The organism is Anaerobacillus sp. ABD4_527 (genome assembly GCF_056160805.1).
In genome coordinates this window covers 749,729-807,399 of sequence record NZ_JBSWXZ010000001.1, presented here as the reverse complement: position 1 = coordinate 807,399, position 57,671 = coordinate 749,729, and the positions used below count along the sequence as shown (strand labels likewise).

The following is a 57,671-nucleotide window of genomic DNA, read 5'->3' as shown; positions in this document are numbered from 1 at the left end:
TAAACCGATTGAAACCGTTTATAACTTTGTAGATGAAAGAGTTTACTATCCTAAGCGACGCGAAGATTTACGAAAAGGGTATGGTATCAAAGAGGAAGAGAAAGTTATCGTTCACATTTCGAACTTTAGAGGTGTGAAGCGAGTACCAGACGTCATAAAAGTTTTCGATCGTGTTCAAAAGCAATTACCAGCTAAACTTCTTCTGATAGGAGATGGTCCTGAAATACAAGTCGCCTGTCGCCTAGTAAGTGATCTTGGATTGAATGATAAAGTGAAATTTCTTGGAAAGCAGGAAAACGTGGCTGAAATTTTGTCGATCAGTGATTTAAAGTTACTTCTGTCTGAGAAAGAAAGCTTCGGCTTAGTTGCCTTAGAAGCGATGGCTTGTGGAGTTCCTGCAATCGGAACAAACATAGGGGGAATTCCTGAAGTCATTGATCATGAAGTAAATGGATACATTGCTGAGGTAGGGAATATAGACGAAATCGCATCTTATGCTCTCCGACTACTATCAGATCGTGAACTACATCAAAAGTTTAGCGAAGCGTCTCTTAAAGCGGTTCAAAGAAAATTTGCATCGGAGTTAATCTTAGAGCAATACGAGTCGCTTTACTATAAAACCATTCAGGAGGAGCTAGTTTGATCCAACTCGAAGGTGATACTGCTAAGAAGTCTCTTAATGTGATGCGGACATTGAAGAACGCAGGATATGACGCTTATATCGTAGGAGGAGCAGTCCGAGATCTTTTATTAGGTTTGCCTGTTTCAGATTTCGATATCGCTTCTTCTGCTCATCCAAACGAGGTGATGAAGCTTTTTGAAAAAGTCATTCCAACTGGCGTTCAACATGGAACGGTAACGGTCGTCCTTGAAGGTGAACCTTTTGAAGTAACAACGTTCCGATCAGAGGATAACTACAATGATTTCCGTCATCCTTCAGAAGTCACTTTTTTGAATCGTATTGATGAAGACCTTGCAAGAAGAGACTTCACGATGAACAGTATGGCGATCGGAGAAAATGGTGAAGTTGTTGATCCGTTCGGTGGAAGAGAAGACTTAAAACGCGGAGTGATCCGTACAGTAGGTGATCCAGATGAGCGGTTTTCAGAAGATCCTTTGAGAATGTTACGAGCATTACGATTCTTGAGCGTGTTCTCATTTCGCTTTGAAGAAGAAACCTTAAAGGCTATTAAGAAAAGTGCTCCATTGTTATCTCATATCGCAGTTGAAAGAATGACAGTAGAATTCAACAAGCTTCTCGCGGGGCCTGCAGTCGTCAAAGCACTAAAATTAATCGTAGATACCGGAGTATACGCTTATTTGCCGGGATTGGCAGATCGGAAAGCGTACTTAGAAAAAGGAATGGATGTAAGTATTTTAGAGTCGAAAGAAGAAAGACTCGCATGGCTTGCAAATGATCATGATGATCCAACTACGTTTTTAAAAGGGTGGCGACACTCTAACGACGTTCTAAAGAAGGTTACTAAAATCCTTAGTACGATAGAGAAAGTGAAGATCGAAGGATGGAATCGAGAGACGGTTTATTTTGCCATTCCATACGAGAAAGAAAGTGAACGTGTCTTAGCTTGCGTGCAAAATCGTGTTCCTACATATGAAAACATCGATCAGATCGCATTAGATCTTCCCATCACTTCTTCTAATGAGCTAGCGGTAACAGGCGAAGATCTTTTATCATGGACCGGACAAAAACCAGGTCCATGGGTAGGAGAATACTTGAAACGAATTGAGCAAGGGGTACTTAAAGAAGAAATTAAGAATGAGAAAACTAGCATTAAAAGGTGGCTTGAATATTGGCAGACTCAATAAGACAGCGATTGTTGCAAATGCTTGAAGACCATACCGACACATATGTATCAGGACAGATGATCAGTGATTCGTTAAACGTATCACGAACGGCGATATGGAAACATGTTGCTGAACTAAGGAAGAATGGGTATGAAGTTGAAGCTGTTCAAAAGAAAGGATATCGTATCGTAACGCGTCCGAATTCGCTTTCTAAGGAAGAAATCAGCCTGAAACTCTCTACCGACTTTATCGGTAGAGAAATCCATGCCTATTCTTCTGTTGAAACGACGCAGTTTATTGCCCATAACTTAGCACATAGCGGGATACAAGATGGGGCGATCGTCGTTGCTGACGAGCAAACAAAAGGCAAAGGAAGATTAGGAAGATCATGGCATTCCCCCAAAGGCAGTGGCATTTGGACAAGCATCATCTTGCGACCGAAGTTACCGCCTCAGCGCGCACCTCAATTTACCTTGATCGCCGCAGTAAGTGTTGTTCAAGCAATCAAGAAACAAACCGGCCTGGAAGCTGAAATAAAGTGGCCGAACGATATCTTGATAAATGGCAAGAAAATCGTTGGCATTCTAACAGAACTCCAGGCAGAAGCGGATCAAATCAAGTCGGTGATCATTGGTATGGGAATCAATGTAAATGCAGATGAATCAGATTTCCCTACAGATTTAACAACAGCAACTTCGTTGAAAATCGAAAGCGGTGAAGATGTTAATCGTGCAGCGCTACTCGCAGCGATACTGAATGAACTTGAAGTACTTTATACCGAGTACATGGAAAATGGCTTCCGTATGATCAAGCTTTTATGGGAAAGCTATGCCATCAGTCTTGGAAGAAAAATCAAAGCAAGAACATTAAACGGCGTTATCGAAGGATTAGCGAAAGGGATTACAGAAGAAGGCGTTTTGTTGTTAGAATCGAGTGACGGCAAGACGCACCACATCTATTCAGCTGATATTGAAATCTGCTGATTCCTTTCCACAAACGTAAGATAATCTGCTATACTACAGGTGTAAGGGCGGTATCTTCTTTAAGAACCGCACCGTTTTATGAGTGAACAAAAATATTCTGCCTTGATCCGTAGCGGACTGGGACAGAGGGATGAAACCGATATGTAACCTCCTGGATGTTGGAGTGTTGCGGTATGCCTGTGTGCAATTACAGGCCGATTAGGGTACCCCTGTCAACCGTTAACCTCTACCAGGAGTTTTTTTGTACGGTTTTAGTTTCCTCTAGAAAAGGAGGAGAAACAATTGAAAACAACGAGTGATTTTAAAAAGATGAAGGAAAACAATGATCCGATCGCCATGTTGACTGCGTACGATTACCCTTCTGCAAAACTTGCAGAGGAAGCTGGAATCGACCTTTTATTAGTAGGAGACTCCGTTGGTATGGTAGTCCTTGGCTATGATTCTACTGTTCCTGTAACGATGGATGATATGGTTCTTCATACAAAGGCCGTAAATAGAGGCGCACGTCATACGTTTATTGTAAGCGATTTACCGTTTCTCACGTACCATAGTTCGCCTAGTGAAACGTTAGCTCAAGCAGGACGATTGATGCAAGAAGCAGGAGCGCATGCCGTAAAGCTCGAAGGCGCAGGAGATGTTATCACGCATATCGAGAAACTTACCACGGCAGGTGTACCGGTAATGGGTCATCTTGGACTAACGCCGCAATCTGTAGGCGTATTAGGTGGATATAAAGTGCAGGCGCGAGGAAGCGAGGAAGCAGCCAAGCTGCTCGATGATGCAAAGGCGATCGAACGTGCTGGTGCTTTTGCCCTCGTCCTTGAATGCGTACCACAGCAATTAACGGAAATCGTAAAGTCAGAGCTTACGATTCCTGTGATAGGAATAGGAGCAGGTGTCCAAGCAGACGGTCAAGTGCTCGTCTACCATGATTTAGTCGGTTACGGAAGTGGCCACGTGCCTAAGTTTGTGAAACAGTACGCCGAGATAGGTGAGACCGTATCGCAGTCGATCACGTCCTATATTGATGATGTTAAAAAGCAATCATTTCCAGAACCAAAACACTCTTTTAACATGAAAGAAGAACAGCTCGCTGCGATGTATGGAGGTGAGAAGTCGTGAAGATCATCTCCTCAATAAAAGACATGCAAGTAGAAGCGAAAAAACAAATGAAGCTCGGCAATACGATCGGGTTTGTCCCTACGATGGGGTTTCTTCATGAAGGTCACACGAGCTTAGTTGAAAGAGCTAGAGAAGAGGACGACATCGTTGTGATGAGCATCTTTGTTAATCCACTTCAATTTGGACCAAACGAAGACTTCGACAGGTATCCAAGGGACATTAAACGAGATGAAGAGCTAGCAAGAGAAGCTGGCGTGGATATTTTATTTTATCCGCATGTTGATGAGATGTACCCTGAGGACCGTACGACAACGTTAACTGTGAATAAACGAGTTGATACTCTATGCGGTGAATCAAGACCAGGTCATTTTGATGGTGTAGCAACAGTCGTACTAAAGTTATTCCAAATCGTTTTACCAGATCGTGCTTATTTTGGATTAAAAGATGCACAGCAAGTCGCTGTTATCAAAGGATTAGTAGAAGACTTCAATGTACCTGTTGAAATCGTCCCTTGTCCCATCGTAAGAGAAGTGGATGGTCTTGCAAAAAGTTCACGAAACGTCTATTTAACACCATCCGAGCGAACGGATGCATCACAGCTCTCAAATATTTTAGTAAGTGCAAAAGAAGCGATCAGAAGTGGTGAAACTAGCGCAGGTAAAATCAAAGAATTAGTTGAGGAAAGCCTTCAACAGACCGTTGGAGAGATCGATTATGTAGAAGTGCTTTCTTATCCAGGTTTAAAACCGATCGAAGCGATCGATGAAGATATCATCGTAGCTGTAGCTGTTCAGTTTTCAGCAGCAAGACTGATCGATAATGTGATCGTAACTAGAAGTGAAATCCCGATAGGAGTGTAATCAGCATGTTTTTGACGATGATGAAGGGGAAGATCCACAGAGCCCGCGTAACGGAAGCCAACCTAAATTATGTTGGGAGTATAACGATCGATGAGGATATCATCGATGCTGTGGGGATGTATCCGAATGAAAAGGTTCAAATCGTAAATAATAACAATGGTGCAAGGCTCGAAACGTACATTATCCCAGGGGAAAGAGGTTCTGGCGTCGTATGTCTTAATGGAGCGGCAGCACGACTCGTGCAACCAGATGATGTTATCATAATCGTTGGCTATGCGATGATGAGTGAAGAAGAAGCTAAACAGTTCACACCTCGAGTAGCGATCATGAACGATCGAAATGAAATCGTAGATATGATCGGTGCGGAACCTGCTTCAACCATTCTATAGGTATAAAAGCTCTGGTAAACGTTCCAGAGCTTTTCTTTTTCAAAATTATTTTCCGTTCGACTTAAAAAGTGATAAAGTTATACAGGTGAGAGTAAGGTTTGAAGCAACTGGAGTGAAAAGAATGAACCGCTATACAGTTATTGATTTTGAAACAACGGGAAATTCTCCGAAAAATGGAGATCGAATCATACAAATCGGCTTGGTCGTTATAGAAGATGGAACCATCGTGGACCGATATTCGTCCTATGTGAACCCAGAACAGCCTCTTCCATCATTTATACAGCAGTTGACTGGGATTTCTGACGAAGATGTTAAAGACGCTCCACTTTTTGATGAAGTAGCTCCTGAGCTGCTAAAACGACTTGATGGGGCTTATTTTGTTGCGCACAATGTTAGATTTGATTTGAACTTTATGAACGCTGAGCTTGATGAAAGTGGATACGAGCCTTTTGATGGTCCGATTTTGGATACTGTAGAGCTCGCAAGAATCTTCCTTCCGCAAGCAGAAGCTTATAAATTGTCGTGGTTAGCCGACCACCTTGAAATCGTTCACGACAACCCGCATCAGGCGGACAGTGATGCAGAGGTGACGGGAGAACTTTTGAAATACTTATTTCATAAACTCGAATCTCTTCCAGTCGTCACGTTAAAACAGCTAGCTGAACTTAGTCCAAGACTCTTAAGTGACATGGAAACCATTGTAGAGGAACTAATCGAAACGAAAGAGAAAGCGATTGAGCCTGAAGGGGAGTTTGAAATCTTTCGCGATATTGCGTTAAAGAGGCAAGTGGAGGTTGAAGTAGCCGAACCATTAAAAGAACCGATCCCCTTTGATGAGATTCAACAAAATCTAGCTACGACCATGGCAACGATCATACCTGGTTATGAGACACGTGATGGCCAGAACGACATGATGAGAAGTGTAGCAGATGCTTTTGATACAAATCACCATGTTCTGATCGAAGCAGGAACGGGTATCGGCAAATCGCTTGGCTACCTTTTGCCGGGTGTGTCTCATGCGAAAAACACGAATAAACCAGTCGTCGTAAGTACGCATACAATTCAACTTCAGGAACAATTGCTTCAAAGAGATATCCCGTTCTTAAGAGAAATCTTACCGTTCGATTTTAAAGCAACGGTTTTAAAGGGTAGAAGCAACTATCTTGATATGACGAGGTTTGAACAACAGCTATTTCAATTCGAAGAGAATAACTATGACACCATCTTAACGAAAGCTCAAATACTTGTCTGGCTGCTTGAGACGGACTATGGAGACGTAGAGGAACTAAACCTTTCGAGCGGTGGAAAGTTATTCTGGCAACAAATAAAGAGCGATGCGACTGTATCAGCAAATCACCGGTCACCATGGTTTTCAAGAGACTTTTATCACCGCAGAAAACGGTTAGCCATGAACGCTGATCTTATCATCACGAATCACGCTCTTCTCTTTAGTGATTTGATCAACGATCATCAGCTTTTACCAGCGTATCAACAAGCTATCATCGATGAAGCTCATCATCTTGAGGATATCGCTACAGAGTTTTTTGGAGTGAAAACCGATTACTTTTCGATTCTACAAGGCTTCGTAAGAATGGGTTTGAAAGACGGAGATGGTCTTTATGGAAAAACGGTGGGTATCCTTAAAAACATCGGTGTTGAACTTGATGAGATCACATCAGATATCGATGCATACGTTAAAACGATACTGTCAGATTTAGATGAGCTCTTTAGAATGCTGCATCGGTATGTGCAGAAGAACATCAACCGTTCGAATGAAATCGGTCGCTTAAGTTATAGACTTACTGATGAAAAGGGCTCATCCTGGGATGCGATCCAGGAGGCAGCACATCGGCTCGTCTTTTACTTAAAAGACCTCGATAAATTGTTAGTAAAGATCGAGAAAGAATTAGATCTTAATGAAGACGACTTAACGCGAGAGCAAATCAATGCTGCTGCAGATTTCAAAGGCCTACACGCTTCCGTACTAGAGGAGCTTGCGAAGATCGATTATTTATTGCTACAAGATCAGTCGAATGACGTTAAATGGGTAGAGATCGATCCGAAAGGTGCGATCAACTCAGCTTTTCTATTCAGTCGACCTGTCGAGGTAGGCGAACTGTTATCACAAGAATACTTTGGTAAAAAGAAGAGTATTCTTCTTACATCTGCCACGCTAACCGTTCGAAATTCGTTCGACTTTATCATTAAGAGACTTGGACTGGATGAGTATGGACCTAAGACGTACCGTTACGAATCACCGTTCGATTATTCAGAGCAAGCAAGGTTGATGATCCCAACAAACCTTCCAATGATAAAAGATGTCTCTGACTATGAATTTGTGGATCACATTACAGACGCGATTTTAAAAATAGCAAGAGTAACAAGAGGTAGGATGCTTGTGCTATTCACCTCGTACGATATGCTCAGAAAAGCTCACCTAAGGATGAAAGAGCTTATGCAGCATGACGACTTAACGTTGATCAGTCAAGGCGTCGATAGCGGTAGTCGCGTTCGATTAACGAAGAACTTTAAAGAAAGTGACGATGCGATTCTTTTTGGAACGAGCAGCTTCTGGGAAGGTGTCGATATTCCTGGTGAAGATCTAAGCTGCCTGATCATCGTTCGATTGCCGTTTTCGCCTCCAGACAATCCTGTATTTCAAGCAAGGTCTGAGAAACTAAAGCATTCAGGTGGAAATCCTTTCATGGAACTTTCCTTACCTGAAGCCATCATACGATTTAAGCAGGGGTTCGGTCGTCTTGTGCGGTCTCAAAAGGACAGAGGAGCGGTTTTTGTTTTCGATAAAAGGATTATATCAACAAGATATGGCCGCTTGTTCGTAAAGTCATTACCTGACGTACCGATGATGAAGGGCAGTGTAGAAGAGCTTGTGAACGAACTCGACCTCTGGTTATAAATCATGATTTTTTCACACACTACTTTTAGGGGGTAGTGTGATGAAAAGATTAATGATGTTTCTCCTTTTATGCTTGGTTCTATCAGTAAATACAGCTGGTTCAAATGCACCGATCCAATCAGTAGATTTGAATCTGGAAAACAAGGAGATCGCAGTGACGTTCTTTGATTTGTCTGTGGGTGAAGCAATACTCGTTCAAGATCCGATCGGAGGGACCGTCCTGATTAATACAGGAAGTTCTGCTTCAGAAGAAGAACTCATCGACCGTCTTCAAATGTATCAAGTGAAGGAAATTGAAGAAATCTGGTTAACGAATGCTGACGAAGCCTATTCTGGCAATATCAATTCCTTACTTAGGTATTTTAATGTGAAGAAGATCATTGCTCCTGAACGCCTCGTCGATTCATTGATTCAAGAAATTCCTTCTCAAACGAAGGTAGGTAACTTGAATGTGGAGGAAAAGGTAGAAATCGTAGAAGGTGCGTCGATCGATATCATCGATATATCTAAGGCAGGAGTTACTACTTTTATGCTATCCTTAGGTAGTCAAGACTTATTGTTTATGGGTGAAACGAATCGCGAGCTTGAGGAAGAGATCGTAGCTTCTGGAAGAACTGCAGAAGTATTAAAAGTAGCGAACTTTGGAAGTGATATCGGAACGACCTCTCAGTTTCTAGATGCGATCAACCCACAGATGGCGGTTATCTTTCGTCATAAAAAAATCGACATAAGTGAAGCCATACTCGAACGACTTAGTGAAAATTGGACTGAAGTGTATTATCCATATCGCATTGGGAGTGTGACCATTCGAATGCAGCTCGACGGGTATGATGTGATCACTATTCCAACGAAGACCACTCCACAGGGCCATTGAAGAATAAGTATTGCAAAAATCATCAACTTATTTAAAAATAAGGTTAGGTTGTGTGTAAAAACGTAAAAGCCTGCGTTAAAACGCAGGCAATCGTTGGATAGTGGGGCGAGTATTACGGTTTGCACCGTTCCCGCTTTTGCGGTACTTTTAGTTTGTCACGAAGAATGGTAACTATAAGTAGCAAATATTTGCGCTGTTGGAATATCCAAACTATATAGGGAGATGACACGAGTGGAGAGTAATATCGAAGTATTATCGACAGTAAAAGTTACAAAATCTCTTGATATTTATAAAATCGTCGATGCGTTGAACCGCACATTAAAGGAAAGAGATTTAATGTTCGGACTGGCCCTTGACGAAGAGGATCAGGAAAAGATGGTATTTACAATATATCGTACATAATAGGGTGTTCGTATGCGAATTTTGGGGATTATATTAGTTTTAGTTCTAGGTTTAGTGGTCTGGCAAGGGGTGTCTTTTTATCAATCGATATTGGATAGTCCTAATAAGCTTGAAGAAAAAGCCAAAGGTGCTGCAGGGTTAAGCGAAGTGGACGAAACGATCCATTATCATGGAACGAACGGCGCGTACGTCGTTTTTAAAGGTAAGAATGAAGATGGTGAGTCCGTCTATACGTGGGTGCCTGAAAAAAAGGGATCCCCTGTCACGAAGAAAGAAGATGAAGGGGTAGCTTCAAACGTTGTAAAATCGAATTTAAACGATCGATTCTCACCAACAGAAATAATCAGTATTAAACCAGGGATCGAAGTAAACCAGGATGGTCAAGAAGTGCTTGTTTGGGAAGCAACGTTTGTTGATGATCAGGATCGCTATACGTTTGCATACTACTATTTCAGTAACGGTGAATACTGGCGCTCGAGAAGCATCAGACAAAGTTAATGAACCTGAAGGAGGAAGAGTAAGATGAAACTATCTAACAGAGTGGCGGCTTTGACGCCTTCTGCCACACTAGAGATTACTGCAAAAGCGAAAGCATTGAAAGAAGAAGGTCATGATGTGATTGGCCTTGGAGCTGGTGAGCCTGATTTTAATACACCAGAACATATTCTATCTGCTGCCGAAAAAGCAATGAATGATGGTCTAACAAAGTATACGCCCTCAGGTGGAATTCTTCCCCTTAAGAAAAGCATTATAAGTAAATTTAAAAAAGATCAAGACATTTCATATACACCAGAAGAAGTTATCGTTTGTACTGGAGCAAAGCACGCTTTGTATACATTGTTTCAAGTCATTCTAGATGAAGGGGATGAAGTGATCATTCCGACTCCATATTGGGTAAGCTACCCTGAGCAAGTGAAGCTCGCTGGTGGAAAGCCCGTTTATGTAGAAGGAAAAGAAGAGAACGAATTCAAGGTTTCGGTTGAACAGCTACAAGAAGTCGTAACTTCAAATACCCAGGCAATCGTAATCAATTCTCCATCGAACCCAACTGGATCTATCTACTCAAGAGAAGAGCTAGAGGCGATCGGTGCATTCTGCCTTGAACATAATATTCTTATCATCTCTGATGAAATTTATGAAAAGCTTGTATATGAAGGTGCGAAACATACATCCATCGCTCAGCTTTCAGACGAGTTAAAAGAGCAAACGGTCGTGATCAACGGTGTTTCGAAATCTCATTCGATGACAGGTTGGAGAATTGGATATGCAACAGGAAACAAACAGATCATCAAAGCGATGACAAACCTTGCTAGTCACTCTACATCGAATCCAACGTCTATTTCTCAGTATGCAGCTCTTGCCGCTTATGAAGGAACGCAAGAACCTGTTGAGACCATGAACAAAGCATTCGAAGAGCGACTCAATATCGTTCATGAACGTTTAAGTGACATCCCAGGGTTCACTTGTGTCAAGCCAAAAGGGGCATTTTATCTTTTCCCGAATGCAAAGGAAGCTGCTAGGATGACTGGATTCGATTCCGTCGATGCATTTGTTAAAGGGTTATTGGAAGAAGAAAAAGTAGCGCTTGTTCCTGGGTCTGGATTTGGATCGCCAGATAATGTGCGTCTTTCGTACGCAACGTCATTGGATATTATCCTTGAAGCGATCACGCGTATTGAACGCTTCGTGAAGTCAAAACAAACGTCCTCTGTCTAATGTTGTTCCACACGCTTAGGACAGGTATAATACAAAGTGATGATGAAAAAGAGGCTATGTAATAACAAAGTGTTTAGCCCGCACGTTTTTATATAAGTTGGAGGGAAATAAGTAGTGAAAACGACGATTTCAAACGTAAGTAAAAAAGTCGAACAAACAGTTACGATCGGAGCTTGGCTACATAACAAGCGTTCTAGTGGAAAGATTCAGTTCTTACAGCTTCGAGATGGAACTGGATTTATTCAAGGCGTTATGGTAAAGAAAGAAGTCTCAGAAGAAGCGTGGGAAGCTGCTAAAGGACTTACGCAAGAATCTTCTGTATGGGTTACTGGAATCGTTAGAGAAGACGATCGTTCACAGTCCGGGTATGAATTAACAGTAACGGATATCGAACTGATTCATGAAGCTGTCGATTATCCGATCACACCGAAAGAGCATGGAACAGAATTCCTAATGGACAACCGTCATCTTTGGATTCGTTCACAGCGTCAGAATGCGATCCTTCGTATTCGTAACGAAATCATTCGAGCAACTTACCAATTTTACAATGAGAATGGGTTTGTGAAAATCGACCCTCCAATTCTTACAGGTAGCTCAGCTGAAGGGACAACAGATCTCTTCCACACAAAATACTTTGAAGAAGATGCGTATCTTTCTCAAAGCGGTCAGCTCTACATGGAAGCAGCTGCGATGGCGTTCGGACGAGTTTTCTCATTCGGACCTACGTTCCGTGCAGAAAAATCAAAAACACGTCGCCATCTGATCGAGTTCTGGATGATCGAACCTGAGATGGCATTTATGGACCACGAAGAAAGTCTTGAAGTACAGGAACAGTATGTGAGCTTCCTCGTGAAGTCTGTTCTAGAAAATTGTCAGATCGAGCTAAAGACACTTGGTCGTGATGTATCCAAGCTAGAAGCGATTCAAGCGCCATTCCCTCGTATTTCTTATGACGATGCGATTTCTTTACTTAAGGAAAAAGGATTTACGGATATCGAGTGGGGAGAAGACTTCGGTGCACCACACGAGACAGCGATCGCAGAAAGCTTTGAAAAACCCGTGTTCATAACGAACTATCCAAAGGATATCAAAGCATTCTATATGAAACCTGATCCAGAGCGCGAAGATGTTGTGCTTTGTGCTGACTTGATCGCTCCTGAAGGGTATGGAGAAATTATTGGCGGAAGTCAGCGAATCGATGACCTTGCTCTTATGGAGAAGCGTTATGAAGAGCATGGCTTAACTGACGAAGCTTACAAATGGTATTTAGAACTACGTAAATATGGATCTGTGCCACATTCAGGCTTTGGACTTGGTCTTGAGCGAACAGTAGCTTGGCTCTCAGGCGTCGAGCACGTTCGTGAGACGATTCCATTCCCTAGACTTTTAAACAGATTGTATCCATGATAAACTAGCTAAGGGACGCTTCTTTCATATTTGAAAGGAGCGTCTTTATATGAAGTGGTTGCCGAATTTTTTCAACGTTTTAAGGGAACGAAACCAAGGGTTTTCACCCCATCACAAAATGCCGGCATGCTATAATGAAAGGTAGAGGTGGATGGGATGAAGAAAGAACATATTATTGAATTGTTAAACGGGGGACATGTATCCATACCGAGGCTCTTATTAACTCATTATTCAACTGTAGGACTTCATGAAGAAGACTGCTTCTTTTTGATCAAGTTACATGCCTTTATCGAACATGGTAATTCATTTCCTACCCCTGAAGAACTTTCAGCAGAAATGACGTATACGCCACAAACGTGTATGGATAAGATTCAACAACTCATGCAAAAAGGTGTTTTAACAATCGATGAACATCGAGATAAAGAAAAAGGCTACTATTCTGAAGCCTATTCGCTGCTTCCACTATGGGAACGAATTTTTACCGAATTAGAGCAACAAGAAGCGGAATTGAACGCTGAAAAAAATGCTCAAAAAGAAGAAAGCTTGTATACTCTTTTTGAACGTGAGTTTGCGAGACCTCTATCACCTATCGAATGTGAAACGCTTTCGATGTGGATCGATGGAGATAAGCATGATCCTGAGCTTATAAAAGCTGCTCTAAAAGAATCCGTTCTAGCTGGAAAATTAAACTTCAGATACATCGATCGCATTTTGTTCGAATGGAAACGCAATAACATTCAAACGATCGATCAGGCAAGGGCGTACGGAGAAAAGTTCAGAAAGCATCAATACGATAAGAAGACACCGTCACCGAAATCAGATAATAGATCGAATACAAGTGCTCCGATATATAATTGGCTCGGAAAATAAAGATAAGGTGAGGAAACGGGAGCGAACCTCCCGTTTTTTTATATGAATGGAAGGATGAATATCGTTGTTAACAAAGCCACAGATTCGTACTGTATTAGATTCCATGGGAGAAATGTTTCCAGATGCACACTGTGAGCTTCATCATACGACACCGTTTGAGCTTGCGATTGCGGTCGTACTATCAGCACAGTGTACGGATGCTTTAGTGAATAAAGTAACGCCGGGCCTTTTTGAGAAATACAAAGAGCCTGAGGATTACGTTAATGTCGAGTTAGAGGAATTAGAAAGTGATATTCGGAGGATCGGGCTTTTTAGAAACAAAGCAAAAAATATCAAAAAGCTTGCTCGAATGGTGATCGAGGAATATGGTGGACAGCTTCCACAAGATCGAGATGAGCTAATGTTGCTACCAGGAGTAGGAAGGAAAACGGCAAATGTCATCGCTTCAGTTGCCTTTGACCTGCCAGCGATAGCGGTTGATACTCACGTTGAGAGAGTTAGTAAGCGGCTTGGGATTTGTCGCTGGAAAGATTCCGTTCTTGAAGTGGAAAAGACGTTGATGAGAAAAATACCAAAAGATGAATGGTCCGTCTCTCATCACCGTTTCATTTTCTTTGGAAGATATCACTGTAGAGCTCAATCACCTAAATGTGAAAGTTGTCCCTTACTAGACTTATGTAGAGAAGGGCAAAAACGAATGAAAAAGGTCGCGCGGAATGGAAAGTAGAGGTATTCCTAAAGCCATTTATCACCCTCTATTCTTTGCTGACTCTGACTGGCATGAAGAGATACAACAAACCACCAAACGAAACCCTTTCTTTTATGAAGTGCAGGAGTTTCTCGGAAAGAAAGACGAGCGACCATGGGATTCCCCTACATCGCATCTCAAGGAGTATTTCGAGCAATGGAAAGACGTTGAAGAAACGATAAGAGCTTTTTTCTCAAGCAGAATGAAAAAAGAAGCGAGCATCGAGATGGTTTTTCAAATCGGCTACTTGATGGAAGTTTTATTTTGGCTGAATGGAAGAAGAGCGCTGGCAGGGGAGTGGCAAGCAACGGTTCGTTCCCTTGAAATCGCCCCGATCAATGCCGCAGAACGCTTAAACTATGTGATCGATCACTATGATCATTACACGTCTTTTATACAATTACGAGAGCTTATTCATGACCTTCACAAAAAGTGGATGAAAAATGAAGCGATAAAAAAAAGCCAATCGGATTAAAAACCGATTGGCTTCTTTTTTAGTTATTTCCAGGTATGAGGTCAGATAGGGAAGATGAATCTTCTTCAGGCTTTCGGCTCTCACTATCATCTGATTGACCATTTCCTTGGCCACCATTGTTTCCGCTACCGTTGCCTCCGCCATTTCCGCCTTGGTTCCCATTACCTTGTTCGTTACCGGAACCTTCGTTTGAACCTTCATTACCTTCGCTGCCAGAGTCATTTCCAGAGCCATTGCCTTCGCCTTCGTTGCCTTGGCCTTCACCGTCTCCATCGCCTTCGCCTTCGCCTTCGTTTTCAACTTCACCTTCGCCGTTTTCTTCATTTTCTTCTTCTTCAGGTTCAGGCTCTTCCTGAGCAGGAACAGTGACTGATGTTTGTGCAGGCTTAGATGTGACACCTGTATCAGAAACGATTGCCGTTACTTTAAACGTAAATTCGCTTCCAGCTGATACGTTGTCGATCGAAACGGCCGTATTGCTCGACTCTGAAATCGTTGCATACTGTCCGCCGTCGACGCTCATTTCTACTTTGTACGTGTAGTCTTTATCTCCACCAGGTTTCCAAGAAACTGAAATGCTGTTCGATGCTTCATCGTATTGAGCAGATAAGTCTTTTACACCTTCAGGCTGTTGATATTTATCAGACGTTTTCTCTGGTGTATTACCTTTTACGAATAGTTCATAAACGATCTGGTCTTTTGGTGTGTAATCACTAGGGAGTAAGCCCGTTTCTTTTTCTACACCAACTTCGACAACAGAATCAGGTTTTTTAAAGTCAGCCGTCTCGATACCTTGAGAAACTCGTTGCATGATTTCTCTAAAGAGAATTTTGGACGTATCGTCTTCTCCTTTGCCAGAATCGAGGTAATGGCTATTAGGAGAGTTAAACCCAGTCCAAACGGCCATCGAGTACTCTGTTGTATATCCTGCAAACCATGCGTCTCTTGTGATTCCTGAAGTCGGGAACCCTTTCGATTCGACAACGTCTTGAGGATGGTTCGTCGTACCGGTTTTTCCTGCTAAAGGTAAACCGGAAATGTTTGCATCCGTACCTGTTCCGCTTTTCACAACTGTCTTCAGCATATCGGTGATCATATATGCCGTGTAATCATTCATCGCTTTAACGGATTCAGGTTCGAGATTGATTTCTCGACCGTCTGGGAACACAACTTTTCTCACCGTGTGGGGTTTGTTGTAGTTACCGTTGTTTCCAAATGCAGCATAAGCTCCTGCCATTTCAAGTGGGGAGGAACCGAATGTACCGATCGCTGCAGTTGGAACCATGTCAGATTCCTTTAAGCCTAGGCCAAGTTTATTAGCAAACTCTAGAGAAGGACCTTCGCCAACTTCGGTAAACGTGTTGACTGCAGGGACGTTATAAGACCACTGCAACGCTTTTCTCATCGATACTTGACCGCGATATTTACGGTCCCAGTTTCGAATGTTTGCGCCATTTATTTCTAGCTTCTCATCCTTAATCGATCGACCAGTCGACCATTGCATGTTGTCGATTGCAGGACCGTAAGAGATGATCGGTTTCGCTGTAGATCCTGTTTGCAGATTGTCTGTCGTCGCATATGGAATGACGCTCTCGTCTTTACGTGTTTCTCCGATCGCACGAACAGAGCCTGACTTCGTATCGAGCAGAACAAGGCCTGATCTCATGTTTTCGTTCGTATAGTTGTAGTTTTCGATCACATCATTCGTAATTTCTTGTGCATTCGTGTCTAGCGTTGTATGAATCGTTAAACCGCCAGAATAAATATCTTTCTCAGATATATCTTTTCTTTCTTGCAATTCTTTCACGACACGATCGATGAACACTTTATACTGCTCACTGGATTTGTCGTTGTTACTTTGAACGACCATGTCACTTACTTTCATCGCACTATATTTCTTAGCCTCTTCTGCTGTGATCACACCTTGCTTTTTCATCAAGCTAAGCACAGTGTTACGGCGTTCTTCTGCGACTTCAGGGTGATCGAACGGGTCGTAAGCTGTCGGACGCTGAGGTAGTCCAGCAAGTAGTGCTGCTTCTCCTGGAGTCAGCTCATCTTGAGTGATGTTCTTATCAAAATAAGTTTCAGCTGCGTCCACGACACCCCATGCGCCGTTCCCAAAATAGATTTTGTTTAAATACATTTCAAGAATTTGATCTTTCGTATACTGTTGTTCCAACTTGATGGATAAGTAAGCTTCTTGAACTTTTCGTTCCAATGATTTCTCTGAAGTTAAAAGAGAGTTTTTGATCACTTGCTGTGTGATCGTACTCGCACCCTCTGCACCAAAACCGTCTGTTACGTTTGCGAGAACTGCTCCTCCGATACGACGAGGATCGATACCAAAGTGGTCATAAAAACGCGTATCTTCAACAGAAACAAATGCGTTTTTTAGAATATCAGGAATTTCATCTATCTTTGCCACTTCACGCGATTTGCTTCCTGCGAGTGTTTGCACTTCTTCATCATTACGGTCTAGAATCACAGAAGATTGTGGGTTGGCTAAAGCTTCTGGATCCAATTCCGGTGCGTTGTTGATGTATGCGATCGCTGTGATTCCTCCAACGGTTATACCCATGAGAAGTAACACAACGAGTGATAGAAGTACTTTTTTGAACGTTCCTTTTTTACCTTTTTTCTTTTTGCTTTCTTTTGGGTTTTTCATTTTACGTCGTTCTTGACGAGAGTTATATTCACTCATGCATATTCCTGCCTTTCAAACCAATACTCTTTATAGGATTCGATACAATCCCGTATTTTATGAATGCGCTATGTTCTAGCTTTGATTGAAATACATTTTATCAATTATCTTCATATAGTCAATGCGTGGTTGGAACGTATAGGGGATCTTGATCCCGTCCTTTTCAATGTCTTCTTTTTTAATTGATTTTCTACCGCCATTTTTCATTTCGGTCCAGTGTTGAAATAGATGTTTGGCATCATAGAAGAATACCTCATCAGACGTTGAGAAGCGCAAAATAATGAAACAGATTCCTGATTGTTCGATCACCTGTTTCATGTGTGAAATTTGGTGCTCGTGAAAGTTATTCAATGGGAAAGAGGTTTTATTCTTCGTTTCTTTCGCTTCAAAATCGATATACCTTCCTTTATAGACACCATTATAATCCGTCGTGGAAGCCTGCTTAAAATAGGCTTCTTTAATAACTGCAGCACTCCGTTTTGGATAATCAACGTTTACAATTTGCACAGGAGTCGGCTTTTTATGAATAACTGCCTTACCGACCGAGAGATAATAAGTATTGCTCTTGTTAATGTCTTCTTCAAGGGTCATTCCTCGATTGCTGTAAGACTTTTGTTTCTGATTCGCAAGCTGATTCTGAGCCGAAGGGACATACGGCTTTCCGTTCGGATATCGAATCGGCAACATAACCATCCTTTCTGTAGAAGCTACTTCAACTATTCTACTCTAATTATAACGTCTTGCACGACTAAAATGTTTCAAGCAGGTGAAAAAAAGATTGAAAGCAAAGAGGGAGTTAAACGGAAAAGAAATCTTAGAAATTAAGAAGCTTGTAGCGGAAGGAAATACGGATAATATTTCACGTACCGTATTTTATGAGAGATTTTTTAGAAGTCATCCCGAGATAAAGTGGGCTTTCTTAGCATCGATGGTGTCTAGAAATGCAGGGTGGAGCATGGCTGATCTTAAAGGCGAATGGTTCCCAAAAATCATCTCACAGGAAAAGATAGCAGCTCTTTTGCTTACATATGAACGAGCGAACTGGACGATCTTCGAGGACGCTTTTCCACAGTTAGTTTTATATGCATTAAGCAAGCAGTATCGATCCTCGATGATGTCATATTTAAATGAATTTCATGTTTCACGTTTTATGCAGCAAGAGTGGGAGACTTTCTTTACAACTAGAGACGAAGAACGCTTGATGAGAGCTTTGATCATCAACGAGCAGCATGTTATAGAGAAACCGGTTCTTTTGCATCACGCTCTTCAGAAAAAAGTATTTCATTCGTTTCTATTCAACATCCAGGAATGGTTCCATTACAGTACAGTTCTTTTTCCCACTCGAGCGGGTCAATTATACGGGCTAACCGTTAAGGGCTTTCGACACACGAAGAATAGAGTGGAACTAGGCAAGAAATTAGCGAAACTGTTGTTCCACCCTGACTATTTTCAACTGTTCTATGACTTTTCGACACACACACCTCCAACAGGTAACCGCTTTGATTATGAGAAATATATGGGAAAAGAGAAAGAAGGGCGCATGCTGAGAGAAGTTTTACCGATCATCACACATCATCAGCGGGAAAAAGTCGAATGGTTTACAAGTAGAAGAACCGTCGCGAAGATGTTGAGAAAAGAAGTAGAGCTTAACCCATTCGATGTTACGGATTGGTACGAGAAGAAAAGAAGTCAGATCAAGATCGTGGTAGAGCTTGAAAATGTCATAAAACCTAGGGGATGATCCCCTAGGTTTTACGTTGAAGGACGGTTGGGTCCTTCTAATTTTTTGTTGCCATATCCAGGTCTTGTTTCCTCTTGTGAAGGCTGTGCGTTTCTTGCAGGTTTTTGCAACTTGCGTTTTTTTGTCATGTCACTACACCTCCTGTTATTTAGTTTGAGCAGAAGTTACAAAATCATTCTGCCGAGTGTCGAAAAAGTTCCGCTTTATCAGTAAAACACTACCTTTGCCGAAACGCTTCTAGTTTTGTCATTGAAGAAGGCGTTCTCAAGTATAGGACGAATTATACAATTACAAAACAGGCGGAAGCCTTCAATAACAGAAGGGATGGGATTTCATGTTGTTAAAAACAAAGCAGGTTTCTGATCAACTTGGTGTGAATCCTACTACTGTTCAAAGATGGGTTAAGTACTTCGATTTAGAGTGTGATAAAAACGAGCTAGGTCACTTTTTATTTAGTGAAGAGACGATTGAAAAGCTTAAGCATATTCAGGAGGAATTGCGTAGCGGACAATCGATGGAAGGGATCAAAATGACAGGTGCAGAAGATGGTGAGAAGAAACCTGCTCCAAAAGTCGTATCTCAGGAAAAGTTTGAGCAACGACTTGACCGATTCTCGGTACGCCTCGAACAGCTTGAGAGGCAGTTAGAAGAAAAAGCAAACGAAGTTATCACTGTACAAGTTCTTCAACATCGCGCAGAGTTAGATGAACTACTCAAGAAAGTGACGCGTATCGAAGAAAAGTTGATGGAACTTGAAGAACACACGTCTATTCAGGAAGCAGTAGGCCAGTCGACAGGAAAAGTGAAGCGTCCCTGGATCATGAGTTTATTTAGTTTCTAGTAAGGAGCTAAATCAATATGCTGGCCTTATGTCCATCTTGGATATAAGGTTTTTTGTTTGTGATTGGAAGCGTCTTTGTGTGTTAGGATAGATGAGATGGGAGTGACTGTCTTGAATCAGAATTTAATTTCTTTAACAAAACAATTGATGGAAATAACAGAAGAAGCAAGGTTGCAATACGTCAATCGGACGCAACTCGAAACGTATGAAGTGGATTTTTACGGAGAAGTAAAGCCATTCGCAGACCGTGCTTTAGCTATATTGAAAGAGTGGGAACCGCTAGCAAGGGAATGGGTAATGGAAAATAAGCCAAAATACTTGTACCCGATTCAAATAAAGAATACGTATGAAAACCTCGAAATGGTTTCTGTCGTTGCTTGGCAAAAAGATACAGGTCCAAAGAAGTTTAATGAGAGAGTACAATCGATCGAATATGTTCTTGAGAAACTGATCGAACAAGCAGATGAGTAACTTCATCTGTTTTACTTAAAAATTTCACGTACTGTATTAATTGTATATTATTCCTAATTTCATGGATACTAATGAAAAAGGGAGTGACAGCATGACAGCTTACTTATGTCCAAGATGTAAAACGAATCGTTCGAGGTTTAACAAACTAGAGCAAAAGGTAACGTCAGTCAAGATGGACCCAGAAACGGGAGAAGTAGTATCTGTAATGGAAGAAGGAGCGACGGACCCTTTTCATATGGAATATAAAGGACCCGAGTATCGCATTCAGTGTGCAACGTGTGGTGAAATTGGAGACGAAGAAACATTCGTTCAATTTGCGCGATCGCACCCAAGAGGGTAATTGAGATACGCCTCCCAAAATCATGGTATAGTAGGTAGACTGGGAGGTTAGGATATGTTCGATCCAACAATTTATGAAAACGTAAAAGTCGTCCTTGAAGGTGAGTTGTACGATCGAGATCTAGACGGTGAAATCACGATAACGAATCGTAGTGACCTCGTCGATCTCGCAACTCTTTCAAGGACTTATATCGTAAGCTTCGAAGAAAACTCAACTGTTTTGAGTACGATCAATCTTCATGCGAGCCTTGAAAGTTTTAGTGCAGAGCAGCTTGAGCTCGATCATATCATGCCTGGGTGTGAATTGAAGCTATGTTTTGATCTAACGATGAGTAAAGAATCTAAGTGTGATGAGATTTACAAGATAATCAAAGAAATATGGGGCGATCGTCCTTATGTTAATCAAACGCTATCTTATAAATATCGTCAGGAAGCAACGATTACGAACCGAGTCGAATTAGAATTCAATCGAAAAATAAACGAAGATCAAATAAGTGATCTCACAACCATTGTCGATTATACCATTCGAACGGCAGCAGAGTTATCGACGATAAAGTGAAAAAGGCGGATAGCATCCGCCTTTTTCTATCCATACTTTTCAGTTGATGTTAGTACTTTCCGCCGCCAAGCTGTTGTTCAGCCATTTGGACAAGACGCTTTGTGATTTCTCCTCCAACAGAACCGTTAGAGCGAGAAGTGGAGTCAGGACCAAGCTGTACGCCAAATTCTCTTGCAATTTCATACTTCATTGAATCTAAAGCTTGTTGTACACCAGGGACTACCAAGTTATTTGAGCTATTGTTATCTGCCATGTTGTACACCTCCTTGCACCTTATCATGTACTTAGCGGTGTGAAGTTATCCAAAATAAAAATGGTAGATAATGGTGTGATGAGAATAATATTTTGAATATTCAAAGGATTTAAATGAACTGAAGTCGAATAGTACATACTAGCTTGGTAACAGCATATTGGAGGGAAAAACATGGATCGGTTCATTCGAAAATCAGGTATTTATCAAAACCTTGAAAAACGAAGGTGGGAATATTGGCTCGTATTGACTGAGGAAAATAAGATTCTCGTTTCCTGGCTATGTTGGACAGCTCCTCAAGAGATTTATGAGCAGTGGAAGCTATCGAATGTATCTTGAAAGAAAAAACTGATTTTAATTTAAAATTTTTAACACAATGATTGTTGTTCGCGTTCAAGTTTTTCTTTTATAATGGTATAGGTGAGTCTATTGTACTAGACAGTGGATGAGTCGAGTGTACGAACTCTTTTTAATACCATTTCAAAGAAAGAGGAGCTCCTATGATCGCAAAACAATGGTGGGTAATACTATTTGTCTTAACATTACTATTTAGTGTTTTTCCACAAACTACCTTAGCAGAAGAACCAAACATAACAAGTGAAACAGCAATACTGATCGATGGAAAAACAGGACAAATTTTATATGAGAAAAACAGCGATCAAGTCATGTATCCAGCTAGTATCACTAAGATCGTGACCGCAATCCTTGCTATCGAATCTGGCAACTTAAATGATTCTGTAGAAGTGAGTAGTGAGGCTCGGCAAGTTGATGGAACGAGAGTGTACCTAGCTGAGGGAGAAACGGTTCCATTAGAAAAGCTCGTTAAAGGTATGATGGTCAATTCAGGTAACGATGCTGCTGTGGCGATTGCGGAGCATTTAAGTGGCAGTGTCGATGCATTTGCTGAAGAAATGAATGCATTCGTTAAAGATGAGTTAAACCTTCAAGATACGAATTTTACGAATCCACATGGACTATTCAATGAAGAACATGTAACGACAGCAAAAGATATGGCAAGAATTACTCAATATGCGATGCAAAATGATGAGTACCGTTCGATCGCCTCCTTAAAAGAGATGGAATGGGTTGGCGAAGAGTGGGATACAACGCTTATCAACCATCATCGCTTGCTGTTAGATCATGATTACGTTACAGGTGGAAAGAATGGCTATGTCTCAAAGTCTGGATTCACACTTGTAACGAGTGCTGAACAAAATGAGCGTGAATTGATCGCTGTTACGATGAAAGCGAATAGTAGCAATACAGCCTATCAAGATACACTCAAGCTGCTCAACTACGGATTCAATGCATTTAGTCCAGTGGTTTATGATGAAGGAAAGATCATCGGTACTGTCGGCGATACAGAATACATGCTATCGAAAGAATTAACACTTTTGAGAAACAACGATGAAGAAGTCGAATTAACGATTACGGACGATGGCGTCATGGAATCTAGTATCGGTTCGATCACCTCGTTATTAGATTCATCGCTTCTATCGGCGAAGTCACTTAACGATTCCTCAACGCCTGTTGCTGAAGTTGAGACTTCTGTCAATAAAACGAGTGGTGAGGATTCCACAAGTAATGAGTGGTTGAACCTTGCCATACTTGTCCTCGGAATCGGGATGTTTATGGTTATGTTACTTGCTTTAATCATGAGCAAGAAATCTTCTCACCGTAGAAGATCACGATCGTTTCCTTAATCGCATCGAAAAGCCTGCAGTGCTACCTGCAGGCTTTTTCATATTGTTCATGTTGTACTTTCTAAATAAAGAGATAAACTTTTTACAGCGGTCATGCCCTGACCTGTAGCAGACGATATACTCGACAATAGAGGTCGCGTACAGACATCGCCTACCGCATAAACGAAAGGTAACGATGTCTGACCTGTCTTATCGCACATAAGATAGCCTTCTTCATCTGCTTCTAAACTGTCTAAGAAAAGACGTGTGTTTGGTTCTACACCAATTCTAATAAAAACACCGTTTACTTGACTTTGATACGTTTGATGCTTTCTGACATAGAATAATTGCTTTTTCGAGCTATCGATCTTTGTTACTACGGAATCTGTTAAGACGTCGATCGAAGGGTGTGCTAATACCGGATCCCTGAATTCATTTCTAGCCCTAAACGTAGTGGAGCGATGAATCAATTGAACAGTCGCACCTGCTTCTGCAAGAAGAAGAGCACCTTCAAAAGCTCGGTCGCCACCTCCGATGACTGCTACTTTCTTTCCTTTAAAGCGATCTCGGTCTCTCGTCGCAGAATACACTTCATTTCGGTCGATCATTTCCTGCTCGCCAGGTATGTTGAGCTTCTTAGGGGATGAACCAGTCGCGATAACTAATGATTGAAAGGCGTATGTGTGAGACGTGGTGTGCAATAATTTGTTGATAAAATCAATCTTTTCGATCGCCACATCCGTACTTAGCTCACAACCCAAAGTTTTTACATGGTCGACTAATTGTTCTTGTAGTGCGACACCACTTTCCAACATGACAGCTGGATAATCAATGATTTTATTGTTGATCGAAAGGAGCTGCCCTCCTAGTTCTTTATTGGATTCTAACAACACATGATCCAGTCCTAAGCGCTTGGCCCATATAGCTGCAGAAATGCCTGCAGGTCCTCCTCCGATTATGATGAGATCTTTTTTATGGAGCAACTTTTTTTCCTCACTTTCTAACAGAAAGCCAATTCTCGAATTCAAGCCAACTTTTTACACGCGGAACGTCAACATCTTTGTTGTACGGGTAATCCATGGCGATCGCCGTTCTACCAGTGTTTCGAAATGCTTCAAGGTTGTGGGGGGCATCGTCTAGTAGCAAGTCTCCGCGAATCATCTCTTTACGATGAGTAAAGATTAGGTTTCTTTTACCGATAAAGGGAAGGTGCTTTTCAACCCATAATTCTTTTTCAGTGTATGCGTATGTACGGCTACTCGTAACGATCAAGAGCTCATAGCGTGAAGATAACCTCTCAAGCACTTCGATTGCGTTGGGGAGAGGAGTCAAAGAAAGAAACAAGCCTGGCTCGTCCAGATAATCATATATCTTTACACCACATTCTTCTTTAACGTAATCCTCTGATCTCCAGCATTGAAGCTTTTCAACATTTAAATTATCTTCGTAGTCACGGTTGTAGCGTTTATGCCATTCAGTCATTAAATCGCATATAACTGAATCCATATCGATTAATAACGTTTTCAAACTCTTCACTTCCTTATGCCTCGTTCTCATTAATCATATCAGTCCTTTGTATACCTTACAATTTATATAAAAAAGACAGGAAGTAATCCTGTCTTCCAAGCTTGTAGAGAAACGTCATTAATCGGTGTGCACCCGATGCCGTAGTCGATGACGATCGCATGCTTTCCGCGGACGAACGTCCAAGCCCGAGGTGAAACCCACACCCCGGTCTCGGCCGCCCGTTCTACCGCAGGAGTCCGCGATCGTCTCTCCTACTTGATGAAGTTTAATCAAAAACGAATCTTCCGCCCAATGGTTTAACAGACAAGTAACGTTAATTAAAACGGAGATGAGATGATCGTCTACTCTCATCGCAACACCGAGACTTTTTCTACAATCTAAGAAGACAGGAGCGAATCCTGTCTTCGTTTTTTAATATTTTACAAAAGCTGCGCCAACGATGATGAGTAAGATAAACAGTACGACGATTAAGGCAAAGCCGCTGCCGTTGTTACAACAATAGTAAGGCATACTTGCTCCTGCCACCTGGTTGTATGGCTCATTTGGATATGGTGCATTTCCATAATTCATAGTTGTGATCCCCCTTAGTATCTCTTGCCCTATCACTATATGTATCCGTCTATAAATGATGTGGGCAAGAGCGGAGGGAAGGGGCAGTTTTTAGAAAAGTACCCAACTAGCCACTGAACGTATTGTCCTTACTACGTTGCTGTAAGAAGTTGTTTCGGTAGTCATCTGTAAGTTCTTTAACTTCCTTACTGAGGAATAAGATGGCGATGACGTTAGGGATAACAAAGAGTGCTAACGTGAGATCAACTAGTTCCCATACGAACTGAAGGCCACCGATTGCTCCGACAAATACGGCACAAATATAAACCACCCTCATCACTTTAGAAGCTTTAGACCCGTATAGGTATTCTGCTTGTTTCTCTCCATAGAAGATCAGGACACCGATGGTACTAATGACAAAGATGAGAAGAAGGGAGGAAACGAAAATTGGGCCCCACGTTTCTCCCATCAAGCCAGCAAATGCGTCAGAGACCATATCCGATGCATTCGAAGGTTTTACATCCTTCCACGCTCCAGATACGAGAACGGTGAAAGCAGTAATTGTGCAAAGAACGATCGTATCAATAAAGACACTAAATATTCCCCATAGTCCTTGACGGCTAGGGTGTGGTGTGTGTGCAGCGGAGTGTGCGATCGAAGCAGTTCCCATCCCAGCTTCGTTTGAATATAGTCCTCTCGCAAGACCCCAGCGGACTGCTGCAGCGAACCCAGCACCAGCAAAGCCACCTGCTGCAGAGATCGGTTGGAATGCATGAACAAAAATCAGCTTCATCACTTCAGGGAACTGGTCGATGTTGATTACCATTACACCGATAGCGCCTCCAATGTAAGTTAGGATCATAAACGGTACAATTTTCTCAGCAACAGATCCTATTCTTATAATTCCTCCAAACACTACGATTGAAATAAGAATCATTAGAATGATACCCGTCAACCAGGTAGGGAGACCGAATGATCCTTCTGTTAATGTAGAGATCGAGTTTGTTTGAACCATGACACCCGGTATAATTTCAATCATCAGACCGAATGCAAAGAGCCATGATGCGAATTTCCAGTTAAGTCCTTTACGTATGTAATACATTGGTCCGCCGACATAGACGCCATCTTTGTTTTTTTCTCGATACTTGATACCCAATACGATCTCAGAGTATTTCGTCGACATCCCGATGATGGCAACAACCCACATCCAAAAGATCGCGCCTGGTCCGCCGAACGCAATCGCAACCGGTACGCCAACAATGTTTGTAGCTCCCGCAGTAGATGCCAGAGCAGAGGTGAAAGCCTGAAATGGTGAGATCGTCCCATCACCTTTATCTTTTTCGAAAATTTTACCGATCGTATGTTTCAAGGTGTGGGGGAAGAATATGATCTGAAAAAAGCCGAGTCGGATGGTTAAAAAAAGTCCTCCGCCTAAAAGTAAAATCATCATCGGATAGCCCCATATGAATCCGGAGAACTCCGAGATCGCATTAAGAATCGTTTCCATTCTAATCGCTCCCTACGAATATAGTGTATAACTTTAATATCCAAAAATAGGGAACGTGAAACTTTAATAAGATAGAAGTCTAGAAAACGATAAAAAAAACAGCCGGTTTGACCCGACTGTTTTTTTATTGTGGCTGTTGGCCGTTAAGCTGGTTCTTAACGTGCTGTACTTCTTGCATCTGCGCAGGTGCTGCTGGCTGATAGTACCCTTTTTGCTTCGCATAATGATAAAGATTATACTGCCTTTGTTCATCAGTATCTCTTATTTGTTGAAGCGTCTGACGCAGCTGCTCGTTGTCACATTGTGAAATAACACCGCCATAGTTGATCAGGCTTCCATTTAGAGCTGACAAGTAATCGTTGACCATATCCTTCTCATTCATTACGTTCTCCTCCTTAACCTAAAAAAGACATAAGCTGTTGTTTTGTATTTCTTGCATCTTGCGCATCTTTTTGCAGCATTTGCTTTAGTTCAGGACAAGTACAAGTTTGGGCATACGTATCAAGTTTATTTGCCAGCGTGTCGTGACCACCGATCATGTGGCGAAGGTTTTGCAACTCCAATTCATTCAACTGTTCCATAAAAGTCCCTCCTTCTATTGAATCAATCTTAATATTGAATGTTGAGGGACTTTTTATACGTGTTTACGCGATGATGTTTCGATTGTTGGTGAATTGCTCATACTCTTTAGTAGCCATGATTTCTTCTAATATATGTACAACGTTCCACACATCTTCAAACGACGTATATAAGGAGATCGGTGCAAGACGAATGACGTTTGGAGCTCGAAAGTCAGGAATCACGCCTTTGTTTTTTAACGCTTTGCAAATTCTAGCAGCTTCATTGTGTTCTATACAAACATGGCCACCACGGCGATGGTCCTCTGCAGGGTTAGCTAATGTGAAGCCAAAGCGATTCAGTTTTAAAGCAGTTAACTCCATTAAGTACTTCGTGAGCGTTAACGACTTTTCTCGAATTTGTTCAATGCCGGCTTCAGAAAAAATTTCTAACGAACCAATCAATGAAGCCATACTGAAAATATGAGGTGTCCCGATTTGGAATGCTCCAGCGGTTTGTGCATGATCAAGGTCATGACTCATATCGAATTGAACGTCTTTCTTCGAGCTGAACCAACCTGCAAGACCTGGTTTCTTTCCTAGGTGTTTTTCATGAACATAAAGACCGCCGACACCACCAGGTCCACTATTTAAATATTTGTACGTGCACCATACCGCGAAGTCAACACCCCAATCGTGTAAGTGATGTGGGATAACACCGATGGAATGCGCAAGATCAAACCCTATTATGATGTCTTTATCGTTTGCTGCTCGCGTTATTTTTTTGATGTCGAGTAATTGACCGCTACGATACAAGACAGAAGGGAGGAGGACTAGTGCGACTTCGCTTGTCATCTCCTTAATAATGTCGTCTTCATCGATCGTACGACCATCTGAACTTTGCACTTGAATAAGGTGTTCATCTGGTGATAATCCGTGAAGCTCTAGCTGTGCTTTTATTGCATATATATCTGATGGGAAAGTGAGTGAATCAGCGATGATCTTCGTTTTCTTATCACTTGGCTTGTAAAACGTTGTTAGCATTTGATGGAGGTTAGTGGTGATCGAACCTGTTGTGATCGTTTCATCTTCTTTTGCTCCGATAAGGGGTGCAGTCATCTTGCCAAGCATTTCTGCCATATAAAACCATGGTTGCTCCGCGTCTGTCCAACCATTGATTCCATGCGTTTTCCAATCGTCAATCGATTGGAGTAGAGAAGCTTCAGCTCGTTTTGAGAGAAGGCCAAGTGAATTGCCATCCATGTAAATGGAATGATCCGGAGTATAAAACTCATGTTTGAAGTGGCGTAGAGGGTCTTTTTCGTCTAGCTCTTTTGCATAATAAATGGACTGTGGTACACTCAATTTACTCAGCTCCTTTAGTATCATAATCGTATGGTAAAGAATGAGAAGCTGTCAACGCTTACATCGCCCGATATGAAAAAACTAAATGTTTTTTTGAAATAATGATTGACGGGTTTTGGGTACGGGTGTTATTATATTAATTGTCGCTGAAATGAAAGAAACCACATGCGGGTGTGGCGGAATTGGCAGACGCGCTAGACTTAGGATCTAGTGTCTTACGACGTGGGGGTTCGAGTCCCTTCACCCGCACCAGAATAGATGCGCCCGTAGCTCAATTGGATAGAGCGTCTGACTACGGATCAGAAGGTTAGGGGTTCGACTCCTCTCGGGCGCGCCATTACATAACATAGCGATGAAATCGGGAAGTAGCTCAGCTTGGCAGAGCACTTGGTTTGGGACCAAGGGGTCGCAGGTTCAAATCCTGTCTTCCCGACCATCACATAGCGTGGCGGTGTAGCTCAGCTGGCTAGAGCGTACGGTTCATACCCGTGAGGTCGGGGGTTCGATCCCCTCCGCCGCTACCATATAATTAAATAGTGGAGGGGTAGCGAAGTGGCTAAACGCGGCGGACTGTAAATCCGCTCCCTCAGGGTTCGGCGGTTCGAATCCGTCCCCCTCCACCATCTTTGGGCTATAGCCAAGCGGTAAGGCAACGGATTTTGATTCCGTCATGCGCTGGTTCGAATCCAGCTAGCCCAGCCATTTTGCGGGTGTAGTTTAGTGGTAAAACCTCAGCCTTCCAAGCTGATGTCGTGGGTTCGATTCCCATCACCCGCTCCATTACATAATTTTAATTAAGACTTTTCCAAGAATGGAAAACGTGGTATACTAACTTTCAGTTATCGTATCACACATACTACCATGCGCCTTTAGCTCAGCTGGATAGAGCAACAGCCTTCTAAGCTGTGGGTCAGAGGTTCGAATCCTCTAAGGCGCGTATCTCAAAACCTCTGAGTGGTTACACCACTCGGAGGTTTTATTTTGTGAGCTAAGAGAATGACGAGGAGTTCAAAAGGCGAACATTCACGCAAAAAATGAACCTATTATTAATTTCTACGTAAATTCGCACGCATCTCTCTTGATTTTCCCGCTTAATGTGCTACTATATCCGTAGAAACCTTATTGCAGTAACTGACGACAAATGTGGAAGTAACCACAAGGGAGCTGTAATGAATAAAGCCGGTCGTCTGGGCGAAGAAATAGTGATATTTCTTAACACTGTCTAGGAGGAATCAGTTCATGTCAGAATCCAAATTATTAGATGGAAAAGCAGTCGCAAATCGTGTGAAAGAACAGCTTAAAGAAAGAGTGGAAGCACTTAAAACACAAGGTGTTACGCCCAGCCTCGCAACGATTCTTGTTGGAGATGATCCTTCCTCTGAAACATATGTGCGAATGAAGGGAAATGCATGTGAACGTATAGGAATCGTATCAAAAAAGATTCATCTGCCAGAGGAAACAACCACCGAAACGTTGCTTGAAACCATAGAAGAACTGAACCGCGATGATTCTGTCCATGGTATTTTGCTTCAGCATCCTGTGCCGTCTCAAATCGACGAACGCCTTGCATTTGAGACGATCGCGATCGAGAAAGACGTCGATGGGGTGACGAGTGAAGGGTACGGACAGACTGCTCTAGGGTTTGGTACATACCCATCTTGTACACCTGCAGCAATTATGAAGATTATGGAAGACTATGACATCAATCCTGAAGGTAAGCATGCGGTCGTCGTAGGAAGAAGTCCTATCCTTGGAAAGCCCGTTGGTGCTCTTCTTTTAAATGAAAATGCTACAGTCACAACGTGTCATTCGAGAACTGTTAATTTGGCAACTCATGTTAGACAAGCTGACATCGTAGTTGCTGCCGTAGGAAAGCCAGAGTTCATCAAGGGTGAATGGATCAAAGAAGGAGCGATCGTCCTCGATGCTGGTTACAATAAAGGCAATATTGGTGATGTCGAATACGAAACAGCAAAAGACAGGGCGTCTGCGATTACTCCTGTTCCAGGAGGCGTTGGTCCTGTTACGATCGCGATGTTATTAAAACATACGGTAGATGCTGCAGAAAAATCTGTAACTAGCTAACGAAAAACTCGGGTATGACCCCGAGTTTTTTTATGTAGGAAAGCACATTTCATGAGCATTTTACTAATTGGTTTGGGAATACTGTGTTAGTCTCGTAATGAAAGATCATTAGTGAAGGGAGCATGAATAATGAAATTAGAAGGTAAAGTTGTACTCGTTACAGGCGCAAGCAGCGGAATAGGTGAAGCGATCGCACGTCATTTAGCAGATGAAGGAGCTAACGTGGTACTTGCCGCACGTCGAGAAGAGAAGTTAACTGATCTCGCTCAGTCTTTAAATGATCAATCGAACGGCAAAGCGCTCGTAGTGAAAACGGATGTAACCAAAAAAGAGGACATGGAAAACTTGGTTCAACAAGCGAAAGATACATACGGCAAAGTTGATATGATCATTAACAATGCTGGTGTTATGCTACTTTCGTTCATGAAGAATGATGAAGTGGATCAATGGACTCAGATGGTAGACGTAAACATTAACGGTGTTCTTCACGGTGTTCACGCCGTCTTACCTGACATGCTTAAGCAGAAGAGCGGACACATCGTGAATGTTTCAAGTGTAGCTGGTCACGAAGTATTCCCTTCTAGCAGCGTCTATAGTGCAACAAAATACGCTGTTCGAGCACTATCGATGGGACTTGAAAAAGAACTTTCGAAAACAGGAGTCCGTGTAACAAACATCTCTCCAGGTGCAGTAGAATCTGAACTTACAAACCATATAACTGACGACGAAGTACTAGAAATGTTTAAAGATCGTGCAGCATCGATGAAAAAGCTTCAAGCTGATGATATCGCACGTGCTGTTGTTTATGCACTAACACAGCCTGATTACGTCAACGTTAATGAAGTGGTTGTTCGACCGATGCAATAGGAAAAATTGCGCTACTACACAAAAAAAGCCAGCAAATGCTGGCTTTTATGATTCATTCTCACTCTTTTTATAGATTCGCTCTACAACTTCCTGAAGCGAATCTGGCTTATGGAACTCGATTGGAGAGAAGCCTTTTTCAAACGTAATCGAATCGGCTTCGATCGCAAGTACATATTTTCCATTCACTTTCGCTAAGTGAATACTTTCTCCAAAATCAGACAGCATCGCTTTAACAGATACATGATCGAGCTTAAGCTTCCATTCTACGTCAGGAGATTGTTCCACGATTTGTGAAGTAGCTTCCACTACTTGTTCTGTGGTAAAGTGCTCTTGTAACTCTCTCTTAGGACTCGCCGCCCATTCTTCCATCACCTGTTCGAACTGTTCTTTCTCTTCGCTTTCTGGTTGGAACGTTTCTTGTATGTGGTCCTGAACGATATCCATCGTTTGCGTCTTCACGATTTCTGGCATCGATTTTTCATATTCGACCCACTTTAAGAAGTCTTCGAAATACCGAGCATGTGAGGACTGGTGAACTTTAACTTCTGCGCTATCGATCATGCCCTCTTCAGGCATGTAGGGGTATTGGACAGATTTCATGTTTTTTGTTGTTATGGCCATCTCGATATTTTCTATTAGCGTATCTTCGTTAGTAATTGTTGCCACTTTCGGTTCGAAGTCACATTTCATTATAAAAAGGAACGGATCGTCGAATAGTTTAGTGAGCTTAGCGGATGCAACGATTAATACGCCACCTCGAATCGCGCTCGTATCAAGATACATCTGTACGATTTGATCTGCTTCTGACTCAAAATCATCAGCCGTTTCAGAGTACCTTGCTCTGTGAAATAAATTAAAATTCGGATTAGATGTCAACTCATGACCAGGTTCAACCATAAAACGACCGATCTTAGTAGGAGCTCCTTCAGATTTTGCGTGACGATCAACTTTTCTTTTTGTAATTTTCGCAAGCTCTCCATCTAAAAAAGATTTAAGGGGGCTATCGGTATATGTAACTTCATCTAGCGTTTGAAAATGTTTATACTGTGCTTCTTCATTTTCCTTTGGACCTTCTACGAGGTAAAAGGATAAATAGTTCATAGAAAATTCCATTTTATCACCTGTTTTCTTAATACGTTAATCAAGTATAGGCAAGGAAAATACATACGTCAATTACTGAATCCAGTAATTTCTTGATATAGGCTGTTCGTCAGTTGTAAACCATAAGCATAAGAATGTTTAACCCTATATGGAATAGGGGAAATAACGTTTAAATATGCAATTTAAAATTTTATTCTTAAAAGCAATATTTGACAGAAATGTGAGGCTACATGATGAATATACAATTTGACCTAATCAACGCTCGGATAAAAACCGTATATGGACCAAGCACTCAGAACATACAAAAACTTACTTTTCATTCGAAAAATGCGACTGAATCTTCTTTGTTCTTTGCGATAAAAGGAGAAAATCATGACGGTCACTTGTATATTGAAGATGCAATAAAAAGTGGAGCAGTTGCTGTAGTAGGAAGCGATTCATCTCTATTAAAAAGGTTTACGGAGGAATATCCTGAAACAACGTTTGTTGATGTTGAAGATGTGCGCATCGCCATGGCTTATTTTTCAAAACACTTTCATAACAGTCCAGATGAACAGTTGAAGACAGTTGGCATTACAGGAACAAACGGCAAGACGACAGTTGCTGCATACGTAAGGTCGCTGCTAACTCTTCTAGGTATGCCATCGGGTTCGATCGGTACGTCAGGTATTTATACTTCCAAACATAAAATCCCTTACAAAAAGAGTACCCCGACTACCCCAGAGTCAGTCGATCTTCATCAGATCTTCCATGATCTGCTCGACGCGAATGATTCTGCGGTTGCGATGGAAGTTACATCGATCGGTTTGGATCAGAAGAGAGTTGCAGGCGTTTATTTCGATGTAGCAATTCATACGAACTTATCTGTAGAGCATCTCGAATACCATAAAACCTTTGAGAACTATAAGGAATGTAAACTTCAGCTGTTTCGTCAAGCGCATTCAGCAGTCATCAATGTGGATGATGAAGGCATGGGACAAGATCTGTTAGATTTGTTTAACGGTCCTACCGTGACGTATTCGTTGATGCCTGAAACAAAAGCAGATTTAAAAGCGGTTGATATCAAGCATAGCGACACAGGTACGACCTTCACACTGGAAGTCAATCAAAAGGCGTACGAGGTTTATGTACCCGTGTTTGGTGAGTATAACGTCGCTAACGTGTTGTCAGCGATCGGAACTGCAATGTTGTTAGGCTATAACATCCCTCGGATTCTTCATGTGCTGACAATGCTTGAAAGCCCTGAAGGAAGGTTTCAAATTATCGAAGTACCACCTAATCAGAAAGTCATTTTAGATTACGCTCATACTCCTGTTGCATTAACGAGGCTCGTTGAAGAAGTTCGTAAGTTAAAGCACAGCCGATTGATCGTGATGATTGCAGGGATCGGAATCAGGGACTTTGAAAAGATGCCTAAGATGGCAAAAGCAATCGATGGGAAAGCGGATGAGATCATCGTAACGGTCGATCATCCAGGACACCATGACCCTTCTGTAATCGTTGATAAAGTGATGACGGGTTTTAGTGACCCTCGGGCAACTCATATTCACCGCACAAACACAAGAAGAGAAGGCGTCCTCAAATCACTGGAACTCGGTGGTGAAGGAGACATTATTCTACTTACAAGCGGTTGTATCAACGGAGCTCAAATCGTGAAAGGGAAGGAAATCCCCCATTCTGATGAAGACATTATTCACTCGTACTCATACATGACATCGTAACCCTCCTAAGTGAGGGTTTTTTGTGTGAAAAAAATGTAGTTGAAATAATCATGAAGGTAACGTACAATTTTATCTTTGAGATTGGTTAGAAGGGACGTAATGGAGTGACCTGGGAAATACTAAACATTATTGGAACAATAGCATTTGCGGCGAGTGGCGCCCTTGTAGCACTTGAAGAAGAATTTGACTTTCTTGGTGTGATCGTACTTGGACTTGCGACTGCATTCGGTGGAGGAATCATTCGTAACTTATTGATCGGCGTTCCCGTCCCATCGATATGGGAGCAGGATAGGCTCATCATCGTAGCCATCGCAACGATTCTAATCCTTTTCATTCTTCCTGCTTCTTGGATTAATTATTATTGGGAAAAATGGGGAAGTTTCTTTGATGCGATCGGCTTAGCTGCATTTGCCATTCAAGGTGCACTCTATGCAGAAAGCATGGGCTTACCTTTCATAGCGGCTATGGTTGCAGCTGCAATGACAGGAACTGGCGGAGGAATCATCCGTGACTTGCTTGCGAGAAGAAAACCAACTGTCCTCCAAAAGGAAGTATATGCCGTTTGGGCTATGATGGCAGGGCTTTTGATCGGCCTTGGGTATCCACAAGGTTTAACACCTCTCATGATCTTGTTCGGCATGATCGTCTTCTTACGAATGCTTTCGTTAAGACTCGGTTGGAAGTTACCTTACCGAACGCTTTCGTAACGATAAGTTAGCTTAAAAGCGGCTTGTGATCTAGAAGAACAGAGCTCGCATATATATAAGAGCGCCGATTCGATTCGGCGCTCTTTTTTTTGCGTTTGTCAGAAGTAGAATACTTAACAAGTATGAAAAACAGTGATTTTTTTAAAAGTTTATATAGTACAGAGGAAAAATTCAGTGGTGAAATATATGGTAAAATGTAGAAGTAGATCTTCTGTTAAAGGGCAGTTTTATGGAAGACTTGAATTCGAGATAACCTTATAGCATCAGGTTATCTTTAATCACTACATCTTATCTTGGCTTAGTATCAATATATTATCATCTTAATATGGAAAAACAGCAGGGGAAGTATGGGTGATATAATGGATGTAAGTGACTTAAAAAAGAATTTTAAGGGAAGTAGTGCTTTTTTAACTGGGAATGAGAGAATGAGATAGATTTTAAATATAATAAACTCACAAAAAGTTTCTCGTGATTATGTAACTCGTTTTTAAGGGATAGTCAACTTATTTTAATATCAAGTCTCTTAAAGTGTATTTAGGAAAAAACTTCACAAAATCGTGATTATAATAAATGAGACAGTTACGCTGCCTCATTTTTTATAATTAATATGAAATTAGATGCAAATCATTTTTCAACTTTTTTACCCTTTCGAAATTTTGTCCTTTTTACTTTACCATCTTGCTCTGCCGTTTTTAAAACTTCTAAAAAGTGTTGATGATTAATGCGATATTTTTTAAGTCTTTCAGCTTGATCAGCTACTAATACAGGGACTACTGTAATTAAAAACCAGATTCCATATATTATCTGAAAAATAGTAAGTATTTTAGTTAATATTGAGTTTGGGAGTATGTCTCCATACCCTAATGTGGCGACTGTTACAAAACTATAGTAAATCATATCAAATACCGACAAATCTGGACTAGGTCCTGTGAATTGAGTGTGATCAATCGTCCATAAATAATAAAAAGTTATACCTAAATATATGGTACTTAGAGCAAAAAACATAAGGCTATTTGTTATCAAATTTTGAGGATTTAATAAATTCCCTAATTTTCTATACAAAAAATACATTATAGCTGTATGGAAAAATACCATAATTATGGAATATACAAGAAGAATATATGTAATGAAATTGTGTTCTATAACGTCTAAAAAATAGATTAAAAAAGGTGCAACAAAGATTAGAATTGACCAGTTAAATGCTATAGCGCCGTTACCTTGTCCGTCTGGTGGTTTTATTTGGTCAATGAAAGCTTCGTGTACAGGATTTAGATTTGTTTCTTTAGCTTTATTCTTATTTAGCAGATATCTTTCGAGTCTTATATTTCTCTTTTTTTTAAATATAGCACTTCTTAATTTTCGTTTATTTTGCATAGAATTCTCCTGATTCCGTATTAAAAATACATATTCTAAATTGTAAACCCAATTCAAATTAATTACAATAATTTACTAATACAGATCGGTTAATTTATTTGTAGATTTACTCTTGATGGAATAATATTGAGACCGAGTCTTCCAGTATCGGGAGCACTTGATAATCAAGAAGTGCTTTATTTTACCGTCTCTAAAAGGATAATTATAATTAAAATATAACTTCTATTTCCATATTGCTGAATAACATAATGTATGATTTATACTTTCGCCGACTATACTAGAATCTAAAATAATTGATTCATGGTTTAGGAGAGTGAATGTATTGTTATTATCAGAAGCATGGGAGAAGTATCAGCTTGATAAGAAAATTGAAGGGTATTCGCCACTAACGATAAAAACATATGGATTTCAGCACGATATGTTAAAACGATACTTTGGGGATATCGATATGAACCTTATAACGACCGATCAGTTAAAAGGATATCTGATTCAAGCTGGTGATCAATTAAAACCTTCGAGTTTGGGTCACAGAGTTCGTTGCATTAGATCCTTATTCAAATGGACTTACGAGGAGGGGTACATCCATAAAAACCCTGCGGCTAAATTAAAAGAGCCTAAAATTGGAAAGAGGATACCAAAGTTTCTAACAGAACTTGAAATTGAACAATTAAGGGAGGCCTCTCAAGGTAGCATGGAAAATGCCTTGTTTGAGTTTTTCTATTCAACAGGATGTCGAATAGGTGAAGTTGTAAAGCTGAATAGAAACGACATTAACTTCTCGACAAATTCGGTCATTGTACATGGAAAAGGAGATAAGGAAAGGGAAGTTTATTTCAATACACGTTGCTCTCTGTGGTTAAAACGCTATTTGGATGAACGGGATGATGATCAAAAATGCTTGTTTATTACAGAGAGAAGGCCAAAGAAGCGTATGAGTATTGATTTAATACGATATATAATTAAGCGGATATCTAGTCGAGCTGGTATTAATAAAAGCATTCATCCGCATCAACTAAGACACAGTTATGCAACACACATGATAAATAACGGGGCTCCAATCGAGGTGATCCAGAGTCTCTTGGGACATGAAAAAAGTGAAACAACGAAAGTATATGCTCAGCTTAGTGGGAAACTAAGACAGGATCTATACAGTAAGTATTTTTAAAAAAACGTTCTTCGAGAACGTTTTTTTTTTTGGGAATTTTTATTGAGTAAAATTGAAAAATTTGAAATAATTGGTTTTTAGGAAGGTGAAAAGGTTGCGGAGCAGTTTTAAAAATAAGTTAGCCAATTACTTTAATGTTGGTAAGTCTATAAAATGGTAATGCGTTAAAGGCAATTATTGATAACGTCAAAATAGTTTTTTAATGTTTCTATCCTTATATATAGGTGGTGCTATTATGAGAATAAATAAAATCTTTATAAAAAATTATAAGTTATTCAAAAGTTCACTTATACGTGTAAATCCTGGCTATAATATTTTCGTAGGAAATAATGACTCTGGCAAAAGCACTTTACTAGAAATACTGCAGGTTACCATAAGTGGAAAACTTAATAATTATTCTTTTGAACGTCAACTTAAAGCATCATGTTTTAATCAGTTAATTAGAGAAGAGTTTAGAAGTAAACTTGAACGAAAAGAAGGAATAGAAGAACTTCCAAAGATTATAGTAGAAATCTACTTTGACGATGAAGGAGATGCATCAGAATTAAAAGGAACTAATAATTATTTAGGTGAGGATTGTCCTGGAATTCAAATGTCGGTTAATTTCAATCCTATTTATGCGGAGGCATACAAAGGTATGCTAGAGGCTGGAGAAGTGTACGATATTCCAGTAGAGTTTTATGAAGTGAAGTGGACAGATTTTTCAGGGAGTCCAGTGGTTTTCAGAACGTTACCTTTTAAATTATCTCTTTTAGATACCACCAAAAAAGACTATAGTAATTCTGTTAATAAATTTGTTAATTCTAGTGTTGCTGAACATTTGACTGATGAAGAAAAAGCAAGTTTAGCACGAAGCTATCGGAAAATGAAATTTGAATTTAATTCTAATGAAAGCGTTTTGGATTTAAACAAAAGGATAGAAGAAAATATACGTCTTGATGACAAGAGGATTAGACTTGGTATAAAAGAAGAAGTTTTAGATGCTTGGAAAAGTGAAGTATCTATTGATGTTGAAGAGATACCTTTCGAGGATATAGGTTTCGGTAGTCAAAATTTAATCAAGATGGAACTAGTATTAAATGAAGAATCTCAGAAGTCCAACTTTATTCTGTTTGAAGAACCCGAGAACAATTTATCTTTTAGTAATATGTCAAAGCTTATATCTAAAATTAAAAATGAGGAATCAAAACAAGTGTTTATATCTACACATAGTAGCTTTGTTGCGAATAAATTAGGGCTTAAGAATCTTATACTCTTGCACAAAGGACAAATAACTCCACTAAATGAAGTTAACCCAGATACAATGAATTTTTTTATGAAGCTACCTGGTTTTAATACATTAAGGTTTTTGCTTGCTAGTAAGGTGATTTTAGTTGAAGGACCAACGGATGAATTGATAGTCCAGCGAGCTTATCTGGATAAGTACGGGAAACTACCGATTGAGGATAATACAGATATAATAACCGTTGATTCACTTGCTTTTAAGAGGTATTGTGATTTAGCTATTCTTGTAGATAAAGATATTAATTTTGTAACCGATAATGACGGTGATATTAAAGAAAATATTTTTAAGAAGTATAGTGGTTATATCGATGAATATGACTTTATAAACGCATTTTATGAAAAAGATGAATCTTTATATAGTTTGGAACCTAGTATGTATGCAGCAAACGCGACAAATAAAGAAAGTCTTGACAGATTCCAGGAAGCTATTTCAAAAAACGGTTCTATGAGGAATAAAACTGAGGAACAAATTATTAACTTTATGGAGAACAACAAAGCAGAATGGGGGCTACGGGTATTCGACTCCTTAGAGAAAGTTGTGTATCCTGAGTATATTTATGAAGCAATCAGAAAATAAAATTATTATGGCTTGTGCTGGTTCTGGTAAAACGTGGGGACTGTGTAAGGATGCGGTAAATAACTCTAGCGGAAATAAAAAAGCTTTGATGGTATCTTTTACTAACAAAGGAGTAGACTCTTTAAAAAGCGAATACGCAAAACAAAATTCCGGAGTTATTGATCAGAATATAAGTATACTAACCTGGTATCAATTTCTCTTGAAAGATTTGATCAAGCCTTATCAAAGTTATTTTCTAGATGATATAAACAAAATAAGGTCGTTTGATTTTTCGAATATGTACGGACAAAAAGATTTTTCTAAAAAGAACACCTTTCCATATTTTCTTAATAAAAATGGTGATGTGAAAGTTAACAAAGCTTCAGAGTTTTCCATTTATTTGAATAGTATATCAGGTGGTTCAGTAATTAAAAGGTTAGAAGAGATCTATTCTTGTATTTATATTGATGAGTTACAGGACTTGACAGGAAGAGACATTGATCTCTTAGAACTTCTACTTAAGTCATCAATAAAAGTTTATTGCGTAGGGGATTACAAACAATCTACATTAAAAACTCATAATGCAAAAGCAAATAAGAAGAAGAGTGGGGAAAATGTTTTCGATTACCTAGAATCATTGAAAGGTTCCCATAATCTTCAGGTTGTTAGAAGTAACAAATCTAGAAGATTTATTAAAGATATTGCCGATTTTGCTAACCTTGTTTATCCAGGTGACCCAATTATAAGTGTTAAGCAAGCTTCACATGAGTTCATGGGTGTCTACCAAATAAAAAGAGAAGATATAGATGACTATATTAGTTACTTTAACCCAAATGTATTAAGATTTGACAAGAAAACAGACACACTTAGTTATCCAGCGTTAAATTTTGGGGTTAGTAAGGGTATGACCATGGATAGAGTAGTTATTTTTCCAAATGGTCCTTTGAAGAAATTCTTAAAAGATACTTCCACTAAATTAAGTAGTCCTCATAAATATTTTGTTGGTGTTACCCGACCTAAGTATAGCTTGGTTTTTGTAGTAGATAAGTTAATCGAAAATAAACATTTTAAAATTGAAAATATAGAGTTAGAATCTAAAAAAATAGAGGTGACTAAATTTATCAGTGAATAAAAAAATAATAAGTTTCTGTGTTAAAACTCATATTACTTATAGCCAGTTTAATAATAATTATTTTACACTTTAGAAAAAGTATCAAAGATGGTTACCTGGTAAAACATTTTGGAAAGAATCTTATAGATTCTTAATTAAGCAGAACCCCCATTTTGCGTGGCATTTTGATCGTGGATATTCAATAAAAGGGAGCTTACCTTGATAAAAAGTAAACGCTCTATGATGGTTTAAGGCAGTCAAATTAAACAGATAGATATGATTTTAGATACTAATTGACTCAACAATACATCTAATATATAATATTCTCAATATTCAATACGGAATAACAGGCTTTGAAGAGAAAAGTAATTATAATCTATTATTTCCAGAGAGCTCCGTCAGGTGAAAAGGGGCAGTAATGATTATAACGAATAAAAACTCTGAGCTTCGCACGGATCTACGATTTTTATAGTGATACTGCGACGGGATCTCCCGTTAATGAGATAGGGTATAATCAATTTATTACAAATTGCCGTACCCGAAGAGGTTGGTATGGTGACATATCAATAAACTGAGGTGGTAACACGGAGCTATAAACTCTCGTCCTCAAGATGAATAATCTTGGGGGTGGGAGTTTTTTTGTTGACCAGAAAGTTGAATCCATAAATATCTAAACTTATTAAGAAAAAAACGAATGGAGTGAAATGTATGAATAATGAAGAATCAAAGGTTAGAATTGAAAAGTTAGAGATGTTAAAGTTCCAGGAAGTTTCAGTTTACCCTGAAAGGTTTACAACAAATTATGAACTCTATGACGCGTCTCAACTTAAAGATGGAACTTCTGAAGTAAGGGTAGCAGGAAGAATAATGAGTATTAGAAATTTTAAGAAGCTAATTTTTATAACCATCTCGAATATACAAGGAAGCTTGCAGCTTCTTTTAAAAAAGGATGAGGTCGGCGATCTAGCGTTTGATCATTTTCAAGAGGTATTTGATACAGGAGATTTCATAGGTGTGGAAGGTCGAATGTACACCACTAAAACGAACGAAAAAACTTTGCGGATTGAAAGTTATGTTTTTCTTGGGAAGGCATTGCGGAGTCTTCCCGAGAAATGGCACGGTATAAGTAATGTTGAGCTCCGATACCGGCAGCGTTACTTAGATTTAATGATGACAAAAGAAACGCAAAATCGATTACTCAATAGGAGCAAAATAGTACGTTCAATCCGTAGGTTCTTTGAGGACCAAGAATTCCTAGAAGTCGAAACACCGGTGTTACAGCATACTTCATCTGGGGCACTAGCAAAACCATTTAGGACATACCATAATGCATTGGAAACTGAACTTAACTTGAGAATAGCGCCAGAAACGTACTTGAAGAGGTTAATCGTAAGTGGATTTACCAAAGTCTTCGAATTTGCGAAGTGTTTTCGGAATGAAGGTATAAGTCCCCAACATCTTCAAGAATTCACAATGGTTGAAGGGTATGCCGCCTACTGGAATTATGAAGATACGATGAAGTTGATGCGTGAAATGGTATTATTTATACTAGATCAAACATTTGGTACTACGACAATTAGTATCCAAGGTCAGTCTATTGATTTTTCACTAGATTGGGAAGTGATCTCATTTAGGGATTTAATTCTTAAAGAAACTGAAATAGATATAGATCTTTATCCTCACGTAAAAGATCTATACGAAGAAACTCAACGAAGAAAAATTGAATTAGAACATTCAGATATCGACACTTTAGGAAGAGGAAATTTCATTGATTTACTCTACAAAAAAACGTGTAGACCTAAACTTGTAAAACCAACTTTTTTAATCCAACATCCTATTGATTTATCACCACTTGCAAAAGCTAATGATGAGAATAAATCTATTACAGATCGCTTCCAATTAGTCGTAAATGGTGCAGAAATTATTAACGCCTATTCTGAGCTTGTTGATCCGATTGAACAAAGAAAAAGATTGGAAGCTCAAGCGAAGTTAAAAGGCAACGGAGACTTAGAAGCTATGGAGATGGATGAAGATTACCTAACAGCAATGGAGTATGGTATGCCTCCTATATCAGGTTGGGGATTTGGAATCGAGCGATTATTGATGGTATTAACGAATTGTGAAACGATAAAAGATTGCACGATATTCCCAATGACTAAAAAATCAACGTGAAGTTAATAAATTTTGTAATAAGTCCTAGTCCTTAATTCCATTAAATCGAAGCATTAAAGAAGCATCTAGTAACACAACAAATAGTATTGACTAAATATGGTAAGTGCCATATAGTTAATTAAAATTCAAAATATTTTGTGATGATAAGGATAATGGTTACTACTACCGGTTATCAGAGAGGGAAGAGATGGTGAGAACTTCCTATCGCTGCGTAGTGACTTACCACCTTTGAACTGTATGGATGAAATTAATAGTAGTCTATACCGTCTCGCGCGTTAAAGCAGACCGAAGCCATTAGTGTATTATGTAATGGGAATTTGGGTGGAACCACGAGATAACACACTCGTCCCTCTGTTAGAGGGGTGGTGTGTTTTTTATTTTTGTGAAGGGAGTAATAACATGGAAGAGTTGGGCAATGTCGTACGATCTTTGGACAATGAATTTGGGATCGAACAATTTGGAATAGACCCTGCTTTTAGTAGGTTTATACCTCAAGTCTACGAAAATAAGGTCGATTGGGAAAATCTATTTGAACCTAAGTTTACAACATTATTTAATGGATTAATGATCAGAGGGGAATCTACAGTTCAAAATTTATTTTTAGCTGTTTTCCCAACGAATGATGTATTAGAGAGATTTATAGAGGAAGGGAAATCTGGTGACATGTTGTTCATGCATCATCCTCTATTAATGGAATGCGGGGACCCATATGGGAAGTGGGGAAGAGGTTTCGTTCCAATCGATGAATCTCTGTTAAATATGATAGTAAGTAAGGGATTATCAATTTATACTTGTCACGCTCCTTTGGATTACCATAGAACGCTTGGAACTAGTCAAGCCATAGCGGAAGAACTAAGTGTAGATATAACTGATCGGTTTATTAACAGTAAAGCACGAGGTGATATTGGAATAATAGGAAACATAAGTACAACTGAAATAGATGAATTAATTAATGAACTAAAAACGATATTCAATATCCCTTATGTAGACTTTGAAGGAGCTAAAAATACTGTGAGTAAAGTCGCTATTGTTGCAGGCTGTGGTGATAAAACAAAGTGGATGCAGTACGCTGAAAATAAAGGGGTAGATGCTTATATTTCTGGAGAAATTCATTGTCACATTGATAATGAATACGGAAGAAGTAGATATAAAGAAATTGAAAGTTATGCAAAGGATACCAACATGTCTCTAATAGGAGTTTCACACTCTGCTTCCGAATATTTAGTAAAGAAAACATTATTGTATCGTTGGTTTGAAAAAGAATTTAAATTTGACAGTATAAATCTTATTCCTCAAGGAAAATGGTGGCTGTAAATAGAGGAATTATTATTTTTATTGTAAAAATCTTGATATCAAGTGTTCAATAATAGGGAGCTTTCACAGAACAAGGTAACAGTGCTTTACTGCTCAAAAGATTAAGTATACTAGGTGAGAAAAGCGAATATACCAATAACAACACTCTTTAAGGAGGGAATTGGTATTCGTTTAATATCATTCATCTTCGGAAATCCAAGTGAACCATCTTTCTGTGTCGGAGGGGTAGTGTGCGCATCCATAGATGATTTAATAGTTACTTTTTTAGCTATATTGGTTATTTACTTTGGCTATAAGTTCATCTATAAACAGTAATAATTCAAGGGGGATACTTATTATTTCATCTATAATCGGGAGCGAATCTCCAGTATTACTATTAGGAGGAAAGAATGACATTTGAGGAGTTATGCAAAATAGGAGATTGTTTTATATCTTTTGAATCTATTCTGGAACCTAGGATAGATGACGTGAATTTGAGGATAATCGTAAATAAAAGTAATGATCCAATAGACTTATTGATTTTCCCTCACTCTGATAGCAAAGTGGAAACTTTACAAATCGATTTTAAGAATTATGTTACTTATTCTGTCATTTATGACGATTATACTATAAGAGACAAAAATGAGACTTTTCGTGGCGACACATTTAGAATATATGACAAGTCAAACTATATTGATTTTGTACAAAGAGAGTCGTCCCTTAAAGGTAGAAATTTTACTCATTACTCATTAGCTTGTATAGAACATAAAATAGATATTATCTCTAGACATTCCCCATATGTTAAAAAAATTGATTCTGGACTTAATAAGTAATTGTTAGGTTAAAGGGAGCGTTTACTTAAAAAAGTAGGCGTTCTAAGTAGATTTAGGAAGTTTTATTGAATAATCGTTTGAGTATTATAAGAAATAAACCTTATGGGAACACTACCCTGACAGTATTGTGAAAAGAGGTAGTGTGAATGAAGAATTCTTTGCGTTTATTAATGGTATTAACTTTACTTATATTATTTCCATTAGGGTCATTAGGGATTCAGGCTAAAGACATCAATAAGAATATTAAAATTGCAGAACTCACTAATAAGGTTGATTTTGAAGTTTTCTCTCCTGACAAAATCCCCAAGGATAGTACATTGGAGATTAAAACTTACTCTAATTCAGATATTAACAATGTCACTCAAATCAGATTACATTATATAAACAAAGCTGATCAGGTTTTGTTATTTGGAATTGAACAAAGTAAGATATCAAATATGTCTTCAAATTATTCATTTTATAATGGAGAAAATGTTGATATAAATGGAAAAAAGGGTAATTTCAAGCCATTTGTTAATGCCTCAGGAGGTATACTTTCCTGGGTTCAAGATGGAACTTATATAGAGATGGATAGCAGCAGGAAATCTAAAGAAGAAATGATGATAATTGCAAGGTCAATGAAAGCTGTTAAGCAAAATTCTATTCACCCTAGCACTAAAAAGTTGGGATTGCTTGTGCTAAGTAATGATATTCAATGTTATAAGTAGCTTCTTCAGGAAATTTGAAGCGTTAGCTGAAAAAAATAAGCGATGCAGGTTTAGGTTAGTTTTGAGGGATAAAATAATATCACTCAGGAAAAATAGTCCAGAGGTGATTTATATGATACGACTTCTAATTTCAATTGGTGTAAGTTTATTACTCTGGAATACGTTATCCTCTAACCAAGTATTAGCAAAAAGTAATATTGAGAGAACGGAAATACAATCGGATTTTTATGATCCACTCTTGGTTTTATTAGACCCTTATACTAGGAAAGCGATTAACCAAAAGTACCCGACTCGCAGTTATGATTTATGGAATGCAGAAATTTTAGAAGTAATTCGCAAAACTGATGGATATTCACAATATGAGTTTAAGATAAAAATTAGATATGAGACTTATACAGGACCACACAATCCACCAGAAGGACCAGTTACTATAACTTTTGATATAAAGACAGAAGGAGTTATTGTAACTAGCGTGGATGGATGAATTTTAAAATATTCTTCTTCCACAATCGGGAGCGTTAATATAGAAGTATTACGCTCCTAAAGAATACATAAGGAGTAAAGTTGTTTGCTTTTTAGTAAATTAAAAACAGCAATAAAGACTTCGGTGCTGACTTGGTTGTTTAGTATCATTTTAATTTCTGTAGGGGGCATTATTTATAAGGTGACGGGGGGAGATGGGGAAATATCTGTTGCAATCGGAGCATCATTTTTGCTGATTATATATTTTATCCCTGCAATAATAATCGTTGGTATTCCAATCTCAGTGGCAGCTGATCAACTTACTGTAGAAAGTAATCATCGAAAATTGTATTCCCTTATGGTACATAATGGGCTAGGGATACTTATTTTCTTTGTTGTTTTTTCAAATTCAGATAAAGTAGATACTTTCAATTTTGTAGTGAGTTCTTCTCCCTGGTTGTTAATAGTTATTATTATGTCTACGTTATTGTGGAGGTTTGATGAAAAGGCAAAGATGAATGTTAATTTGTAGCAACATATCAACAATCGGGAGCGAAAACTGTACAGTGGCTATGGCTTATTGTGGTAACCGATCAAGGTTGTTCAAGTATGAAATTGTGTACACATAAGAATAATTTAATATTCTTGGACATCTTCTTTATATAGGGGGGTGTCTAAGATGAAGAGATTCTATTTTATAGGGTTGGGTTTATTATTATCCTTTGTATTTATTGGTTCATTTACATTATTAGATGACCCATCCAGTAATGAAGCAAAAGTAATTGCCAACGGTATAAAGTCGAACGAAGGTAATTTAGGAATAATAGCTGAAGAGTTAGCAGAATTTATTGCAGACAGTTTAAAGGAGAAAGGTATAAATGGAAGACTGGTCCTTATTCAAAATGATATAGAGGTTTCTCCAAAGTTCCTGATTTATATTGACACTGTGGCTAATACTCAGGAAGAGCGCGCAATTGTTGAAACAGAGGTTAATGACGTTGTTCAGATAGCAAAAGATACATTGATACTACCAGAAAATTTTGCTTTTGAAATTATTGTAAAAGGACAAGGTAAGATAAGCTAAGAAGTAGCAAACGGGTGGGTAGTTATAGATTTAATAGGAGAAACCTCGATTTCAAGTCTTCAAGAATAGGGAGCGTTGATCTAGAAAGGATTACGCTCTTTTTTGTGTAATTAAATTAAAGGAAGGTTAGGTTAAGAATGTATAGATAGATACGGGGGATGGAAAATGGGAGTTAGAAAACTTTCTAAAACAAGTCATGAGGATGTTATTAGATTATTTGATAAGGATATTGTAAATTATCAGTTTTTAATAGATGGTATGCTTAGAAATAATTATCGGGGTAATTTTAAAGTGTTCGGTGAATATCAAGAAGACCAGTTGGTTTCTATCCTAGTAAACAACTACAACAATGTCATATATTTCTCAAAGGCAGATAGAGACGTTAGTGTATATAAGGATATACTTAAGGAGTTGGAATTCAATAAATTAAGTGGACCTAGTTATCTAATGCAAAAATTCTTGCCCTATGTAAATGCAAAAGAAAATACCCTATCTTATTTGGGTATAGTAAAAAACATTTCTAGACCAAGAATGCTAAAAACCCCAATAGGAGTTATTAAGACTGATTATGAAATCAGTATGCAGTACGACTTATTGTTATCAACTAGTGAGTTTACGGAAAGTCTTCCTAAGTCGAAGGAAGACTATATCCAGACTGAACAAAAGCGTCTAAAAGAGACTAGTGATCGAACAGTATACTTATTAGAGGATGGAGAGATGGTCTCTTCTTGTGCCACCATAGCAGAAGACATCAATAGTGCAATTATTATTGGAGTTGTAACAAATCCACGATATAGAAATAAAGGATACGGGACAGAAGTGTTAATTGGGCTCTTTCAAATGTTGCTTGATGAAGGTAAATATCCATATTTATTTTATAACAATCCAGCAGCTAGAAGCGTTTATAAGAAAATCGGCATGACAGAAGTTTGCGAATGGCGAGTGATTAATCTTTAGCTCTTTATTCAACAATCGGGAGCGAGTTGATCTAAAAGGACTACGCTCTTTTTTGTTTAAGTTAATAAAGGAAGGTTTAATTGAACAAATGAGATGAAATATCCCTCAGTTTGGAGGTGTTAGAATGTATGATACTCGATGGGCTAATAATGATGAAATTACTCTTATGGCAGACTATTGGTACAGAATGGCAAGTGAAATGGGAGAGATAGATAATATCCCAAAGCCAGATATACAGAGAGTTGAAGAAGTTAAAAACATGTTTATAAAAGAATCTAACATAGGTAATTTAATGTTTAGAGTTGCCATAGATAGTAATGATAAGATTGTTGCTTGTGCAGGTGGTTTACTTAGGATGGAATATTCCTACCCGCTTGCAGAAGAACAAAGTCTTTTTGGTTGGGTGGTAGCAGTATATACGTTGGAAAAATATCGAAATAATGGTTTAGCGTATAAATTAGTAGGTGAAATTTGTTTGTGGCTCGAACAAAAAGGGGCAAAACGAGCAAGGTTGTGGTCAAGTTCGACTGGGAGAAAAGTATATGAAAATCTTGGATTTGAAAATATGTTGGATATGTCTAAGCCACTTTCTAATGGGGGATAATTCTTTTATTACAAGGAACACCGAATCTAGTTCATTGCTTTGTGAACCATTAACACTTTTCAACAAAAGGGAGCTATAACTGTACAGTGGCTATGGCTTATTGTGGTAACGGATTAAGGTTGTTCAAGTATGAAATTGTGTACACATAAGAATAATTTAATATTCTTGGACATCTTCTTTATATAGGGGGGTGTCTAAGATGAAGAGATTCTATTTTATAGGGTTGGGTTTATTATTATCCTTCGTATTTATTGGTTCATTTACATTATTAGATGACCCATCCAGTAATGAAGCAAAAGTAATTGCCAACGGTATAAAGTCGAACGAAGGTAATTTAGGAATAATAGCTGAAGAGTTAGCAGAATTTATTGCAGACAGTTTAAAGGAGAAAGGTATAAATGGAAGACTGGTCCTTATTCAAAATGATATAGAGGTTTCTCCAAAGTTCCTGATTTATATTGACACTGTGGCTAATACTCAGGAAGAGCGCGCAATTGTTGAAACAGAGGTTAATGACATTGTTCAGATAGCAAAAGATACATTGATACTACCAGAAAATTTTGCTTTTGAAATTATTGTAAAAGGACAAGGTAAGATAAGCTAAGAAGAAGCAAACGGGTGGGTAGTTATAGATTTAATAGGAGAAACCTCGATTTCAAGTCTTCAAGAATAGGGCGCGTTGATCTAGAAAGGATGACGCTCCTTTTGATTAACTTAATACGTATATACGAAGGAGGAAGGGACCTAATGAGAAAATCAGTAGGTATTTTATTGGTACTATCCCTTGCATTAATAGGTTGCAGTTATGGAAATACACCTAATGAAGCTTCCTCCAAAGTAAAAGAAAAATCTATATCTGAGCAGCAAGTTACAACACACTTAGTTTACCAGGATGTTGTTATATTAGAGGTGAAGAAAACCAGCATCGTAATTGCGTCACCTGCTTCAGATCCTGAGGCGTTTTACCCTGCTTACCTAGTATACATTGATGAAAATACTATAATAAAAGGCACCAAAGAAAAGTTTGATGAGTTAGTTGAGGGTGATGATGTTAGTGTAAGGGTTAACAATGAAGGTACAGAAAAAGAGGTTGCAGAAAGTATCGTTGTCTACTAGTGGGCGTTCGTTGTTTCATTAAGGGAGCAATACCGAGTTGGATGAAAACTAAAAAGATATATAGAAGGCGGAAATAAATTACTGAAATGAGTAATATAGAAAAATGTTATTACCTCCATATTGAAGAGAGAAGGTATACATATGGCAAATAAACTAAAAAAGAAGCATATTGACTTAACCTCACTAATTGATCTAACTTTAAAAGTGCCGACTGTAAAAGTTAACAGAAAAGAATTTTTAACGAAAAAATTTGCAAATGGAGTATCTGAGGATCAGTTGAATCAAATTTTAGCAGTAGGACCATACAAAGCTGGGATTAATAGGTCTGAGCTCGATAATGTTGCAAAAGCTGTAATTCATAAAAGGTCATTAAAAAGTGCTGGGCTTGGATTTGCTGCAGGTGTTCCAGGTGGATTAGCAATGGCGGGGACAATTCCGGCAGACTTATATCAATTTTTTGGAAATTCGGTGGTTTTAGCCCAAGAATTGGCTTATTTATATGGGCATGGTGACTTATGGCTTGATGAACATACCGATATGGAAGAAGCTCGTAATGAAATAATCATGTTTTTAGGAGTTATGTTTAGCGTTGCAGGAACAGCAAATGCCTTAAAGTTTATTTCGAATGGATTATCAAAACAATTGCTAAAAAAGTTACCGCAAAAAGCTCTTACAAAAACGCTTTACTACCCTATAATTAAGAAATCGCTTTTATACATTGGGATAAAAGTGAATAAAGATGTATTTGCTAAGGGCGTCGCAAAAGCGGTACCAGTACTAGGAGGAGCAGTTGGTGGAACCTTAACCTATATAAGTATGCGCCCAATGGGCAACAGGCTGTATAAAGCACTATCTGAAGCATTAGTGCTATCTGAAGAAGGCTTATACGATGAATATAAGGCTATGAAAGAGTACTTCCCGGATATTATTGATATAGATTTTTCGAACATAGATAATGATGAAGATCCTGAAGGGGTAGCGTCAGGAAAATAAGAATTTACAACGCTAAGTATCAACTTCCTTTACTCGTGTTTTCTCAGGTAAGTAAAAGTACAGATTTAGATACTCATTAATTTTATATATGGATTTTAGTGTTCTAACACCATCATTTATTTACTTTATCTCGAAACTGAGTCTTAATGAATAGGGCGCTTTAATGAATAACTAAGGGAACTTATTTTAATGAGCTTCCCTTTTTTAGGTCCAATAAAGGAGATAGGAACAATAGTATTGAAATGAAATATTGGATAAAAAAACCAAGAATAGGCGGAATATAAATGGATTTAATGAAACAGATAGAAGAGCTTGATTTTGCACTTTTACAGTCCTTTTCAAATAAACAAGATCAACCGTGGGGAGTTCTGTTTTGGAACCAGGACCAACCAGAATATTATGATGCAAACCATGCTCATTTGAGTGAACAACCTGATGACCCCGAAAAAGTTATCTATGAGGTTACTTCATTTTATAAAGCGATGAATATTATTCCTAGGTTTTATTTGTATGGACTGGAGTCAAAGTCAAGCTTTATTGCGCTATTAAAAGAGAAAGGTTTTCAGTATGAAGAGTTTCCGCAACCGATTCAGCTATGGAATAAAAAAGTAATACAGTTACCATTCAATAAAAATGTAACAATAGAGAAAGTAGACTTTAAGAATTATAATGATGCCTTATGGGTAGAGTGTCAGATTAATGAATTTGGAGGAAGAGTAGTTCGTGAAAAGGCGTTAGAATCTGAGTTTAACGATAATCGTTATAGTCATTACCTTTTAAAATATAAAGGGACACCTTGTTCTACAACATGCTTGTTTGTTCATGGTAATCAGGGGAGAGTAGAGAGTGTCGCGACAATCGAAGAATATAGAGGAAAAGGATTAATCGGCTATTTGTTACAACACGTGCAAAGTGAATCTCAATATTTACGGCTAGACAAACTATGGGTTCACCCGATTAGTGAAAAAGTTGAGAAAGTTTATAGTCGCTATGGTTTTACTACCATACTTACATTACAAACCGGTCATGCTTATTTAGGTGGAAAAGGGATTAGAGAGATACATGGACGATGAGATAGTCAAGGAAAGGTGAATTGAGGGAAGAGGTTAGGTAATGGAGTTGATCGCTTACTAAAAGCCTCTACTCCTTATACAATTCAAGGAGCCTTTTCATTGAGACGGTAATTTCTGCTGTTCCATAAATGGTGAGTTTATACAGGGGGAGTGCAAATGCAAAAGGTAGCAAAATACGTGAGTATCAGTTTGTTTGTAATCGCAGGTCTATTGTTCTTGGTGGGCTTATTTATTGATTATTCCTTTTCACAGTACACAATGTTGTTTTTGGCTCCATCTATCATAGTTCATGAGCTCTTACAGATGCCTGCAAAGGGAAAAAGAAGGATATATTCATTTGTTTATATTAGTGTTGCTTCTCTAATATTCGGAATCGCAGTGTTAGAATTATTCATTGGCTGAGGGGATTCAGGAATTAAGAAGGAATAAATTAAGAAATTAGCAATAGGAAAGAAATGAATTATCTCCTCTTAAGAGTAACTTTTAAAGATTCTGTTTAAAACATACCGAAACCAAGTCTTCATCAAACGGGAGCGTTGCTCCAGGAAGAATAAATTAAATTAATATAATTCCAGTGCAGTTTAAGGAATGTTCGAAACTAAAATGTTTGGAAAGTTTGAATTTGTATGAAAATAGGAGGCGCAATGAAACGGTTAGTTATTATCACAGTAGGTAAAACCCATAGTGGAAAAACTACATTTGCAACAATGTTAGAAAGTAAGTTATCCAATTCTTTTATAATGGACCAAGATAATAATGCGGAATTTTTAAATACATATTATAAGAGTTTACTACCAAAGCAAGGACCTAACACTTTGAAGCATTCTATTTCAAGAGTAATAATTAATTATGCTATAGAGTACACAGATTTTCATATTATTGCTAGTAGTGCTAATCGTACAAGAACAGGAAGAAAATATTTGCTCGAAGAAATATATGATTACAATGTATTTCTTAGTGTCATTGTTCATTTTGATATTCCTGATGAAATTCTTCATAATAGAGTAGCTAAAAGTCAACGAAGTACCAATATACTTAGAGGAGCTTATTCTAACTTTGAGGAAGTACTAATTAGTCAACAGAGTGGGTCTATGAATAAGGATGTCGTAGATCCAGAAGAAGGAGAGGCAGATTATTTATTTGTAATTAAAGATAATAAGGAAGTTGAATCTGTAATTAAAGAAATTGTTCATTTAGTCAAACAGTTATGATTGATTTTTTATTCTAATATTAAGTTAAAGGGAGCAGGAGTTGAATAAGAGTAGTTTTCTAAATTGGAGGAAGAAAAGACAGAGGAAGACTTTAAAGAATTTCAAGATCGGATTAATTTGGATGAAGAATTCAACTTCTATTATAAAAATGAAGAATATTGGATAAGTCGAAATCTTAATGAGTGTTATCTAACAAAAGTTAAAGGGTCTATAACTCAAATCTTCGAAACATCAGAAGAACTTTTTCTAAAAGGGAGAATTGACGGAAAACGCTTATCAAAAATATATGAGGAGATAGTATGGTAGCTATTATTCTTATTCACTTAACGGGAGCTATGCTTTACTACTTTTATGTGTTCAAACAAATAAAAGAATTAAGATATGGGATGGAATATAAATAAAAGGAGGAGGGTTGCAAAATGAGCAAAAGAATTAAAGATCGTATTATCTCTGCACTTGCTTATGGAGTCACTTCTATTCTTTTCATATACTTCATATACGGGGAAATAAAATGGTCTATTGTATTAGGATTAACGATAAGTGGTTTTATTCTTCCAGAAACAGGAAAGTTAGAGCATAACACAAATCGTAAAAACCTTTCGTTTTCGTTTAGTAGTATCTCGACTTTGAGTTTTAAACAAAAGGGAGCTTATCCTATGTTTGATAAGCTCCTTTTTCTATGTAATAAAGATTGAGTTTGTAATTAGAGTTTGAAATAATTTTTAAGTAAGTAGTGGAATGGAGAAGTAAGTTTAACACTAAAGCAGTTAAGGAGATTGAATTTGTATACTGTAATTGAACATACACCACTTTATGTCTTAGGAATCATATCTCTTATTACTACCATCTATTTAACATATTTATTTCGAACAAAAGTCAAAGGAATTTTAATTTTTAAAGTTATAACGATATTACTTTTCTTAAGTGTGTCATTAATGGCTATTTTAGTAGAAATATTCCCTGATGAAGTATTCTTTATGTTTAAATATATATTCCCTCTACTAGGTACAATTTTTATTCTTCTTGGGATATATAACAAAATTTTGCTTAGGAGAGACAAAGAGAATACTAAATGGTAACAAAGATGAAAGTGTTGAGTATTGTAAAAATGTTGTTCCACTAACAGGGAGCGTTAATTTAGAAAGGGTTAGGATCCTTATAATAAAGGTGCAGTTTTATCAATAGGTGATACTATCTTATTATGGATAGGAGAAAAAATAGATGAAATACTTAAGTTCTATGCTGCTTCTTTTTCTACTATTAATGTTGGGTGGATGCATCGGTTCAGAGCCTAAAGTTTCAGAGGAAAAAGCGAAATCAATTGTTATGGACCACGGCTCTGGAGACTTAGGCAGAGTCGAAATAATATCAGTAATACACCAAAAAAGTACGTATATTATAGAATACGAAAATGTGGATAATTGTGAGAGAGGTACTCTACATATAAATGATCAAAGTGGAAAAATAAAAAAAGGTGAAGTCTCAATATGTTGATGGGTTTTGTCGCTAAAAGTTTATCCATTTAAGGAATCGATTGTACAATATTAGCAATCTTCTTTACTAACGAAGGGGATACTTGAAAACTTATATTGAAACTTCACAGAGGAATGTTCGTACTACATACTAAAGGACTTTTTGGTATGCAATGATTATAAGAAGGAGGGGGTGCTAAATTGAAGAACAAAGATATTCTTCTTGGTATGAATATATTGATCCTAAGTATCGTACCCATAGCTGTTTTCTCATCAATGATGTTCCTTAATGGATCACAGTCTATCTTAGTGTTATGGGCTTTTTTAATTTTAGCAACGATATTATCCATACTATCTTTTAAGAGACAAAAGTTTCTTGCAACATTATCACTCATTATCTTATTGGGCACAGCCTCTCTTATAATCTTTGCTGCAATGATGGCTGGAATGTCTCCTAGTTCTTAATTTGGGAGTTAATAGTGAAATAAGGAGCTGTCGATGTGGCAGCTCCTATTGTGTTAAAGAAACAGCAGTCAATAATAGTTTTAGTTTTATAAGAGAGTAAAGCCACTTTCTACAAAGGAGGTCTAAATGAGAGGAAGGTTTATTTTCTTTATCAGTATTTTATTATTACTGGTGGGTTGTACTAACATCGGTTCGAATGAACCAATAAATGAGGAGAAACGAGTATATGATTTTGTTTTATCAGTCAAAACAGATAAGGGGGTCTATGAGAATAGGGATACAATTGAGGTTTCTTCATATTTTAAATTTGTTGGAGAAGAAATACAGTTCGACAAAAAGCCCCAAATATCAATTTTCATAGCCAATAAAGAAAATGGAAATGTTGTGAAACAAGTAGATTTTAATGACATTTAAAAGGTAATGAAAAAGGGAGATGAATTTTCTCAAACAATTCAAAGCTTTAAACTCCCTAGAGGGAATTATCGATTATATGTAGGAACGACTCCTTTTAGAGTGGGGCCAGCTAGCTATTTAATAAATACTAATCCAAGAGAATTTAAAGTAAGGTAGTTCAGCTAAAGGGAGCGAATCTTTAATATTTATTTTAGAAAAGAGGATATAGGATGGGTATATTTTTCAAGAAGATGTCTGAAAAGGAAACGAACCATTGGAGAAAGGGATGTATTTTAGGGTTTTATGCCTTCTTAATAACTTTGTTTATGAACCAAACATATTTCTATTTTTTCAATAGTTACTTCTTTTCAAATTTCGTTATTTTTTGGATTGGGTTGATATCAGCATTTGCATGGTCTTTAATTTTAAATATTAATTTTGATAGTGGAAGGAACACTAGAATGTGAAACATCTGTAGGTTCTAGCGATTGGTTTTAGTTACATATTCTCTTCAATATCTCGAAATCAAGTCTTACGTAATTGGGGGCGAATGTTCAATAGATCATTCGCGCTTTTTTTATATAATCACAAAAAATATCGAGGCAATTAGCTATTTAACTAGCGGAACAGGGGAGTTGAGGACTCTTTTACGAGGTTAAATGACAGGTTCGAATCCAAAATTGATTCTTTCGTATACTGTTTTTCAAACCTCAATTTATGTGTTAGTGTTCTTAAATGAAAAATATATAGAAACTAGGGGGATTGGGATTGAACAATCGTGGTGTAGGGGTTCTATTAATCGGGTTATCTCTATTGACAGGAGTCATTACATACTCAGTAGGTGAGTTGATCATAGCAATTAAGCAATCTGCTGCACACGTATCTGCATCGGTTTCTGGAGCAAACGGACCTGCCGTGGGTTGGGGCGGAAACCCATTTCTATCAGAGATGCCAGTGCTGACTATTGCAAGTAGTATCATTTTAGGGTTAGTCCTCCTAATAAAAAGAAATTAAGTGCGTTTGTATGGATGGTGTACAATTTGAAAAATGGAAATTATATAAAAGATACTCCAATGTAAATCTTTTTTGAACAACTATCCTGAGGGATTTATCAAAGCTGGAGGTACCCTAAGTTCAAGTAATCCAGGTGTCCCTCTAATGTCGATAATATTAATCTTTAAAACCGCTTTAATAGGTGTATGCATAATCAGAAAGTAATAAAATGCTTAAACAATAGAATTCAATGCGAAGGAAGCAAACTTCTAAAAGTTAGGAGGCTATAATGAATTTACGATGGCGCTATCTTGTCTATATAACTGGATTTATCGTATTATTAATCATCATAGGTGAGGTGAAGGACTATCTGGATAACATGCAGCGAGGAACATTCAATGTATTTCCATGGTCGATTTTAGCTTTATTAAGTTATTTACCTATTGGACTATATCTTGGAATCCCTATATTATTACACCAGTATAAAAAGCCTGGAAAGTGGAGGGTGAATTTGCAGAAGCTAACTATTATTTGTTTACCATCACTTTATCTTGCTTTTTCCTGGTTTATCCCGACCTCTATCCTCCCAGCTTTTCTTTATCACAGTTATGAGGAACTAAGTCTTGGTGGCATTATTGCTACAGGATACATACTCACTACGAGCTTTACCAAAGAAAGTAATTAAAATAGAAATGAAATTTCAGTTGAAAAAGTTATAGATTAATCTTCATAGCTGTTCACAAAAAAATTTCACTCAACAATAGGGAGTGTTATGTAAGCGATGAATAGCAGGGATCTTAAAAGTAACAAAGGGAACTCCTACAAAGTTGGAGTTCCCTTTTTATGTCTAGAGGTCGTTAGCTTTGACTTGATGGAAAACAAGACATCGCATATTAGAGGAATATAAGCTTAAGGACAGAAGGTTAAAGAAGCTTTATTAATTGAGAAGGGGAAGTGAGCATGATGTCTAGTATCATTTTAGAACAATTTAAGAAGGTAAGAAGCTGGAGTATTGGAGAGGCAGAGAACCTGAGTGAGGATATAGTAAATGTTCAACCAGAAGGGTTCAATAATACGATTAAATGGCACCTGGGTCATATTATTACGGAAACTGAATACTTTTTGTTTGAACTTACTAGCCTGGAAGTAAAGCTACCAAACACATACAATGATTTTTTTGCGCCGGGTACAAAACCAGCGGATTGGGAAGGAGA

64 protein-coding genes, 8 tRNA genes, 1 riboswitch and 2 other annotated features (2 of these 75 running past the window's edge) are annotated in these 57,671 nt (G+C 38.5%); of the genes, 59 read left to right on the top strand and 13 right to left on the bottom strand.

The features are described 5' to 3' along the window. The 15 genes from bshA to ACXAHI_RS04145 form a co-directional block, all read left to right on the top strand. Nucleotides 1-643: the 3' portion of an N-acetyl-alpha-D-glucosaminyl L-malate synthase BshA gene (bshA, locus tag ACXAHI_RS04215; protein ID WP_474846167.1), read on the top strand. Its footprint begins 494 nt before the window's first position; the window shows 643 of its 1,137 coding nt (coding positions 495-1,137); its start codon lies beyond the left edge, outside the window; it ends in the stop codon at nt 641-643. Next, complete coding sequence (locus ACXAHI_RS04210) at nt 640-1,827, top strand: CCA tRNA nucleotidyltransferase (RefSeq protein WP_474846165.1); 1,188 nt, start codon at nt 640-642, stop codon at nt 1,825-1,827. Before bshA ends, ACXAHI_RS04210 begins: the two co-directional genes overlap by 4 nt. Then, nucleotides 1,812-2,789, top strand: a complete 978-nt coding sequence (locus ACXAHI_RS04205; RefSeq protein ID WP_474846164.1) for a biotin--[acetyl-CoA-carboxylase] ligase — start codon at nt 1,812-1,814, stop codon at nt 2,787-2,789. The genes ACXAHI_RS04210 and ACXAHI_RS04205 overlap by 16 nt, the downstream gene beginning before the upstream one ends. A 282-nt stretch (nt 2,790-3,071) precedes the next feature. Then, nucleotides 3,072-3,911 carry a 3-methyl-2-oxobutanoate hydroxymethyltransferase gene (gene panB, locus ACXAHI_RS04200; protein WP_474846162.1) on the top strand — a complete coding sequence of 280 codons (840 nt, stop codon included), beginning with the start codon at nt 3,072-3,074 and terminating at the stop codon, nt 3,909-3,911. After that, nucleotides 3,908-4,771 carry a pantoate--beta-alanine ligase gene (panC, locus tag ACXAHI_RS04195; protein ID WP_474846160.1) on the top strand — a complete coding sequence of 288 codons (864 nt, stop codon included), beginning with the start codon at nt 3,908-3,910 and terminating at the stop codon, nt 4,769-4,771. Before panB ends, panC begins: the two co-directional genes overlap by 4 nt. 5 nt (nt 4,772-4,776) lie before the next feature. Continuing rightward, nucleotides 4,777-5,160, top strand: a complete 384-nt coding sequence (gene panD / locus ACXAHI_RS04190; RefSeq protein ID WP_474846158.1) for an aspartate 1-decarboxylase — start codon at nt 4,777-4,779, stop codon at nt 5,158-5,160. 121 nt (nt 5,161-5,281) lie between these two features. Beyond that, nucleotides 5,282-8,077, top strand: a complete 2,796-nt coding sequence (gene dinG, locus ACXAHI_RS04185) for an ATP-dependent DNA helicase DinG (RefSeq protein WP_474846156.1) — start codon at nt 5,282-5,284, stop codon at nt 8,075-8,077. Nucleotides 8,078-8,117: 40 nt separating this feature from the next. After that, a complete protein-coding gene (locus ACXAHI_RS04180; RefSeq protein ID WP_474846154.1) occupies nt 8,118-8,951 on the top strand; it encodes a ComEC/Rec2 family competence protein in 834 nt (277 codons plus the stop codon). A gap of 231 nt (nt 8,952-9,182) precedes the next feature. Next, on the top strand, nt 9,183-9,353 hold the full coding sequence (locus ACXAHI_RS04175) for a YpmA family protein (RefSeq protein ID WP_224877917.1): 171 nt from the start codon (nt 9,183-9,185) through the stop codon (nt 9,351-9,353). A 12-nt stretch (nt 9,354-9,365) separates the two neighbouring features. After that, nucleotides 9,366-9,851, top strand: coding sequence for a cell wall elongation regulator TseB-like domain-containing protein (locus ACXAHI_RS04170; RefSeq protein WP_474846152.1), 486 nt, complete (start codon nt 9,366-9,368; stop codon nt 9,849-9,851). 24 nt (nt 9,852-9,875) lie between these two features. Next, complete coding sequence (locus tag ACXAHI_RS04165; RefSeq protein ID WP_474846150.1) at nt 9,876-11,069, top strand: pyridoxal phosphate-dependent aminotransferase; 1,194 nt, start codon at nt 9,876-9,878, stop codon at nt 11,067-11,069. Nucleotides 11,070-11,183: 114 nt separating this feature from the next. Then, nucleotides 11,184-12,476 (top strand): asparagine--tRNA ligase, encoded by a 1,293-nt coding sequence (asnS, locus tag ACXAHI_RS04160; RefSeq protein WP_474846148.1) that lies wholly within the window; start codon nt 11,184-11,186, stop codon nt 12,474-12,476. Between the two features lie 156 nt (nt 12,477-12,632). Beyond that, entirely contained in the window at nt 12,633-13,346 is a 714-nt protein-coding gene (locus tag ACXAHI_RS04155; protein ID WP_474846146.1) for a DnaD domain-containing protein, read from the top strand. Between the two features lie 64 nt (nt 13,347-13,410). Continuing rightward, nucleotides 13,411-14,073, top strand: coding sequence for an endonuclease III (gene nth, locus ACXAHI_RS04150; RefSeq protein ID WP_474846144.1), 663 nt, complete (start codon nt 13,411-13,413; stop codon nt 14,071-14,073). After that, nucleotides 14,063-14,569 carry a YpoC family protein gene (locus ACXAHI_RS04145; RefSeq protein WP_474846142.1) on the top strand — a complete coding sequence of 169 codons (507 nt, stop codon included), beginning with the start codon at nt 14,063-14,065 and terminating at the stop codon, nt 14,567-14,569. Before nth ends, ACXAHI_RS04145 begins: the two co-directional genes overlap by 11 nt. A gap of 19 nt (nt 14,570-14,588) precedes the next feature. On the opposite strand, the gene ACXAHI_RS04140 is transcribed toward ACXAHI_RS04145, so the two are convergent. Further along, nucleotides 14,589-17,270: a PBP1A family penicillin-binding protein gene (locus tag ACXAHI_RS04140; protein ID WP_474846140.1), complete on the bottom strand. Its 2,682-nt coding sequence runs from the start codon at nt 17,268-17,270 to the stop codon at nt 14,589-14,591. Nucleotides 17,271-17,345: 75 nt separating this feature from the next. After that, complete coding sequence (gene recU / locus ACXAHI_RS04135) at nt 17,346-17,954, bottom strand: Holliday junction resolvase RecU (protein WP_474846138.1); 609 nt, start codon at nt 17,952-17,954, stop codon at nt 17,346-17,348. Nucleotides 17,955-18,048: 94 nt separating this feature from the next. Between recU and ACXAHI_RS04130 the strand changes: the two genes are divergently transcribed. From ACXAHI_RS04130 to ACXAHI_RS04110, 5 genes are all read left to right on the top strand, one after another. After that, a complete protein-coding gene (locus ACXAHI_RS04130) occupies nt 18,049-19,011 on the top strand; it encodes a DUF2515 family protein (protein WP_474846137.1) in 963 nt (320 codons plus the stop codon). A gap of 334 nt (nt 19,012-19,345) precedes the next feature. Further along, nucleotides 19,346-19,852 carry a MerR family transcriptional regulator gene (locus tag ACXAHI_RS04125; RefSeq protein ID WP_474846135.1) on the top strand — a complete coding sequence of 169 codons (507 nt, stop codon included), beginning with the start codon at nt 19,346-19,348 and terminating at the stop codon, nt 19,850-19,852. 111 nt (nt 19,853-19,963) lie between these two features. Then, complete coding sequence (locus tag ACXAHI_RS04120) at nt 19,964-20,323, top strand: YppE family protein (RefSeq protein ID WP_474846133.1); 360 nt, start codon at nt 19,964-19,966, stop codon at nt 20,321-20,323. 91 nt (nt 20,324-20,414) lie between these two features. Continuing rightward, the gene (locus ACXAHI_RS04115; RefSeq protein ID WP_474846131.1) at nt 20,415-20,663 is read left to right on the top strand and encodes a DNA alkylation repair protein; all 249 of its coding nucleotides are present in this window, start codon (nt 20,415-20,417) and stop codon (nt 20,661-20,663) included. Nucleotides 20,664-20,717: 54 nt separating this feature from the next. Next, nucleotides 20,718-21,221, top strand: coding sequence for a hypothetical protein (locus ACXAHI_RS04110; RefSeq protein WP_474835355.1), 504 nt, complete (start codon nt 20,718-20,720; stop codon nt 21,219-21,221). Between the two features lie 49 nt (nt 21,222-21,270). Here ACXAHI_RS04110 and ACXAHI_RS04105 read toward each other — a convergent pair whose 3' ends face one another. Further along, complete coding sequence (locus ACXAHI_RS04105) at nt 21,271-21,474, bottom strand: alpha/beta-type small acid-soluble spore protein (RefSeq protein WP_224877892.1); 204 nt, start codon at nt 21,472-21,474, stop codon at nt 21,271-21,273. A gap of 171 nt (nt 21,475-21,645) precedes the next feature. Here ACXAHI_RS04105 and ACXAHI_RS04100 point away from each other — a divergent pair, with 171 nt between their 5' ends. Beyond that, nucleotides 21,646-21,810 (top strand): hypothetical protein, encoded by a 165-nt coding sequence (locus ACXAHI_RS04100; protein WP_270179008.1) that lies wholly within the window; start codon nt 21,646-21,648, stop codon nt 21,808-21,810. Nucleotides 21,811-21,971: 161 nt separating this feature from the next. Beyond that, nucleotides 21,972-23,174: a D-alanyl-D-alanine carboxypeptidase family protein gene (locus tag ACXAHI_RS04095; protein WP_474846129.1), complete on the top strand. Its 1,203-nt coding sequence runs from the start codon at nt 21,972-21,974 to the stop codon at nt 23,172-23,174. Between the two features lie 47 nt (nt 23,175-23,221). Here ACXAHI_RS04095 and ACXAHI_RS04090 read toward each other — a convergent pair whose 3' ends face one another. The 8 genes from ACXAHI_RS04090 to kynU all read right to left on the bottom strand — a co-directional run bounded on the left by ACXAHI_RS04090 (nt 23,222) and on the right by kynU (nt 28,682). Further along, entirely contained in the window at nt 23,222-24,136 is a 915-nt protein-coding gene (locus ACXAHI_RS04090) for an NAD(P)/FAD-dependent oxidoreductase (RefSeq protein WP_474846127.1), read from the bottom strand. 10 nt (nt 24,137-24,146) lie between these two features. Further along, nucleotides 24,147-24,680: a 5' nucleotidase, NT5C type gene (locus ACXAHI_RS04085; protein ID WP_474846125.1), complete on the bottom strand. Its 534-nt coding sequence runs from the start codon at nt 24,678-24,680 to the stop codon at nt 24,147-24,149. A 62-nt stretch (nt 24,681-24,742) separates the two neighbouring features. Continuing rightward, nucleotides 24,743-24,883 carry a hypothetical protein gene (locus ACXAHI_RS04080; protein WP_474846123.1) on the bottom strand — a complete coding sequence of 47 codons (141 nt, stop codon included), beginning with the start codon at nt 24,881-24,883 and terminating at the stop codon, nt 24,743-24,745. 208 nt (nt 24,884-25,091) lie between these two features. Beyond that, complete coding sequence (locus tag ACXAHI_RS04075; protein ID WP_270179004.1) at nt 25,092-25,250, bottom strand: YjcZ family sporulation protein; 159 nt, start codon at nt 25,248-25,250, stop codon at nt 25,092-25,094. A 106-nt stretch (nt 25,251-25,356) separates the two neighbouring features. Beyond that, complete coding sequence (locus ACXAHI_RS04070; RefSeq protein ID WP_474846121.1) at nt 25,357-26,736, bottom strand: alanine/glycine:cation symporter family protein; 1,380 nt, start codon at nt 26,734-26,736, stop codon at nt 25,357-25,359. 124 nt (nt 26,737-26,860) lie between these two features. Then, nucleotides 26,861-27,118, bottom strand: coding sequence for a spore coat protein (locus tag ACXAHI_RS04065; protein WP_474846119.1), 258 nt, complete (start codon nt 27,116-27,118; stop codon nt 26,861-26,863). A gap of 13 nt (nt 27,119-27,131) precedes the next feature. Then, nucleotides 27,132-27,317, bottom strand: a complete 186-nt coding sequence (locus ACXAHI_RS04060; RefSeq protein ID WP_270179001.1) for a hypothetical protein — start codon at nt 27,315-27,317, stop codon at nt 27,132-27,134. A 63-nt stretch (nt 27,318-27,380) separates the two neighbouring features. Continuing rightward, the gene (gene kynU / locus ACXAHI_RS04055; RefSeq protein WP_474846117.1) at nt 27,381-28,682 is read right to left on the bottom strand and encodes a kynureninase; all 1,302 of its coding nucleotides are present in this window, start codon (nt 28,680-28,682) and stop codon (nt 27,381-27,383) included. Between the two features lie 143 nt (nt 28,683-28,825). Between kynU and ACXAHI_RS04050 the strand changes: the two genes are divergently transcribed. From ACXAHI_RS04050 to ACXAHI_RS04005, 10 genes are all read left to right on the top strand, one after another. Next, nucleotides 28,826-28,910 (top strand) — tRNA-Leu (locus tag ACXAHI_RS04050). 8 nt (nt 28,911-28,918) lie between these two features. Then, nucleotides 28,919-28,995, top strand: a tRNA-Arg gene (locus ACXAHI_RS04045). A 22-nt stretch (nt 28,996-29,017) separates the two neighbouring features. After that, nucleotides 29,018-29,094: transfer RNA gene (locus ACXAHI_RS04040), tRNA-Pro, on the top strand. Between the two features lie 11 nt (nt 29,095-29,105). Next, nucleotides 29,106-29,182: transfer RNA gene (locus ACXAHI_RS04035), tRNA-Met, on the top strand. A 14-nt stretch (nt 29,183-29,196) separates the two neighbouring features. Further along, nucleotides 29,197-29,281 (top strand) — tRNA-Tyr (locus ACXAHI_RS04030). Nucleotides 29,282-29,285: 4 nt separating this feature from the next. Continuing rightward, nucleotides 29,286-29,360: transfer RNA gene (locus ACXAHI_RS04025), tRNA-Gln, on the top strand. Between the two features lie 4 nt (nt 29,361-29,364). Beyond that, a tRNA-Gly gene (locus tag ACXAHI_RS04020) sits at nt 29,365-29,438 on the top strand. Nucleotides 29,439-29,521: 83 nt separating this feature from the next. Further along, nucleotides 29,522-29,595 (top strand) — tRNA-Arg (locus ACXAHI_RS04015). A gap of 180 nt (nt 29,596-29,775) precedes the next feature. Continuing rightward, nucleotides 29,776-29,858, top strand: a riboswitch (ZMP/ZTP riboswitch). 39 nt (nt 29,859-29,897) lie between these two features. Further along, nucleotides 29,898-30,743: a bifunctional 5,10-methylenetetrahydrofolate dehydrogenase/5,10-methenyltetrahydrofolate cyclohydrolase gene (locus tag ACXAHI_RS04010; protein WP_474846115.1), complete on the top strand. Its 846-nt coding sequence runs from the start codon at nt 29,898-29,900 to the stop codon at nt 30,741-30,743. Between the two features lie 126 nt (nt 30,744-30,869). Next, nucleotides 30,870-31,610 carry an SDR family oxidoreductase gene (locus ACXAHI_RS04005; protein WP_474848062.1) on the top strand — a complete coding sequence of 247 codons (741 nt, stop codon included), beginning with the start codon at nt 30,870-30,872 and terminating at the stop codon, nt 31,608-31,610. Nucleotides 31,611-31,655: 45 nt separating this feature from the next. On the opposite strand, the gene ACXAHI_RS04000 is transcribed toward ACXAHI_RS04005, so the two are convergent. Continuing rightward, nucleotides 31,656-32,723, bottom strand: a complete 1,068-nt coding sequence (locus ACXAHI_RS04000; protein ID WP_270182356.1) for a DUF3900 domain-containing protein — start codon at nt 32,721-32,723, stop codon at nt 31,656-31,658. A gap of 221 nt (nt 32,724-32,944) precedes the next feature. Here ACXAHI_RS04000 and ACXAHI_RS03995 point away from each other — a divergent pair, with 221 nt between their 5' ends. Next, the gene (locus ACXAHI_RS03995; RefSeq protein WP_474846113.1) at nt 32,945-34,432 is read left to right on the top strand and encodes a UDP-N-acetylmuramoyl-L-alanyl-D-glutamate--2,6-diaminopimelate ligase; all 1,488 of its coding nucleotides are present in this window, start codon (nt 32,945-32,947) and stop codon (nt 34,430-34,432) included. A gap of 104 nt (nt 34,433-34,536) precedes the next feature. Continuing rightward, the gene (locus ACXAHI_RS03990) at nt 34,537-35,139 is read left to right on the top strand and encodes a trimeric intracellular cation channel family protein (RefSeq protein ID WP_270182355.1); all 603 of its coding nucleotides are present in this window, start codon (nt 34,537-34,539) and stop codon (nt 35,137-35,139) included. A 624-nt stretch (nt 35,140-35,763) separates the two neighbouring features. Here ACXAHI_RS03990 and ACXAHI_RS03985 read toward each other — a convergent pair. After that, nucleotides 35,764-36,513 carry a potassium channel family protein gene (locus ACXAHI_RS03985; protein WP_474846111.1) on the bottom strand — a complete coding sequence of 250 codons (750 nt, stop codon included), beginning with the start codon at nt 36,511-36,513 and terminating at the stop codon, nt 35,764-35,766. Nucleotides 36,514-36,835: 322 nt separating this feature from the next. On the opposite strand from ACXAHI_RS03985, the gene ACXAHI_RS03980 reads away from it, so the two are divergent. The 25 genes from ACXAHI_RS03980 to ACXAHI_RS03860 form a co-directional block, all read left to right on the top strand. Beyond that, nucleotides 36,836-37,678, top strand: a complete 843-nt coding sequence (locus tag ACXAHI_RS03980) for a tyrosine-type recombinase/integrase (protein WP_474846109.1) — start codon at nt 36,836-36,838, stop codon at nt 37,676-37,678. Between the two features lie 235 nt (nt 37,679-37,913). Then, a complete protein-coding gene (locus tag ACXAHI_RS03975; RefSeq protein ID WP_474846107.1) occupies nt 37,914-39,539 on the top strand; it encodes an ATP-dependent nuclease in 1,626 nt (541 codons plus the stop codon). Beyond that, entirely contained in the window at nt 39,520-40,650 is a 1,131-nt protein-coding gene (locus ACXAHI_RS03970) for a UvrD-helicase domain-containing protein (protein WP_474846105.1), read from the top strand. The genes ACXAHI_RS03975 and ACXAHI_RS03970 overlap by 20 nt, the downstream gene beginning before the upstream one ends. Nucleotides 40,651-40,973: 323 nt before the next feature. Further along, nucleotides 40,974-41,240 (top strand) — a binding site (T-box leader). 97 nt (nt 41,241-41,337) lie between these two features. Continuing rightward, entirely contained in the window at nt 41,338-42,801 is a 1,464-nt protein-coding gene (gene lysS, locus ACXAHI_RS03965) for a lysine--tRNA ligase (RefSeq protein ID WP_474846103.1), read from the top strand. A 131-nt stretch (nt 42,802-42,932) separates the two neighbouring features. After that, nucleotides 42,933-43,155 (top strand) — a binding site (T-box leader). Between the two features lie 45 nt (nt 43,156-43,200). Then, on the top strand, nt 43,201-44,115 hold the full coding sequence (locus ACXAHI_RS03960) for a Nif3-like dinuclear metal center hexameric protein (RefSeq protein WP_474846101.1): 915 nt from the start codon (nt 43,201-43,203) through the stop codon (nt 44,113-44,115). A 389-nt stretch (nt 44,116-44,504) separates the two neighbouring features. Next, entirely contained in the window at nt 44,505-44,927 is a 423-nt protein-coding gene (locus ACXAHI_RS03955) for a hypothetical protein (protein ID WP_474846099.1), read from the top strand. Nucleotides 44,928-45,073: 146 nt separating this feature from the next. Next, nucleotides 45,074-45,634 carry a hypothetical protein gene (locus tag ACXAHI_RS03950; RefSeq protein WP_474846097.1) on the top strand — a complete coding sequence of 187 codons (561 nt, stop codon included), beginning with the start codon at nt 45,074-45,076 and terminating at the stop codon, nt 45,632-45,634. 112 nt (nt 45,635-45,746) lie between these two features. Next, nucleotides 45,747-46,118, top strand: coding sequence for a DUF3888 domain-containing protein (locus ACXAHI_RS03945; protein ID WP_474846095.1), 372 nt, complete (start codon nt 45,747-45,749; stop codon nt 46,116-46,118). Between the two features lie 84 nt (nt 46,119-46,202). Further along, nucleotides 46,203-46,628 carry a hypothetical protein gene (locus ACXAHI_RS03940; RefSeq protein WP_474846093.1) on the top strand — a complete coding sequence of 142 codons (426 nt, stop codon included), beginning with the start codon at nt 46,203-46,205 and terminating at the stop codon, nt 46,626-46,628. 147 nt (nt 46,629-46,775) lie between these two features. Further along, nucleotides 46,776-47,180: a hypothetical protein gene (locus ACXAHI_RS03935; RefSeq protein ID WP_474846091.1), complete on the top strand. Its 405-nt coding sequence runs from the start codon at nt 46,776-46,778 to the stop codon at nt 47,178-47,180. Nucleotides 47,181-47,345: 165 nt separating this feature from the next. Beyond that, complete coding sequence (locus ACXAHI_RS03930) at nt 47,346-48,137, top strand: GNAT family N-acetyltransferase (RefSeq protein ID WP_474846089.1); 792 nt, start codon at nt 47,346-47,348, stop codon at nt 48,135-48,137. Between the two features lie 124 nt (nt 48,138-48,261). Continuing rightward, the gene (locus ACXAHI_RS03925; RefSeq protein WP_474846087.1) at nt 48,262-48,741 is read left to right on the top strand and encodes a GNAT family N-acetyltransferase; all 480 of its coding nucleotides are present in this window, start codon (nt 48,262-48,264) and stop codon (nt 48,739-48,741) included. 199 nt (nt 48,742-48,940) lie between these two features. Continuing rightward, nucleotides 48,941-49,345 carry a hypothetical protein gene (locus ACXAHI_RS03920; RefSeq protein ID WP_474846085.1) on the top strand — a complete coding sequence of 135 codons (405 nt, stop codon included), beginning with the start codon at nt 48,941-48,943 and terminating at the stop codon, nt 49,343-49,345. 143 nt (nt 49,346-49,488) lie between these two features. After that, complete coding sequence (locus tag ACXAHI_RS03915; protein WP_474846082.1) at nt 49,489-49,857, top strand: hypothetical protein; 369 nt, start codon at nt 49,489-49,491, stop codon at nt 49,855-49,857. A gap of 141 nt (nt 49,858-49,998) precedes the next feature. Then, on the top strand, nt 49,999-50,850 hold the full coding sequence (locus ACXAHI_RS03910) for a bacteriochlorophyll 4-vinyl reductase (protein WP_474846080.1): 852 nt from the start codon (nt 49,999-50,001) through the stop codon (nt 50,848-50,850). Between the two features lie 284 nt (nt 50,851-51,134). Then, the gene (locus ACXAHI_RS03905) at nt 51,135-51,923 is read left to right on the top strand and encodes a GNAT family N-acetyltransferase (RefSeq protein WP_474846078.1); all 789 of its coding nucleotides are present in this window, start codon (nt 51,135-51,137) and stop codon (nt 51,921-51,923) included. 156 nt (nt 51,924-52,079) lie between these two features. Further along, the gene (locus tag ACXAHI_RS03900; protein ID WP_474811498.1) at nt 52,080-52,325 is read left to right on the top strand and encodes a hypothetical protein; all 246 of its coding nucleotides are present in this window, start codon (nt 52,080-52,082) and stop codon (nt 52,323-52,325) included. Nucleotides 52,326-52,567: 242 nt separating this feature from the next. Continuing rightward, complete coding sequence (locus ACXAHI_RS03895; protein WP_474811500.1) at nt 52,568-53,134, top strand: ATP-binding protein; 567 nt, start codon at nt 52,568-52,570, stop codon at nt 53,132-53,134. A 419-nt stretch (nt 53,135-53,553) separates the two neighbouring features. After that, entirely contained in the window at nt 53,554-53,829 is a 276-nt protein-coding gene (locus ACXAHI_RS03890; RefSeq protein WP_474811504.1) for a hypothetical protein, read from the top strand. Between the two features lie 526 nt (nt 53,830-54,355). Next, the gene (locus ACXAHI_RS03885) at nt 54,356-54,628 is read left to right on the top strand and encodes a hypothetical protein (RefSeq protein ID WP_474846076.1); all 273 of its coding nucleotides are present in this window, start codon (nt 54,356-54,358) and stop codon (nt 54,626-54,628) included. Between the two features lie 179 nt (nt 54,629-54,807). Beyond that, nucleotides 54,808-55,071, top strand: a complete 264-nt coding sequence (locus ACXAHI_RS03880; protein WP_474811507.1) for a hypothetical protein — start codon at nt 54,808-54,810, stop codon at nt 55,069-55,071. A gap of 126 nt (nt 55,072-55,197) precedes the next feature. Beyond that, nucleotides 55,198-55,485, top strand: coding sequence for a hypothetical protein (locus ACXAHI_RS03875; RefSeq protein WP_474846074.1), 288 nt, complete (start codon nt 55,198-55,200; stop codon nt 55,483-55,485). Between the two features lie 747 nt (nt 55,486-56,232). After that, nucleotides 56,233-56,478 (top strand): hypothetical protein, encoded by a 246-nt coding sequence (locus ACXAHI_RS03870; RefSeq protein WP_474811511.1) that lies wholly within the window; start codon nt 56,233-56,235, stop codon nt 56,476-56,478. Between the two features lie 268 nt (nt 56,479-56,746). Beyond that, nucleotides 56,747-57,142, top strand: a complete 396-nt coding sequence (locus ACXAHI_RS03865; protein ID WP_474811513.1) for a hypothetical protein — start codon at nt 56,747-56,749, stop codon at nt 57,140-57,142. 275 nt (nt 57,143-57,417) lie between these two features. After that, a protein-coding gene (locus tag ACXAHI_RS03860; protein WP_474811515.1) for a DinB family protein crosses the window boundary here: on the top strand, nt 57,418-57,671 show its 5' portion. 214 nt of this gene lie beyond the right edge of the window; the window shows 254 of its 468 coding nt (coding positions 1-254); the start codon lies at nt 57,418-57,420; the stop codon falls past the right edge of the window.

Bases quoted from the DNA above. Each gene is read 5' to 3' on its own strand.
- panD (WP_474846158.1), top strand. From the start codon at position 4,777: ATGTTTTTGACGATGATGAAGGGGAAGATCCACAGAGCCCGCGTAACG.
- dinG (WP_474846156.1), top strand. From the start codon at position 5,282: ATGAACCGCTATACAGTTATTGATTTTGAAACAACGGGAAATTCTCCG.
- ACXAHI_RS04180 (WP_474846154.1), top strand. From the start codon at position 8,118: ATGAAAAGATTAATGATGTTTCTCCTTTTATGCTTGGTTCTATCAGTA.
- ACXAHI_RS04170 (WP_474846152.1), top strand. From the start codon at position 9,366: ATGCGAATTTTGGGGATTATATTAGTTTTAGTTCTAGGTTTAGTGGTC.
- ACXAHI_RS04165 (WP_474846150.1), top strand. From the start codon at position 9,876: ATGAAACTATCTAACAGAGTGGCGGCTTTGACGCCTTCTGCCACACTA.
- ACXAHI_RS04155 (WP_474846146.1), top strand. From the start codon at position 12,633: ATGAAGAAAGAACATATTATTGAATTGTTAAACGGGGGACATGTATCC.
- ACXAHI_RS04145 (WP_474846142.1), top strand. From the start codon at position 14,063: ATGGAAAGTAGAGGTATTCCTAAAGCCATTTATCACCCTCTATTCTTT.
- ACXAHI_RS04140 (WP_474846140.1), bottom strand. From the start codon at position 17,270: ATGAGTGAATATAACTCTCGTCAAGAACGACGTAAAATGAAAAACCCA.
- ACXAHI_RS04125 (WP_474846135.1), top strand. From the start codon at position 19,346: ATGTTGTTAAAAACAAAGCAGGTTTCTGATCAACTTGGTGTGAATCCT.
- ACXAHI_RS04115 (WP_474846131.1), top strand. From the start codon at position 20,415: ATGACAGCTTACTTATGTCCAAGATGTAAAACGAATCGTTCGAGGTTT.
- ACXAHI_RS04110 (WP_474835355.1), top strand. From the start codon at position 20,718: ATGTTCGATCCAACAATTTATGAAAACGTAAAAGTCGTCCTTGAAGGT.
- ACXAHI_RS04105 (WP_224877892.1), bottom strand. From the start codon at position 21,474: ATGGCAGATAACAATAGCTCAAATAACTTGGTAGTCCCTGGTGTACAA.
- ACXAHI_RS04100 (WP_270179008.1), top strand. From the start codon at position 21,646: ATGGATCGGTTCATTCGAAAATCAGGTATTTATCAAAACCTTGAAAAA.
- ACXAHI_RS04095 (WP_474846129.1), top strand. From the start codon at position 21,972: ATGATCGCAAAACAATGGTGGGTAATACTATTTGTCTTAACATTACTA.
- ACXAHI_RS04075 (WP_270179004.1), bottom strand. From the start codon at position 25,250: ATGAATTATGGAAATGCACCATATCCAAATGAGCCATACAACCAGGTG.
- ACXAHI_RS04070 (WP_474846121.1), bottom strand. From the start codon at position 26,736: ATGGAAACGATTCTTAATGCGATCTCGGAGTTCTCCGGATTCATATGG.
- ACXAHI_RS04065 (WP_474846119.1), bottom strand. From the start codon at position 27,118: ATGAATGAGAAGGATATGGTCAACGATTACTTGTCAGCTCTAAATGGA.
- ACXAHI_RS04060 (WP_270179001.1), bottom strand. From the start codon at position 27,317: ATGGAACAGTTGAATGAATTGGAGTTGCAAAACCTTCGCCACATGATC.
- kynU (WP_474846117.1), bottom strand. From the start codon at position 28,682: ATGATACTAAAGGAGCTGAGTAAATTGAGTGTACCACAGTCCATTTAT.
- ACXAHI_RS04010 (WP_474846115.1), top strand. From the start codon at position 29,898: ATGTCAGAATCCAAATTATTAGATGGAAAAGCAGTCGCAAATCGTGTG.
- ACXAHI_RS04000 (WP_270182356.1), bottom strand. From the start codon at position 32,723: ATGGAATTTTCTATGAACTATTTATCCTTTTACCTCGTAGAAGGTCCA.
- ACXAHI_RS03995 (WP_474846113.1), top strand. From the start codon at position 32,945: ATGAATATACAATTTGACCTAATCAACGCTCGGATAAAAACCGTATAT.
- ACXAHI_RS03985 (WP_474846111.1), bottom strand. From the start codon at position 36,513: ATGCAAAATAAACGAAAATTAAGAAGTGCTATATTTAAAAAAAAGAGA.
- ACXAHI_RS03975 (WP_474846107.1), top strand. From the start codon at position 37,914: ATGAGAATAAATAAAATCTTTATAAAAAATTATAAGTTATTCAAAAGT.
- ACXAHI_RS03970 (WP_474846105.1), top strand. From the start codon at position 39,520: ATGAAGCAATCAGAAAATAAAATTATTATGGCTTGTGCTGGTTCTGGT.
- lysS (WP_474846103.1), top strand. From the start codon at position 41,338: ATGAATAATGAAGAATCAAAGGTTAGAATTGAAAAGTTAGAGATGTTA.
- ACXAHI_RS03960 (WP_474846101.1), top strand. From the start codon at position 43,201: ATGGAAGAGTTGGGCAATGTCGTACGATCTTTGGACAATGAATTTGGG.
- ACXAHI_RS03955 (WP_474846099.1), top strand. From the start codon at position 44,505: ATGACATTTGAGGAGTTATGCAAAATAGGAGATTGTTTTATATCTTTT.
- ACXAHI_RS03950 (WP_474846097.1), top strand. From the start codon at position 45,074: ATGAAGAATTCTTTGCGTTTATTAATGGTATTAACTTTACTTATATTA.
- ACXAHI_RS03945 (WP_474846095.1), top strand. From the start codon at position 45,747: ATGATACGACTTCTAATTTCAATTGGTGTAAGTTTATTACTCTGGAAT.
- ACXAHI_RS03935 (WP_474846091.1), top strand. From the start codon at position 46,776: ATGAAGAGATTCTATTTTATAGGGTTGGGTTTATTATTATCCTTTGTA.
- ACXAHI_RS03930 (WP_474846089.1), top strand. From the start codon at position 47,346: ATGGGAGTTAGAAAACTTTCTAAAACAAGTCATGAGGATGTTATTAGA.
- ACXAHI_RS03925 (WP_474846087.1), top strand. From the start codon at position 48,262: ATGTATGATACTCGATGGGCTAATAATGATGAAATTACTCTTATGGCA.
- ACXAHI_RS03920 (WP_474846085.1), top strand. From the start codon at position 48,941: ATGAAGAGATTCTATTTTATAGGGTTGGGTTTATTATTATCCTTCGTA.
- ACXAHI_RS03915 (WP_474846082.1), top strand. From the start codon at position 49,489: ATGAGAAAATCAGTAGGTATTTTATTGGTACTATCCCTTGCATTAATA.
- ACXAHI_RS03910 (WP_474846080.1), top strand. From the start codon at position 49,999: ATGGCAAATAAACTAAAAAAGAAGCATATTGACTTAACCTCACTAATT.
- ACXAHI_RS03905 (WP_474846078.1), top strand. From the start codon at position 51,135: ATGGATTTAATGAAACAGATAGAAGAGCTTGATTTTGCACTTTTACAG.
- ACXAHI_RS03900 (WP_474811498.1), top strand. From the start codon at position 52,080: ATGCAAAAGGTAGCAAAATACGTGAGTATCAGTTTGTTTGTAATCGCA.
- ACXAHI_RS03895 (WP_474811500.1), top strand. From the start codon at position 52,568: ATGAAACGGTTAGTTATTATCACAGTAGGTAAAACCCATAGTGGAAAA.
- ACXAHI_RS03890 (WP_474811504.1), top strand. From the start codon at position 53,554: ATGAGCAAAAGAATTAAAGATCGTATTATCTCTGCACTTGCTTATGGA.
- ACXAHI_RS03885 (WP_474846076.1), top strand. From the start codon at position 54,356: ATGAAATACTTAAGTTCTATGCTGCTTCTTTTTCTACTATTAATGTTG.
- ACXAHI_RS03875 (WP_474846074.1), top strand. From the start codon at position 55,198: ATGAGAGGAAGGTTTATTTTCTTTATCAGTATTTTATTATTACTGGTG.
- ACXAHI_RS03865 (WP_474811513.1), top strand. From the start codon at position 56,747: ATGAATTTACGATGGCGCTATCTTGTCTATATAACTGGATTTATCGTA.